Source organism: Pontibacter brevis, from assembly GCF_054779655.1.
In genome coordinates, this window is record NZ_BAAGXV010000081.1 from 1 (window position 1) to 57,301 (window position 57,301).

Consider the following 57,301-nt stretch of genomic DNA (forward strand, 5'->3'; position numbering starts at 1 on the left):
GCACAAGGTCTTTTACCCTTTCCCATTGCTCGTTTGTCAACTCCATGAGAAACCAACATATTAACTCAAGCTGGGATTCCCATTTTTGAGATAGCCTCTAGTGTTTAGCTACTTACCAGGACGAAAGTTGCAAAAGACAGGAAGTTATTAGACAGTCTGACGGCCGCGTGCTTAAGATGCCGAAGCGTCAGCGAGGTTTCTTAAGCATTGTGTTGAGCAATCGTTTTTCTATTTCTTTATCTTACGCATGAAGATTTTAGCGTGTGAGCTGACTTCAATTTCAGCCGATTCTATTTCATAGCCTTCTTTCTTTAATGCTACAGTCATTGGAGGACACCCAAAGAACCCACCACTAATACTTCCTACTTCAAAATGACCTTGCGGGTCAGTATAGCCGAAGTCATTCTCGTCATTTTGTTTGTACACATACACGCTATCGAGCGGTTCAAGCGTCTCTTCGTCAAGTACAGTTCCATAAACTTCTTGAACACAGTCACATGAGCTTAAAAGGAAGAGTAGACCAAGTATAAGTGCAGTTCTTTTCAAATTCTATAATTACAAATGATGCTCAACGGTTTGTACTGCCTGAGCTCGAAGCGCAGCGAGAGTTTGGGCAGTGCTGGGTTAGGGTTTGATTTTCTACTGTTCAGGCTACCACTTTTTCTTCCGTTGCACAAAGTTCCTGCTGCTGAAATTCCGACTGCCGTTCCCATTATCCTGTTACAGCTGGCACGAAAGCTGGAATTTTGAGCTAAGACTGTGGTGGGTGCTGCAAAGCAATTTTTCCACGCATTCTACGACTTTACTACTTCTGCACGGTCTGCGGAAAATTCTTTTTTATTCCTGCATGGTCTGTACGTCAATTCCTTTTGCACGTCCTGCGGCAATTTCCTTTTTAATTCTGTACTGACCGCACGTCAAATCTTAATTCTAAAAGTATTGTACGTTAATTCATTACTTCTGCAACTGCTGATTTTTTACCTGCTCATTTAAACAAGCCAATGAGGAAAGAAATCATAAAGCCAAAAAGCAAAAGTCCAAAGAGTACAGCAAAGAAATTTAATGATAATAGCTTTCCTGCGTTACTATAGCTTCCTTCATATTTTTCTTCCAGTACTTTAGAAATGAGTTCTTTTCTCCTGTATCTTAATAGCAGGTATAGCCTTCCAATTCCAGATTGTAAAATATCGAAAAGTAAAAACTCCATTTCTTCTTTAATTTAATTTTACCCTAACGGTTAGTACATGCTATGGAGAGGCGTAGCCGAAACTAAAGCATGTGCAGTGTTGGTGGAAGGTATTCTTTAATGGAGTTTAAACCGTACTGGCAGAACAACTACTGTCCTTACCGCATCACCATTCAGTCTCCCAGGTTTCCACTCGTTCATTAAATTTATTACTCTCATTGCTTCTTCATCGAACTTTGGGCAGAGAGTTTTCAGATATTTTCTGTTGCTTACTGTGCCGTCCTTTTCAACTATCAATGAAATCATCACGCTCCCATTACAGTCTAAGCTTGGGACTGGCCACTTTAAATGCTTACTGACAAATCTTTGTATTTCGCCAATTTTATACTCTTTTTCATTAGTGACAAAAATTGGGTAAGTATCTACAACGGAATACACAATAGTATCAGAAATGACTGAAGGTTGAGCAACAGTCACTTCTAAGCTCAACCTTACCAAGCATATAGTTGCTACTAAAAATTTATACATGCCATTCAGTCTCATTTCAGAATTAGTTAATTACACTTACCACCAACTATGGTATAAACGGAAGTCTATTCCGTTTATCTGCACTATGTGCGGAAGTACAATAGCCTGCTTTTTCATCAGTTTTGCAGATTCAGCGGCCGTTTTATGTGCTTCCGACATAATATCTTTCTTAATCAATATAGTAAATCTTCTGGAATACACCTCCTCTTTCGCTTTATTTTAGCCCTAATACACAAAATTCTTACTGTTGAATTGTCGCCTTTTCAGGAAAGCATCTCTTTTACCTCCTGCTCATACCCCATGCACCTCTGTTCCAGGAGCAAATCAACGACAAAAACCCACCAGTGACAGTAGATACAGAACAACTTCAGTCCAATTCTCCCAGTACAGGCTATCCGTAAGTATCCGAATATATCCGAATAACTACGGCTACAGACTATTCAGAGCAACATCTGTAGCACCTACATTGGGAATCAGTAATGTCATAAGACGTTGGTTTAAGTTTCTTACCTATATAATGAGTGCAAAAGAGCAGCAAAAAGCAAATGGAGTAGAATTATAACTCAGCACCCAAGACTTTTAAATATTAAAAATTATTAATATATTTATACAAGCATGTAGAACAAGGCTTCTCCAACTATTCTATCAACATCAACCCTTCAAACCTAAGAATGCAGCAATACCTCCACTTCATCTTCCTGTTGATACTTCCATACCTTCACCAACAATCCGAAACAGAAACCATGAAATGGTCAGCGGAAGAGTTAGCAGCCGCTAATACTGGTAGAGATGCAGACTATCTGAATGATGTGGAGAAAGAGACTCTCTTCTACCTGAACCTGGCTCGGCTCTACCCACAGAAGTTTGTTAAGCTGGAGGTAGTTGAATACATGGGTACCCATAAATACGGAGCCTACCTTAAACGCTCTCCTTATAAGCAGTCACTGATAAAAGAAATGAACTCCATGCAAGCGATGGAGGCACTTATGCCAGACAAAGTTTTGACAGAGGCTGCAAAGTGCTTTGCCAAAGAATCAGGTATGTTGGGTAAGACAGGACACCATCGGGATAGGTGTCAGAAGGTGAATTATGCAGAGTGCTGCTCTTACGGTATGGACAATGGGAAAGATGTGGTGCTACAGCTACTGATAGACCATGGAGTGCCATCATTAGGTCACAGAAGGATTTGCTTCAACCCAGGGTACTCAAAGGCTGGACTTGGGTTTTACTTGCATACTAAGTGGGATGAATGCTTAGTGCTGGATATGATATAGCTATGCAACAGCCTTTCCATTCAAACATCATTCCTTCTATTTACAAGAGTTTAGCACACAGATTAGATATACTCAACACTATCTGATGAAAAAAACGCTTTGACGATAATCGTCACACTTTTGATTAAAATTTGACTAAACCTAAAAGAAAAAGCCTCAAATTGCTGATTATTAGCTATTTGAGGCTTTTACTATGCAGAGAGAGCGGGATTCGAACCCGCGATACCCTTTTGAGGTATACACACTTTCCAGGCGTGCTCCTTCAACCACTCGGACACCTCTCTGTTTGTAATGCAAAGATACAGCATTTAAAAGCAACTTTGCAAATGGAATGTGCAGCCAATTTTTCAACTATAAAGTTATTTCTCCACGCAGGTCCTGCATCAGCAGGTCTATCGTTTTGGCGGGCGTCAGGTCCTGCCCCAGCACAAACATTAATTTCGTAATGGCGGCCTCTGTCGTAATATCGGCTCCCCCAACTACCCCCATCTCCAGCAGGTACCTGCTGGTTTCGTAATGCCCCTGGTCTACGCGCCCTTCATCACACTGCGAAACATTCATGATAAGAATGCCCCGGTCAATAGCTTTTTTCAATAAATCCAGCAGCCAGGCTGATGTTGGAGCATTGCCGGCACCAAAAGTCTCCAGCACCACACCACGTAGCTCAGGAGTAGTTAAAATGCTTTTAACCACCTGAGGTGTAATGCCGGGAAACAGCTTTAGTATCGCCACGCGGTAATCTAAGTTATAGTGGGCTTTAAATGGCTTGTTTGTCTGGGGGCGAATGGCTGTCCGGTAATAATCGATGTTCACACCGGCTTTGGCCAGGATAGGGTGGTTTTCGGATTTAAAGGCACTGAACTGGGTGCTTTCCACTTTCTTAGCCCGGTTGCCCCGCAACAGCAGGTTATGGAAGTAAATGCATACCTCCGGCACCGCTCCTCCCCCGTCATCCTTGGTGGCAGCAATCTGCAGGGCTGTTATCAGGTTCTCGCGGGCATCGGTGCGCACGCGGCCAATGGGCACCTGCGCACCGGTAAAAATGACAGGCTTCTGTAAGTTCTCCAGCATATAGCTCAGGGCAGAGGCACTGTAGGCCATGGTATCAGTGCCATGCAGAATCACAAAGCCGTCGTAATCGTTATAGTTCTCCTCTACCAGTCGGGCCATCATCATCCAGTCGCCCAGGTTCACGTTAGATGAATCGATGGCGGGCTCGATGCTCACCACAGACAGCAGGTAATTGAACTGCCTTAACTCCGGCACTTTCTGCAGAATCTGGCTGAAGTTAAAAGGCACCAGGTGCTTGTGCTCCTCGTCGAATACCATACCAATGGTTCCACCTGTATAGATGATCATGATGGAAGCTTCAGGGTCCTGGGGAGTGGAAGTGCCTATGTTAACTCTTACAATCTTCATGGCTACAACTTAAATAATTTCAGCGCATTGGAAGTCGTTTTCTCAACTACCTCCTCCACTGGCTTCTGCACCAGTTCGGCGACACGCCGGGCCACCAAAGGCAGGTAAACAGGCTCATTGCGCTTGCCCCGGTGCGGTGTGGGTGCCAGGTAAGGGCAGTCTGTTTCCAGCACCAAATCGTCTAGCGACACGTGCGGCAGTACTTTGTCCAGTCCACCATTTTTAAAAGTTGCCACTCCACCTATCCCCATCAGAAAGCCCAGCTCCTTTACCTTCTCTGCCTCCTCCAGGGTGCCTGTAAAGCAATGGAAAACACCGCGAAGGGTACCGTCCTGTGCTGCCGATATAATCTCGTATGTTTCGTTAAAAGAGTCGCGGGTATGCAACACAATGGGCAACTGGTGTTTTTTGGCCAGCGCCACCTGCACCTTCAGCGCCTCCTGTTGCTGGAGCAGAAAGGTTTTATCCCAGTACAGGTCTATACCACATTCGCCTACCGCTGCAAATTTCCGTTTCTCCAGCCAATCCTCCACCAGGTACAGTTCCCGCTCAAAGTCTTTGTTCACAGAAGTCGGGTGCAGCCCCATCATCGGAATGCAGTGCTGCGGATATTTCTCCTCTGCCTCCAGCATCGCATCAATAGAAGTATGGTCTATGTTGGGCATATAGATGCGGGTTACTCCCTCCTCCTGTGCCCTTTCCATTGCATCGGCTCTGTCTTCGTCGAACTTTTCTGAGTAGATGTGTGCGTGTGAGTCAATCAATTGCATGGGTACCTCGGTAATTTTAAGTGAATCTTCAAAAGCAAAGGTCACACCTACGGATGAGGCGTACATTTGGCTCCTTGAACAAAGCTTAAATTTAATGTACCAACCTGATAAATACTATCATTCCCCTCATTTCTACCTTAAGCCGCACCTATCCTACAGGTCACCCTATACAACAAAATGCTGCTTCTTCTGCCAAATTCCCATACGTACCACTACGTAGGTATTTAAAGCACAACATGCTCTAAACAAATTTCGAATTTGCCATTTTTCAAAAAACTAAAATTTTCTTCCTTTCCAGGAAATGCGCAGCGGCAGGAAGAAATAGATGATGAGAATGACGGACGTCACCACGAGGTAAAACTCAAAAGCAACATAAAACCACCAGGGCGCCGACTGCCCCACCCTACGCAGGCAGACATGCACGTAAAGGCTTTGCAGCAGCAGTTTAAAAACAAAGATGGCCAGCGCTACCCCCACTGAGGTGTGGGCGAAAAAAGGCAGCAGCACCGGATAGTAAGCAGAGTGCAGAATAAAAATAACTGCCATGTAAAGCGGCAGGTGCATAGAGCCCCGCATCCAGCGTTTGCGCTGATGCAGGTAATCGATAAAGCGGTTGGCGGGTGTGGAAAGCGCTAAAACCCTTTTATCATAAATGTTCCGGAAGCCCCAGCCTTTTTTTATGATGGCATTAAAAATGGCCACGTCCTCGGTAACAGAGAACTTAATTCCCTCAAAGCCCCCCACGCTCTCATAGGCCTGACGGCGCAGCAGCATGTTGTTTCCCATGGTAGACACCGGTAGCTTCAAATCAGAGACTACCTGCATCAGCCCCAGTGCGTACAACCAGTCCATGGCCTGTAAGCGGGCCCAGAAGCTCTCCCCTTCAACAGAGGTAATGCCTGTCACCACACCTGTGTCTTCCTTTACCTCCGAGAGCATAGCCCGCACCCATTGTGGTGGCACGGCTATGTCGGCATCAGTATAAAAGAAAAAGCCTGAAGTAGCATAGCGGGTCAGTTGCGCCAGCACATTTGCTTTGCCCTTTGTGCTTCCTGTGCTTTGTGTGATGGAAATGCAGCGATAGCCGGGCCTGTCTTTGATAAACTGCTCTACCACGGCCCGGGTGGCATCCGTGGAGGCATCGTCTCCGATGAGCACTTCTACCTTTTCGGCAGGATAATCGAGCGCGGCAATGGCATGCAGGCAGCGCAGGATAGTATGTTCTTCGTTTCGGGCAGCAATCAGGATGCTGACGTGTGGCTGGTGCGTGGCCTTTAGGATATAGTGCTTGCGGTTAAAAAGAAGGAGGCTCAGCAGCCCCAGGAAAAGCAGAAAGTAAAGTATAAAGTAGATTACAGATACAATCATAAAGTGTCGAAGGTATAACCCAACCGCGAGAAGTGCTCCAGGAAGCGCGGCAGGGCATACATCATGCTGCGTTGGGCTTTCAGGCTGTCGTGAAATACGATGATGCTGCCGCTTTGGGTATGCTTCATCGCCATCTTCAGGCATTTTTCCGGGGAAAGGGCAGCGTCATAATCATTTGTGAGCATATCCCACATAATCAACTCGTAGTCCTCCCGGAGAACTGCTGCCTGTGCACTGGTGATGCGGCCATAGGGTGGCCTGAAAAGCTTTACACGCTGCCCCGGCTGTAGCTGCTCCAGCACCTGCTGGCATTTCGCTGTGTCTTGCAGGTAGTCCTCGAAAGGTGTTTTCCAGCCCTTGAGGTGATGGTAGGTATGGTTGGCCAGGAGGTGCCCCTGTGCCAGCGCCTGCTTTGCCACCTCCGGGTACTTAACAAGGTTCTCGCCCACACAAAAGAACGTGGCTTTTGCCCCGTACTTTTCCAGTTGCTCCAACACCCAGGGTGTTACCTCCGGAATAGGACCATCATCAAAGGTAAGGTACAGCTTTTTATCCTGCCCCGCCCGGTGCCAGGTATAGCCGGGCATCAGCTTTTTAAGAAGTGCAGGCGTTTTATAAAGGCGGATCAATTTGACTGTTGGTTGTTAGTTGTTGATTGTTTGCTCTTTGTAAAACGGCAGTGGTTAACACTTTTGTCTTTTAACAATAAACAATCAGCAATGTACTTTACTTAAAACGGCACGAAAGCAGCGTGATATCGTCGTTGAAGCTGACTTCTTCGTTGTAGAGGTTTATCTCGCGGAGCAGTTGCAGGTGCAACATTTTGGAACTGAGGAAACGGTTGCGCTTCAGGAACTCAATGGTGCCCTCAATACCAAACTCGGCCTCGTCCTCGTCAAACACCTCTGTCAGGCCATCGGTGTAGCAGAGCAGAACTGCGTTTTTAGGTACTGTTACTTTGGCAACCGACATAAACGGCAGCACATCGAACACCCCCAGCATGGTACAGCCCTCGTTCAGGAGCAGGTGCGTGTTGTTCTCGTACAGCAGAATGGGTGAGTTATGGCCGGCATTCACATAGCTGAGTTCGCGTGTCTGACGGTTGTAAAGTGCCAGGAAACAGGTAATAAACTTCTCCGCAATCGCGTTGCGGTAAATCAGGTTATTCAGTTCTGCCACCACCGTGTTCAGGTCCGACGTCTGCCGCAGAATGGTGCGCAGGCCGGCCTGGAAATTTGACATCAGCAGGGAGGCAGGTACGCCTTTACCGGAAACATCGGCCACACAAAACAGGAACTGGTCCTGATCTATTTCAATGAAATCGTAGTAATCGCCCCCGATCGAAGAATGCGGGATATAACTGGCATGGATGGCTACATCCGCATCGTTTGGCAGCGACTTCGGAAACAGCATCGTCTGTACTTCACGGGCAATCTCTATCTCCCTTCTGATGGACTCCTGTGCCAGCCGCTGCCGTGCCATCTTATGGTTCTCGATGGCTACCAGCATGATGTTACTCACCGTCTGCACAAAGCCCAGGGCACCTAAGTTGTGGTAATAAGGCTGAATTTTGCCAATCATGACAAAGGCCAGCACTTTGCTGTTGTGAAGTATCGGAATCACGATATCGAAGGTGCGCCACTTCTTGTCCACCTGCAGCTTGGAGGTCTTTGAAATCTCCTTGATGTTCATGATGGCATCCGGCAGGGGCTGCTTTGTGAAATCCTGTTCTGTACCGAAACACACCTTGCACTCCCATTGTTCATCGTGCACAAAAAGCACCAGGCGGCTGATCTGCAACTGAGCCAGCAGCGTAAACCGGTAAATCTTATACAAAGCCGGCTCCGGCAGGTTATCGTTGATAGCTTGCGTGATTTCAAGAAGGGCCGAAAGCTCCAACTTCTTCAGATTCAGTTCCTGCTGTGTGTTCGGTGTAGTGATATCAGGCATTTGAACTCGTGATTATTGAATTGCACCTATCCCGAAAGCCCTGGCTGTAGAAATTGTAAGCTTTAGCCCCTTTGCAGATACATATACCCGGTAAAACTACTAAAAAAAGATTATCCCCGGCAGCAAACACCTAAAAACCTTCAGTCCTTCTTATGCCGGTTCCAAAAAGATAGTTTTTTCGCACGCATGACCCACTACATCACATTGCCCCTGACAAAACCTGTGCAAACCCCTCGCTAAAAACCTGCCAGGCGTAATGGCTCAGAGGGAATTATGCGCTACTAAACCGGCTTTGGTTGCCAGGTAGTAGTAGTCGTGGCAATGCTGCCCAAAAGTTGCCTCGTCATACTCATGCTCGGTGTCCTGGTCAGGATAAAGGATCTTGACATACCCCCGCCTTATCAGCGACTGCAGGGCAGCACAAAGCTCCTCATCTGTGAGGGAGAGGGTGCTTCTTAAATCAGGGAAAGAGACTACAAAGTACAGTTCGTCCAGTACGTCGAATTCGTTATCACTCATGAGTTTCGGATTATTCTTCCTTTCCAGCGGTAGCGGCCCAGCAAACCACAGGTACCGGTAAACACCACGTAGGGCACGTACACAAACTGCAGCGGCAGCATATACCACAGATACCTTTTTTTGCCAAAAAAACCGAGAACGCGTTTTAAAAATAAGAAATCAACAGCAAATTTGGCAACGTAAGCCCCTGCAAATACCCATACAGAGAGGCTGTCGGCTATCACGAGGGGTATCGCTAAGAACAGCAGGAAATTAACCAGGAAAACAACCACGGCAATCAGTTGCACCGGAAGGCTCTGGTACGACTTCCACTTGCTGGCCCACCGTACCCGCTGATACACAAAGGAAATCAGGGTTTTACAGGCTGTAGTATAGACTATCGCTTTAGGGTTTTTTAAAAAAGCTACCCTGCCCGGATACTGCTCATGCACCTTGTGCAGCAGGAACTCATCGTCGCCGCTGGCAATTCCTTCATTGCCGGCAAAGCCTGCCACGCTGTCGAATATATCTTTGCGATAAGCCAGGTTGGCTCCGTTGCACATGTTGGGCTCTCCTACTCCGATGGAGGCTCCGCCAATCCCAATCAGGCTGGAAAACTCTACCAGCTGCATCTTCTCAAAAACTGTGTCAGTCTGATGAAAGCTGACAGGGCCACTGATAAAGTACGGCTGCTGCATCCGGTATACGTATGCATACTGCCGCAACCACTCCGGCCCTACCCGGCAGTCGCCGTCGGTTAGCACCAGCAACTCTCCCTGTGCCAGTTCCACCCCTTTCTGCACCCCTGCTTTTTTCAGCTGCATGGCCGGGTAATCTTTCAGCTGCAGCAGCCTGATTCTCATTGTGGAACCCAGCTTGTATTCATCTACAAGTTCAACTGTATTATCATCAGAATGATCATCCACCACCAGCACTTCGAGTAGATCCCTGGGGTACTGCTGCGCCTCCAGGTCCTGCAGCAGTAAAAGAATATTCTTCGCCTCGTTCCGTACCGGAATAATGACGCTGAGCCTGACGTCCGGGATATACCGGGCAGGTGCGTCAGAGACAGGTAAGTCCTGCCAGGCATCCCAGCGGCGCAGGATAATCCAGGCATAGGCCAGCAAGGCAAAAGAAAGCCACCAGGTCATGCTGCCACTCCCTTCCTGGTTAACCGGAGGTGCAGCACAAACACCAGGCCCACCGCACTTGGCACCGCGATGTTCAACAGCCATAAGCTCAGGCTGGCACTCAACACCTGCAGGCGCACCTGCCCCAACAAACCAAACAGGTACATAGCCGACAGCTCCCGCACGCCCAGGTCTGAGAGTAGGGAGACAGATGGCACTATGGACTTCAGAAAGAAGGTGCCCGACACGCCACTGATGTACTCGATCGGGCGCAGCTGTACCCCAAACAGCAGCAGCAGCAGCACAAACTGGATAAGGAACACGAAGTAGCGCCCCAACGAGAGCAGCAGCACCCTCGTCATCTCCGGAGAGGTATAAGCCGACATAACGGAAAGATACGACACGAACTTCCGCAGTGGCCGGATGCCTCCTACCACTGCCACCATGGCGCCTGCGTTATACAGCAGGAGCAAACTGGCCACATTCAGCCCCAGCAGCAGGACCATAACGCTCATGGAAACAGCAGGATACTGCGCCAGGTAAAAGCGGAAAATGAAGTACACCAGGCCAAATGAACCGGCCAGAATGGTTGCCACCAACTGGCAGAAACGGCCAATAAAAATAGCCCCAACGGCTCTGAGACGCTCCTCGCTCTTGAGCGCCAGCACACGGCCTGCATAATCACCAAGGCGGTTCGGGGTTACAAAGCCCAGGGTAAGGCCCACCATCACCGCGCGGTAAGCCTGCCTGAAGGACAAGTGCTCTATCTTCTGCCCCAGCAGTTGCCACTTTTTTGCTTCAAACCCCCAGTTAACAGGAATGAGAACCGCTGCCAGCACGACCAGGAAACGGCGTGGGCTCTGCAGCGCGTGCTGCAGTATACTGCTCCAGGTGAGGAGCGTGTCCGGAGCTGTGAAGATGGTATAGTAAAGCAGGTAGAACGTGAGCAGCACGACCAACGCCTTACCGGTTAGCAAAAGGAATTTTTTATTGCGATTGATGTTCAAGATAATGTCTTAATTTTGCAGACCTATGGCTTACTCTTCTGCACTACCCCCTAATAAATTCATTCTTGGTATTGACCCCGGCACACAGGTAATGGGCTATGGCCTCATTGAGGTGACGGGCTCAAAGGTACAGGTAGTGCAGTACGGTGTTATCCATTTAAAGAGCTACAGTAACCACGCCATCAAGTTAAAGAAAATATTCGACCGCGTGATACAGCTCATCGACGAGTACCTCCCCGACGAGCTGGCCATCGAGTCGCCTTTCTATGGCACAAACGTACAGAGCATGCTGAAGTTGGGTCGTGCACAGGGAGTTGCCATTGCCGCTGCCCTCTCCCGCGACATCCCGTATGTGGAGTATGCCCCGAAAAAAATCAAGCAATCCATCACAGGAAATGGCAATGCCTCCAAAGAACAGGTGGCCAGCATGCTGATGCAAATCCTGAAGATCCAGGATGCCCCTAAGCTCCTAGATGCCACCGATGCCCTGGGGGTGGCCCTTTGCCACCATTACCAGAAAGGAAACAATGCCAAGCAGGGCGGCAAATCCTGGAAATCCTTCCTCCTGGACAACCCGGAACGCTTGGCCAGCAAATAACCTCCAGAGAATCAAAAGAAACCATTTTTGTTGTTACAGGAGCAATTGAAAGACAGACACTCTTCCGCTGTCCGCTTTATAGAGAAGCAGTAGCGAAACAGTTATTTCAGGCATACCTGAAACATGGCCTCTGCCCTGATCTGAGTAAAGTTTCTCACTCCTCCCCTCTCCTACCCCCTGCTTTCTACAGGCAACTTCATGCTTTGACTGATGGCCACAGCTCCTTCGGAAGCAGCCTGGGCCGCCCTTAACTCCGGCTACCTCCACCAAAAGAAGTTTTGACATTAAATGTCCCTTTACCGGCTGCGGAAGGTAACATCAAGGCAATGCATACGTTAGGTTTCATAGATGTAAAACCTTAGCCAATACCTTGCAGGCTTTTCTTTCTATCATTTCAGCCATATATAAATTTCTATTACTTTTACGCTATTTCTTAATCAGCTGGTATCTTTCAAACCCCGCACTTCGCTCACGCCGTATGTGGAGGTAGGTCTTTTGGAAGATTACCCCTTTTTAACGGTATCAGTAAAGAGCTGGTAAACCGGTTTTACCAAACAGCTAAATGGATCAAAGCAATAAGAATACAAACACCAGCACCCGAACGCGCCGCTACCTTATTTCCAGAAGAGTGGACCGTATATTCCTGGAACTGCACCGGGTTTTTGCATTCAATGTCCGGTTTTTCAGGGAGTTGTTTTTCCCGCCTTATGAGTTTAAAGAGATCATCAAGCAGTGTTATGAAGTAGGAGTACGTTCGCTGCCCCTTATCTCCATTACCGGCTTCATTATCGGTATTGTATTCACAAACCAGTCAAGGCCCTCTCTCCAGGACTTCGGTGCCACGTCCCTGCTGCCAGCCCTTATCTCAGTAGCCATCATCAGGGCCATTGGCCCTCTGGTAACGGCAATTATTGCAGCCGGAAGGGTTGGCTCCAGCATAGGGGCTGAACTGGGCTCAATGCGGGTAACCGAACAGATTGACGCCATGGAAGTGTCGGCTACCAACCCTTTCAAGTTCCTGGTAGTAAGCCGTGTGCTGGCCACCACTTTTATGATTCCGGCCCTTACCATGTATACCACGCTGGTCTCACTGCTGGGTGGTTACCTGAACGTGCACCAGAACGAGCAGACCACCATCATCACTTTCTTTAACCAGGTATTTGACGCCATCACTTTTCTAGACATCATTGCTTCGTCTGTGAAGTCGGTGCTGTTCGGCTATACCATCGGCATGGTGGGTTGCTACAAAGGGTTTTATTCTTCTAAGGGTACAGAAGGTGTAGGAAAGGCTGCGAACACATCTGTGGTAACAGCTATGTTCCTGCTCTTTATCGAAGAACTTTTAGTAATGCAGGTTATTAACACTATTCGGGGGATGTAGAACATGATAGAGAAGCAACTAAATCCGAATATCGACAGGAGTAAAAAAGTTATCTATATAAGAGGGCTTGAAAAAGCCTTTGATGATAATGTGATTCTTAGAGGAGTGGACATGGACCTGTACAAAGGTGAAAACCTCGTCGTGCTGGGACGCTCTGGAACAGGTAAGTCTGTCCTGATAAAGATCATCTCGGGCTTGCTGCGTGCGGATGCCGGGGAGGTAAATGTGCTGGGGCAGGACGTCTGCTGCATCACGCCCAAAGAAATGGACAAGCTGCGCCTGAAGATTGGCTTCTCTTTCCAGAACAGCGCCCTCTACGACAGTATGACCGTGAAAGAGAACCTGGAGTTCCCGCTGGTGCGGCATGCCAAAGACATGACTGCGGCTGAGCGTGACAAACTCATTGATGTGGTGCTGGATGCTGTGGGCTTAAGAAAGGCCATTAACCAGATGCCCTCAGAGCTTTCCGGTGGCCAGCGCAAGCGCATTGGCATTGCCCGCACCCTTATCCTGCGCCCTGATATCATGCTGTATGATGAGCCTACCGCCGGTCTCGACCCCATAACTTGTATAGAAATCAACAACCTTATAAATGAAGTGCAAAGGCGGTTTAATACCTCCTCCATCATCATAACGCACGACCTTACCTGTGCCCGGGCTGTCGGTGACCGCCTGGTGATGCTGCTGGATGGTGAGTTTAAACGGGAAGGTACCTTTGAAGAAGTTTTCGCTACGGATGATGAGCGAGTTCAAGCATTTTACAATTACAATTTTTCAGAATAAATGAGCACTGCAGACAATAAACGCGCCATAATAGTAGGCATTTTCGTGTTCCTGGGCATCGTGATACTGGTGACCGCGATTTTCACACTGGCTGGTCAACAAAAGCGCTTTATCAGCACGATATCCCTTAATGCTGTTTTCGATGACGTAGGCGGCCTGAAAACAGGTAACAACGTCTGGTTTTCAGGTGTGAAAATAGGCACGGTAAAAAGCATCAAATTATTTGGGGAGTCCCAGGTGCTGGTTACCTTAAACGTGGAAGAGGCCACCCAGCAGTATATCCGGAAAAACGCTGTTGCCAGGATCAGCTCTGAGAGTTTTATCGGGAACAAGAACATTGTAATAGAGGGCGGCACCCAGGAAGCCCCCCCGGTAGAGGATGGTGACCGCATTACGGCTGTAAACCCACTCAACACCGACGACCTCATGGAGACGCTACAGCAGAACAATGAGAACCTCGTGGCCATTACAGGTGACCTGAAGCTGCTTACCTCCAGAATAGTGCAGGGCCAGGGTACCATTGGGAAGCTTTTAACAGACTCTACCATGGCCAACGATTTCGAAGCCATGGTGAACAACCTGCAGCAGACTTCCCGTAACGCTGTAGGCGCATCCAGGGAACTGTCGCGGTTTACTTCGAAGCTGAACACTCCCGGTGGCCTGGCAGACGAAGTATTGACAGATACAGCTGTTTATGCCCAGATAAGAAGGTCGATGGCGCAACTGGAAGAAGCAACAACCTCAGCTGCAGCCTTAGCAGAGAACCTCCGCGAAACCAGCACCAGGCTGAACAATGAAAGCAATGCGGTGGGTGTACTACTGAGCGATGAGGAATTTGCCCGCAACCTGAAAAGCACCATGCAAAACCTGGAGACCAGCACAGAGAAGTTCGACGAGAACATGGAAGCGCTTCAAAGCAATATCCTGTTCAGGGGCTTCTTCAGGAGACGAGCTAAGGAAGAAGTCAGGCAACAGGAAGCACAACAGGAACAGCAGCAAATACAGCAGCCGCAGGAACAGTAAAAGATTAAAAAGTAAAAGAGAAAGGGTTAGCGTGTCATACGCTAACCCTTTCTCTTTATTATTACCTGTACTGACTAACCTTTCATACAGTTGGTGAAAACACAACAGCGGCGTTTATCCGGCTTACCCAGGGAATGTCTTTGCCAGTTAAAAGACACAGCAAGAGCGGGTGCTCCTCCTGTTATTCCTGAACCTACCCTTGGTAGGCAGCCTTGATCTTTTCTGCTGTTTCTTCAAACTCCTCTTTGCTGAACTTCTGCTTATTGGCAAAGTTCATGTCCTGCATGCTGTTAAGCGGGATAAGGTGCACATGGGCGTGCGGCACTTCCAGGCCAACCACGGCCACGCCTATCCGCTTACATGGAACTGCCTTTTCAACAGCCACGGCCACTTTTTTGGCAAAAGCCATCAGGCCCAGGTAGAGGTCATCCTCCAGGTCAAAGAGGTAGTCAATCTGTTGCTTCGGTATTACCAGCGTGTGGCCTTTTGTGGTCGGAAATACATCTAAAAAGGCAAGATAGCGGTCGTCCTCTGCTATTTTATAAGCAGGAATCTCGCCGTTCACAATCTTTGTAAATATCGAAGTCTCCATGGTTTATCGGCTTATTTCTAGGATCTCAAACTGAATTTTACCGGCAGGAACTGTTATTTCGGCCACATCCCCTACTGACTTGCCTAAAAGGCCCTTGCCAATCGGCGATTTAACAGAAATCTTGCCCGCCGCCAGGTTTGCCTCTTCTTCTGCCACCAAAGTATAGTCTACTACCATGTTGTTCTTCAGGTTTTTGAGCTTCACTTTCGACAGGATAAGGGCTTTGCTCGTATCCAGGTTCGACTCGTCAATCAGGCGGGCATTGCCTACAATCTCCTCCATCTTGGCAATCTTCAGTTCCAGGTGGCCCTGCGCATCCTTTGCTGCATCATACTCTGCATTCTCGCTCAAGTCACCTTTGTCGCGTGCTTCAGCTAATTGGCGTGCCACCTCGGCACGACCTTTTGTTTTGAGCTCAGCTAGTTCGTCTTTCAGTTTCTGCAAACCTTCTGCTGTGTAATAGGAAATCTTGCTCATATCAGTTCTTACGTTTAAAACACAAAAACAAAAAGAACGGTTATGGCCTGCATAACCGTTCTTTTTGCCAAATATATAATTTATTTTATCTATTCTGCGCGGCGGCTGGCATAGGCTCTATGCAGCCGACAACGTATGGCATACGTTTTATTTTAATCCGACAATAAAGCCATGGGCAACTCCCTGAGGCTTCCTGTTTAGCAAATATACAAAATTTGGAACACAAGTAGCAAGAGGGGGTGAAATGTTGGTTGCTCACCCCAAAGCCACAAATGAACTACCAATAGCCAGCAATCAAAGCACAAGCAATTAACTACCAACAAGGACTGCCTGGATCTTCTCTACCAGCACCTCGTTGATTTTAACATAGGATTCATGCGTCCAGCCAGCGATATGGGGCGTAAGGATAACGTTGTCGGCAGATGCCAGGTAACTGAAGTTCTCCTGCTGGGCTGCAGTAAGCGTCTTCAGCTTTTCGTTTTCCAGCACGTCGAGTGCTGCGCCTTTTACTTTCCCTGATTTAAGGTGCTGCACCAGCGATGCCTGATCCACCACATCACCGCGGGAGGTATTCAGAAACCAGATGGGTTTACGGAACCCAACAAAGAAGCCGTCGTTCGCTAACCCAAGGTTCTCTGGTATGTAAGGAATATGCATGCTCACAATATCTGCCTCGGCCTGTATCTCCTCCAGAGACGCACAGGCTACAGGCGCACCTACTTTTTCAGGAGAAAACCGGTCGTAAGCCAGTATGCGGCAGCCAAACCCACTCAGCACCCGGGCAAAGCTCTGCCCCATGTTGCCGTAGCCGATGATGCCTACTGTTTGACCGCTTATCTCCTCACCACGGTTCTCCTCCCGCAGCCACACCTTTTCCCGCACCTGTTTGTCGCTACGGGTTATGTTGCGCACCAGCGACAGGAGCACACCCAAGGTAAACTCCCCTACTGCCTGCCGGTTTCCTTCATTTGCGCCTATCAGTGCTATTCCCCGCTCCTGCAGTGCCTGCGCATCAATGTTGTCGACGCCCGCTCCTGCCCTTGCCACAAACTTCAACTGCTTAGCCAATTCTAATGTCCCGGCACTGATGCGCATTTTGCTCCGCACGATCAAGCCATTGGAGTCTGCCAGCGCTTCCCGCACTTCAGTTGGTTTAATATCCGGCCGGTAATCCGACTCAGCGCCAATACTTTCCAGCAGTTGAAAAATACTGGGGTGCATCTCATCAATGATTAGAATTCGTGTAGCGGGTGAAGCCATACAGTATAAGGATTTGTTTGCTAGTATCGTGCTATAGGTGCTTGCAGAGCACTGTCCTTTTGCCCGGATGGCTTCCTCCACCTCCCCGACTTGCTCCGTGTTATCTCTGCCTGCTATAATATTAAATATGCTCCTGTATTAATTGTGTGAGGGCCACAAAATCAGCTACCGACAGTTGCTCTGCCCGCTTGTCGAAAACAGGCTGCGCCGTTGCTTCAGGCGGCAGGTTAAAGCTCCGCAGGGAGTTACGCAGGGTTTTACGGCGCGTTCCGAAGCTCAATTTTACCACCTGCTTAAACAGGTCCTCATCACAGTCCAGCCTTTCCACCTTATTGCGTACCAGGCTTATGACGGCCGACTTCACTTTGGGCGGCGGGTGGAACACATGCTCGCTCACGGTAAACTTATAGTCGATGGTATAAAAGGCCTGCAGCAGCACACTCAGAATGCCGTAAGCCTTGGACCCCGGAGGCGAAGCCAGGCGCTCTGCCACCTCCTTCTGTATCATACACACCACCTCCGGCACCGCATCGCGGTGCTCCAGCACCTTAAAGAAAATCTGGCTGGAAATGTTGTAAGGGAAATTACCAATGATGGCAAACTTATCAGGAAACAGGCTGCTCAGGTCCGTCTTCAGAAAGTCGGCAGAAATAATACGGTCACCTAAAACAGGAAAATGCTCCTGCAGGTAGGCGATGGATTCGCGGTCGATGTCCAGCACGGTGGTGCGGTATTCCGGGTGCTGCAGAAGGTACTGCGTCAGCACGCCCATGCCCGGGCCAATCTCCAGCACATCTTTCACCCCCTGTGGCAGTGTCAGCTGCTCTACTATCTTTACCGCAATGTTCTGGTCTACCAGGAAATGCTGGCCCAGGTGCTTCTTTGGACTTACTTTGCTCACGTGCTATTTCTTTAAGGATTTGAGCCAAAGAGTATACTTTTCAGCTCAGATGCGTTATATTTTTTGTGCGACAGCTACATTTTGCTGCTGCGGCAGCAGGTTTTCGCATTACGTATTATACTTACTATATTGCGGTCCCAAAGATACAAACGACAGATGCCAACACAACTTAAATACGACACAAGCTTAAGCAAAAACACTGATCTGGCTATTATTGTAGCTGCAGACCAGGCTGCTCAGCTGCCCGAACTGCAGCCCGAAGAGCAGCAGTATGTGCAACAGCAGGTACAGCAGGAGGCTAAAGTGGTTTCCCTGAACCGTTACTCGCACCGCGTATACGTGGTGGTGGCGCCTGACGGCAAAACAGAAACTGCAAAAAAAGAGGCCCTGCGACAGGCAGGACACGCCCTGCTAAAGCAACTGAAAGCCGATAAAGCAGCGCAGATAACCGTGCTGGACAAAACGGCTTCGGAGGCAAGCCTGTACCTGGCGGAGGGCCTGTACCTGAGCAATTACCAGTTTCAGAAGCACAAAACAAAAGATGCCAAGCCCAGTACGCTGCAAACCATCACTGTCGCAGACGAAAATGTAAGCGGGCAGGCGGTACAGGAACTGGCAAACTTGCTGAAGGCCGTGTACAAGGTGCGCGACCTGGTAAATGAGCCACACAGCCACCAGTCGGCCACGCAGTTCAGCGAACAACTGGAGGCATTAGGCCAGGAAGCCGGCTTCACGACTCAGGTGCTGGACCTGATAAAGATACAGTCACTGAAGATGGGTGGCCTGATTGCTGTGAACCAGGGCAGCGAAGAGCCCGCTACATTCAACATACTGGAATGGAAGCCTGAGAACGCAAAGAACACAAAGCCATACGTGCTGGTGGGCAAAGGCGTGGTATACGACACAGGAGGCCTGAGCCTGAAGCCAACCCCCAACTCCATGGACTACATGAAGTCTGACATGGCAGGAGCCGCCGCAGTTACAGGCATTCTGTATGCAATCGCTAAAAACCAGCTTCCGCTTCATGTTATTTGCCTTATACCTGCAACGGACAACCGCCCTGGCGGCAACGCTGTAGCGCCGGGCGATGTGATAACGATGCACAACGGCATGACCGTGGAGGTGCTGAACACAGACGCAGAAGGCCGCCTGATACTGGCCGATGCCCTGAGCTTTGCCAAAAAGTACAACCCGGAGCTAGTGATAGACTTCGCTACCCTGACGGGTTCCGCCATGCGTGCTGTTGGCAAAGAAGGCTTAGTGGTGATGGGCACAGCCAGCGACGAAGTAATGGCAGGCCTGAAGAAAGCAGGAGACAACGTATACGAGCGCACAGTAGAATTCCCACTGTGGGACGAATATAAAAAGCAGCTGGACTCAGATATAGCCGACCTGAAAAACCTCGGTGGTGCGGATGCCGGCCATATCACAGCCGGTAAGTTCCTGGAGGCTTTCACAGAGTATTCCTGGGTTCATTTTGACATAGCAGGTACCGCTTATCTTCACAGCGAAGACTCCTACCGTGGCAAACTAGCCACCGGTTCAGGTGTCCGGCTTGTCTACAACTACCTAAGTGCATTTGCTCGATAAACAAACCATGGATAATAAATTCAAAGTAAAACTAGGTATCAGCATCGGCGACACCAACGGCATCGGCCCGGAGGTAGTGGTTAAAACCCTTGCTGACCAGCGCATCCTCAATTTCTGCACCCCGGTTATTTACGCCTCCGCAAACCTGCTGAAGCAGGTACGAAAAGCACTTCGGGAGGAACATTTCCAGTTTCAGGAAACGGAGTCAGCACAGGCACTGGTGCCAAGAAAGGTAAATGCCATTGCGTGCTGGGAGCATGAACCGGAGTTAACCCCGGGCAACCCAACACCCGCATCGGGCAAAGCTTCCCTGGACTCGCTGCAGGCAGCCTGCCGGGACCTGAAAGCCGGTTTACTGGACGGGCTTGTAACGGCTCCTATCAATAAAGACAATATCCAATCAGAAGACTTCCGCTTTCCGGGGCACACCGAGTTTCTGACCTCTTACTTTGATGCGCCTGAGAGCCTGATGCTGCTCGTAAGCGAAGGCCTGCGGGTAGCTACCGTGACGGGCCACATGCCTGTAAAAGAAGTGTCATCCAGGATAACGGAGGAACTGCTAATTCGGAAAATGACCATTCTCCTGGATTCACTTCAAAAAGACTTTGGAATTCAGAAACCACGGATAGCGGTGCTGGGCCTCAACCCCCATGCCGGGGAGCAGGGATTGCTGGGGCGCGAAGAAGTGGAAATCATCAGGCCGGCTGTAATGCACATGAAAGAGCGCGGGCACCTGGTGTTTGGCCCCTACCCTGCCGACGGCTTCTTCGGGATGCGCCAGTTCAACCAGGTAGATGCCGTGCTGGCCATGTACCACGACCAGGGACTGATTCCTTTCAAGACACTGGCTTTCGAGAACGGCGTGAATTATACGGCAGGATTACCTGTTGTGCGCACCTCTCCGGACCACGGCACAGCCTATGATATTGCCGCTAAGCACACTGCAAGTGAAACCTCTTTCCGGGAAGCGCTGTTTCTGGCCTACGACATTATCAGAAAGCGCCAGGCAGCGGCAATGCCTGCAGTATAATTGAGAGAGAATATTTTATTTCTCAGAAATATGTTCTAATTTTGCGTCTTGCAATAAAAAGTCGAGTGTGAAAAAGGAAAGAGATTATGAAATCGGCATCGCCAAACTTAGCAACAAGAAGCACTTGTATGAGTTTGAGCTGAATGACTCTTTCTTCGATCTTTTCGGGAAAGACATCATTCTTGGCGGCAACTTAATTGCACATGTTGAGCTGGACAAAACGGAGTCTATGCTGTCCTTCCTCATGGATATCAAAGGGCATGTTCGCCTTATCTGCGACAGAAGCTTGGACGAATTTGACTATCCGATTGATGAGCAGGGCACCTTTCGCATCAAGTACGGCGAGGAAAACGCTGAACTGGATGATGATCTGTGGCAGATAACACCGAACACGCAGTCCATCAACATAGCACAGCACCTGTACGATTACATCGGGCTGGCAGTGCCAATGAAGAAGCTGCACCCACGCTTTGAAGAGGAAACGGACGAGGACAACGATCAGGACATCCTGATTTACTCTTCCCGCAACACTTCAGGTGGCGAAGATGAGGACGACGATGACGACGAGGATGTTGATCCGCGTTGGGACGCCCTCCGGAACTTAAATTAATGAATTTCAGAAGTATAAAATAAACACAAGTTAATTATTTAAAAAATGGCACATCCTAAACGTAAGATTTCGAAGACCAGAAGAGATAAGAGAAGAACTCATTACAAACTCTCTGAGAAAGCCATTGCACTTTGCCCAACTACAGATACTCCTCACCTGTACCACCACGCGTATGTGGTAGAAGGCGACCTGTACCACAAAGGCAAACTGGCAATCAGGAATTATACAGCTAACGCGCAGTAAGTTTAGCTTGCTTTAGTTTTAGTTCTGTATAATCTCCAAAACACCCCCTGTAAATGAGAATCGCTTTAGACGCCATGGGCGGCGATTTTGCACCTGAAGCTATCGTGAAGGGTGCATTACTTGCTGCTCAGGAGCTTAAAAATGATGAGGTTATCCTACTCATTGGTAAGGAAGACGTTATCCATTCACTGCTCAAAGAAAACGGTTACACTGGCAGCAACATCTCCGTGATGCATGCCCCCCAGGTAATTGAGATGGGGGAACACCCCACCAAAGCACTAACACAGAAGCCTGACTCGAGCATAGCCCTTGGCTATGGCTTGTTAAAGGCGCAGAAGGCCGACGCCTTCTGCAGTGCCGGAAATACCGGTGCGATGCTGGTGGGTGCTATGTTCAGTGTTAAAGCGGTGGAAGGTGTGTTAAGGCCATCTATAGCGAGCTTTGTGCCTAAACTAAGTGGGGGCTTTGGTGTGATTCTGGATGTAGGAGCAAATGCTGACTGCAAGCCGGAAGTGCTGGAGCAGTTTGGAGAACTGGGTTCACTTTATGCCGAGCATGTGCTCGATATCAAGAACCCGAAAGTTGGCCTGATGAACCTGGGCGAAGAGGAAGGCAAAGGTACCGTGAACACACAGGCTGCTCACCAGCGCCTGAAAGTGAACAAAAGCATCAACTTTATCGGTAACATAGAAGGTCGTGACCTTTTCAATGATAAGGCTGATGTCATTGTGTGCGACGGCTATACAGGAAACATCATCCTGAAAATGGCAGAGTCACTTTACGACATCCTGAGCGAGAAAGGAATAAAAGACCCGTTCTTCGACAAGTTTAATTATGAAGCTGCCGGCGGCAGCCCGATTCTGGGCATCAACGGCAATGCCGTGATTGGCCATGGCGTGTCCAGCCCAAGGGCAGTATGCAACATGGTACTACAGGCCCAGAAAATGGCAGCATCAAATCTTTCAGAACGTTTCAAGAAAAACTATAGCGTTTAAAATCACACCTTAACATGTGATTTTCATGATAAAACTGGCATAATCTGCATCGGTAATCTTTTTAAGAAACTGACGGGTTATGCCACTTTTTTTTTACTTAAATTGCCTCCCTAAATCATCATTACCCAAATAAAAATCTGAAATGAGTAAAATTACTGCTGCCATAACAGGCGTGAGTGGCTATGTTCCTGAATATGTGCTCACAAACAAAGAGCTCGAGACAATGGTTGAGACGAATGATGAATGGATAACCTCCCGTACCGGCATCAGAGAAAGACGGATTCTGAAAGGTGAAAACATGGGAACGTCTCAAATCGCCATACCAGCAGTAAAAGAATTGCTCAGAAAAACGAATACCCGGCCTGAAGAAGTAGACCTGCTGATTTGTGCCACCACGACACCAGACATGGTGTTCCCGGCAACAGCCAACATCATAACAGCAGAAATAGGTGCCGTAAACGCATTTGGCTACGACCTGCAGGCTGCGTGCTCCGGTTTCCTTTTTGCCCTTGCCACAGGTTCTAAATTTGTGGAGTCCGGCCAGTACAAGAAGGTCGTGATTGTGGGAGCCGATAAAATGTCCTCCATCATTGACTACACCGACAGAACTACCTGTATCATCTTTGGCGACGGAGGTGGCGCTGTTATGCTGGAGCCGAATACAGAAGGCCTCGGTGTACAAGACCAGGTACTGAAGTCTGACGGTTCAGGAGCGCCTTTCCTGCACATGAAGGCCGGTGGAAGCCGCAGACCAGCCACGCACGAAACCGTAGATGCCCGTGAGCACTACGCCTTCCAGGAAGGACAGCAGGTGTTTAAATTCGCTGTGAAAGGTATGGCTGATGTATCTGCTGAAGTTATGGAGCGCAACAACCTGACCGGCGATGATGTGGCCTGGCTGGTGCCGCACCAGGCAAACAAGCGCATCATTGAGGCCACTGCCAACCGTATGGGGCTTAGCAACGACAAAGTGATGCTGAACATCCACAAATACGGAAACACCACCAGCGGCACCATTCCGCTCTGCCTGTGGGAGTATGAAAGCCAGATGAAAAAAGGCGACAACATTATCCTGGCTGCCTTTGGCGGAGGCTTTACTTGGGGTTCCATTTACCTGAAGTGGGCGTACGATACAGAACAGGCCTAAACAGCATCAAATAATCTAATCTGAAAAGGTGGCTTCCGGGGAGGCCGCCTTTTTTATTGTTCATCCCCCTGCTGTTACTTCTTTTACAGCGCGAGCGTGTCACCCCTGTTCGTGCTCAAACCCAACCGCCTCCAAGCTATTCAGCCCAACAGGTCAGAGGCCTGGGACAGTAGTAACATGAGAGAATTCTTGTATCCTGGACTTATACAAAAGCCAAAAGAGGAAGGGCCGCCACACAAATGTGCGCCGGCCCTTCCTCTTTATACTATGTCCTGCAGGTGCAGTTTACGGCATATAAGATACATCTACTCTGAACCTGGAGTCAATAGCGCCCAGCTTCTGGTAGGCCTTCTTTGATACGCGCACAATGACTTTATCATTTGCGCCTGTGTCAGGAAGTTTTCCGATAACACGCACGTAAACCACCTGTCCGTTCATGGCGTTCTTCACCTGCATGATCGTGCCAACAGGCGCTGTCTTGTGCAGTGCCAGGTACTTATTAGTATCGGCTTTCGGGTCTATCATTTCGGCCATACCACTTTCCATGACCTTTTTTACGCCAGAGGCACTTTCTTCAGCCTCTTCCGGTGCAGCAGGTGTTGTAGAAGCAACTGGTGTTGCAGCCGGAGCAGCCTCAGCAGCACTTGTGGAAGCAGCGGTAGTGACAGGTGTAGCGGTCGTTTCAGTTGATTTGGTCAGCACCATCTCGTCATCTGCTTCAGGCATGTAGACGGGTTGCTTTGTTGCCTGTGCAGCGCCTTTGCCCACGATAAGCTTGGAGCCAACACTAATGCTGTTATCGGCAAGGTTGTTCCAGCGCCTGATGTCTTCCACAGCCACACCGTGCATCTTTGAAATAGAGTAAAGCGTTTGGCGTGGCTCTACCGTATGGATTTTATTGCCGGCCTCACTTACTGTATAAGTACGGCTGCTTACCGCAGGGGCAGCAGGCGTAGCTTTTGCAGCCGAAGCTACCGCGTTGGCAGGAAATGACTTGCGGGGTATCAACACTACTTCGCCGATTTTAATAGTAGTTTCTACTGTTGGGTTTGCTTCCACTATCTGCGAAACCGGCACGTTGTATTTTCTTGAAAGGGCATAAAGAGTTTCTTTTGGATCTACTTTATGCTGCACAAAGAGCTTTCCGTTTTTGCGCTCCACTCCAATGGAGTCGCGAACAGCTGACACATCCAGGGCGTTGGCAGAAAAAGAAAGCAGGGGTGCTACTAAGAGTGTGGTGAAAAAAGATCGTACCATGGCTAAAGATTACTATGCTAAAAGTCGATATACCTCTAAAATGGCTTTATTCCGTATGAAGTATAAATCGTGCATAAAGATAAAAAAAGTATCTGAACCAATGCCACTTAATCCGCCCGCAAGTTGCTCTTTTAGCATTAAATTCCCTTCCAAATCAAACACAGCGACATAATTCTCCAGCGTATCGGCGACTGTCCGTTCATAGTAACTTAACACCAGCGCCGTATCCGTTTCAGCATATTCCAGGGCCTGAACAGCCGCTACATCAAGTTGAGCTGCCAGGAAATCTTTTAACTCGCTATAGTAAGGCTCTCCCTCCAGGTAAAGAGAAGGAAACACAGCCCGCCCGAAGCGGGTGTGGCTGAAGTTTGCCACCTCTCCTGCCGCCTGCTCCTGCGGAATGCCTGTTCTGAGTGACTTTCCTGAATGCCGCTGCAGCTCCTCAAACTGGGCCTCGGGTGCAGCGGCAGGATAAGCTATCACCCCCTCCACCGAAAAACCGTAGAAAGCCAGTTCCGGCATCTCCCATGCTACCTCACCCGATGCCGCGGCAACAGCTTTGATGCCTTTATGTTGGCCAACCCTGCGGTCGCCGTAGCCATGCAGGAACAGGAAGCCATCCTGCACGTCTTCCAGTCCCTGCCACCAGTTCTGGGCTTGTGGCAGGGGCAGCAGCTTTAAGGTGAACGTGGAGGTGCTTAAGGTATAAAAAGAGGCCAGCAACAGATCGGCATCGCGCACTTCCAGTGCCAGGAGGTTTGCAGCACTGTCGAGGCGGATGCGCCACACAGTGGCGCCAAAATCGTATTTAAACTGTAGTGGAAGAATATGCGGTAAAATTTTAGTATCTTATCTCCAGTATTGGACACAACAGCCCTAATTTATGAAAACCTATTTAAAGCAAGAGCATTTTTCGTGCATCTATCTGCTATGCTGCTTTTTGCTGCTCCCGCTGTTTACAGCTGCCCAATCCAGCAAGCCAAAGGTTTTTGTGATGGAAGTAAAGGCCGAGATAGACCCGCGCACCAACCGCCACACGCGCGTAGCTTTTGAAAAAGCCACTGAAGCAGGCGCAGACCATGTGTTGCTGGTGCTGGACACTTTTGGCGGAGCTTTAAATGATGCCGACGAAATCAGGGAGCGTATCCTGCATTACCCCAAGCCTGTTTATGTTTTCATAGATAATAATGCCGCCTCAGCAGGTGCGCTTATCTCTCTTGCCTGCGACAGTATATACATGTCTCCCGGGTCCAGCATTGGGGCTGCTACCGTGGTAGGTGCCGACGGACAGGCAGCGCCGGGCAAATACCAAAGCTACATGCGTTCTATTATGCGGGCCACAGCCGAGGCGAACGGGCGAAATCCGCGCCTGGCAGAGGCAATGGTGGAGCCCAGCGTAGACAGCACCCTCTCCGCCGGGCAGGTGCTGACGCTGAGCACAACGGAGGCGGTAAAGTATGGCTTTTGCGATGGGGTAGCCACTGATGTGGAAGGCGTGCTGGCGCTGCTTCACCTGCAGGATGCGGAGGTTACGTATTACGAGCCCAGTACGACAGATGCCATCATTTCCTTTTTCCTGAACCCGTTCATTAGTGGCATTTTGCTGCTGGTGATTGTGGGTGGACTGTATTTTGAACTGCAGACACCGGGCATCGGTTTCCCCCTGCTAGCCGCTATCGTTGCCGGCATGCTGTACCTTGTCCCCTACTACTTAACAGGCCTAGCTGAAAACTGGGAGATCCTGATGTTTATAGCAGGGCTTATTCTGATTATGCTGGAAGTCTTTGTTATCCCGGGTTTCGGCATTACGGGCATAAGTGGCATACTGCTGGTAATATGTTCGCTGGTGCTGATGATGTTGAACAATTATAATTTCGACTTCACCTTTGTGCCTTCCGAGAACCTGATGAAAAGCCTTATTTCTGTTGTGCTGGGCATGGTTGGTGCCGGTGTGCTCATCGCGCTCAGTTGGAACAGGCTTGTCAGCAGCACGGCCATGGACCGGGTTGTGCTCAAAAACAGCTTCCACAGCAAAGAGGGCTACCGTTCCGGCAATACGGCAGAGCACCTGGTAGGCAAAACCGGCTTCGCCCACACGCGCATGACTCCTACTGGCCGTGTCATGATAGACGATACCCTGTACGACGCGCAGGCCCGCGACGGCTTCATTGAGAAAGGGGAAGCGGTGCAGGTAATTGACAGTAGTACTTTCTCGCTGCGGGTGAAGAAAGTGAGCTAGTATCATCCCCGCATGAACAGATAAGACAGGCAAACCTGCCCCCTTCCATAGCTGAAAATATCCCTTATGTATTACATTGATTTTACCTCCCTTCTGGATCGGCAGGCACACCTACGGGAGGACTTTAACGCTAAAAAAGTCTTCCGATATGTGGTGATAGAGGATTTTTTTAAAGCTGAGCAGGCGGCGCACATTATGGAAGCTTACCCAGCTATCACGCAGGGCAACTGGGACGGTACCACTTACATAGACCAGAAAAACAAGTTTCAGCAGCGGGAATTTGAGGAAGGTTCTCTTTTCCGTGCTGTTTTTTCGGAACTGAACTCACCAGGTTTTATTCAACTCTTAGAATCCGTAACAGGTATTCAACAATTACATGGGGATGAAGCCCTGTTTGGAGGGGGACTGCATCAGTCTACAAAGGGAGCCTTTCTGAATGTGCACGTAGATTATAACATCCATCCGGAAACAAAATACCATCGCCGCCTGAACGTACTGGTATACATGAATCAGAATTGGGAGGAGGCCTATGAGGGGCACCTGGAGCTATGGGATATGCAGCGAAACCAGCTGCTGGATAAAATCGCTCCCACCTTTAACCGTTGCGTCATTTTCGAAACGAATGAAATGTCCTACCACGGCCACCCAAAGCCCCTGCGAACGCCCCAGGGCATTAGCCGCAAATCGATTGCTACCTATTATTACACCCCAACCCGGCCGCAGCACGAAACAGAGGCAGCACATAACACCAGGTTTGTGAATACAGAAGGATTAAACGGCCAGCTTAAAAGGCTTAAATCCGGATTGAAAGCCTTTGTGGAACGGAAGCTGTAAGCTTCGCTTTTTCATTCAACATAGGTTTGTGGAGCTGCCAGCGGTGTCCCGGCACAAAAAGCAGCTGTTCTTTTGCTTCTCCTCCACCTGAGCAGTTTCACTTTGCATGATTTCAACACCGGCCATCTATGGCTGCAGGTATATTTTTAGGGAAGAAAGCCGACGTTCCTCTCCCCACGAAATCCTGGTTCATAATTCGGGATAAAACAAAGTGTTTCCTTAACTTTGAAGAGCTGCAACGGCAGAAACAAAATTAAAAGGAGACAAAATGGACGTATTGGGCATCATTCCGGCACGCTATGCCAGCACCCGTTTCCCGGGCAAGCCACTGACCGACATCAAAGGAAAAAGTATGATTCAGCGGGTGTACGAGCAGGCGCAAAAATCAAGCCTGGCAGAGGTGCTTGTGGCAACAGATGACCAGCGCATACTGGACCATGTCACTGGATTTGGTGGAAAGGCCGTGATGACGGGCACCCACCACCAAAGTGGTACTGACCGCTGTTTTGAAGCCTTCAAGCTGCACGACATGCCTTACGAATACATCATTAACATACAGGGAGATGAGCCTTTCATCAAGCCGGAGCAGATAGATCTTGTCGCCTCCTGTTTTCAGAAGCCACAGACACAGCTGGCCACGCTTATCAAGAAAATAGATTCGGCAGAAGAGCTACACAATGTAAATGCGCCAAAGGTTGTCATCAACCAGAACAAAGAGGCTTTGTACTTCAGCCGACAGCCTATTCCCTACTGCCGCAACGTGCCCCACGATATCTGGCATATGCAGCATACGTATTTCAAACACATCGGCATTTACGGCTACCGGGCAGATATTCTGGAGCAGATTACGCAATTGCCTCCCTCCTCCTTAGAGCTTGCTGAATCGCTGGAGCAGCTGCGCTGGCTGGAGCATGGCTTCCGCATCACCACTGCCCTCACAGCTTTCGAAACCGTGGGTATTGATACTCCTGAAGACCTGCTGAAAGTGCAGAAGCACCTTCTTTAGATAAAAGTGAAGCATGATGTGTTAAATGCAGACATTGCAACCCTGCTTTAAGCGCATCATGCTTTGATTTAACTTACAACTCTCAGCCCCCCGCTTTTTTTGCTTTGTAACCAGAAGCCTGCAGCACCTGCACAATTTTGTCGCGGAAGTCACCCTGTATCAGAATCTCTCCGTCTTTGGCTGATCCGCCTACCCCGCATTTGCTTTTCAGCATTTTGCCCAACTCTTTCAGATCCTCGTCGGTGCCAACAAAACCGGCTACCAGGGTAACCTGTTTGCCACCCCTCGACTTCTTATCCAGCATGACTTTCAGGTTCTGCTGTTGCGGGGGAAGTGTTTCTGCTGTTTGCTCCTGCTCGTATTCGTAGTTAAAGTCAGAGTTGGTTGAGTAAACCACGCCCTGGCGGCCTTTCTTATTTTTATCTTTCATTTTTTGCTTATTTGTGGCGTCACAACTTTCAGCGACAGAGGCTCTATGTGCACATCGAAGGTTTCGGTTTTACCCATGTACTCTCCATCCGCATGATACATCATCGGCTCCTCTGTTTCTACCTTTACGTGTTTTGTCTTGAAGTACTCGGCACTGTCGGCGTGTGCCAGTTGGTTGGTGAGCATGCAATAACTCAGGTTCAGTGCTTTGATCAGGTCCAGCCTGCGTACCAGGCACACGTCCAGCATCCCATCCTGTATGTCTGCCTCCGGGGCAATGTACGCGTTGTTGCCATATTGTGCTGCATTGGCAAAAGCCATTACATAGCAGTCAGTGTCCAGCACGTTCCCGTTGATGCTTGCCTTTACGGGCAGGTGCTTGTAATTGAGCACCTCCTTCAGCACAAGTTCCACATAACTCTGCAGTCCCCGCTTTGTGTTTCCGGCAAAAACAGAACTGATGTAGGCGTCGAAGCCAATGCCCGCCGTGGTCACAAAAGGATGACTGTTGATACGCCCCGTGTCAATAGAAGCAACATGCCCTTCGTTCAGTACACGCAGCGCACCTTCCAGGTCCAGGGGAATCTCCAGGTGACGCGCCAAACCGTTCCCTGACCCTTTAGGCAGGATGGCCATGGCCGTGTCGGTATTCATCAGCCCCCGCGCTACTTCGTTTACAGTACCGTCTCCACCTACTGCAACCACAATCTTACAACCATTCGCTGCTGCTTCCCCGGCAAGTTCAGGAGCATGGCCTGCATAGGCGGTATAGACAATCTCGTGGCTGTACTTCTGGTGGTTGAGGTGCAGCTTGATTCGGGCTGCCACATCTATTTTACTTTTTGTACCAGATTTGGGATTAATGATAAAGCGTATATCCGGTTGTTTGCTCATGCTATCGGCTTATGGGGCTGCTACAAAATTACCTTTTCCGGGGAAGAATAAAAAAGCCACTGCATGTTGAAGTGCAGTGGCATGGCTCCGTCTTCCTCCCTGCCCAAAAAAAACCGGGCTATGTGTGCTTTGTCTTTGCCTACTTCAGATGAAAAGTAAGCACCGGAATAGAGGTATGGTTTACCAAATCCTCGGCAATGCTTCCGCTCAGCAGGTGCGAGAGCCCTGTTCTGCCGTGCGTGGCCATCATGATAAGGTCGGCGCGGATGTCACTGGCAAAATGCAGGATGCCGTCCTCCTCAACCGTATCGTTGTAAATGTTCACGCTATAGTTCTGAAGTCCGTAACGTTCGGCTGTGTCTTCTAGCTTTTTAAAGAGATTCCCACTCGACTCAAAGGCTCCGGGAGTGTTGATGTATACCAGGTGCACGCGTGCTCCAAACAGGGCCTGGAAAGACTTGAAGCGCTCCATGGCATGTTGTATCTCCCTTTTAAAATCAGAGGCCAGCACAATTTCACGTACGTCAAAATGCGGGTGGCGGTGCTTTACTGTTAACACGGGGCATTCTGCCGTACGCACCACTTTCTCCGTATTAGAGCCGATCAGGAATTCATCTAAACCACTGGAGCCTTTTGACCCCATTACCACCAAATCCACCTTGTCTTCCTGTATCGTCCTCTTTATCTTGCTGATGGGCCTGTCCACATCAATCTCCTGCACAACGCCCACCCCCTCATGATCGACTGATTTTATAAATTCCTTCATCTGCCGCTTCATCGCCTCCATCAGCTGCAGCACATACACATGCTGCATGTTATCCGGGGTAATCACATCACCTGTAGCACTAAAACTTGGCGAATAGTTGTTCACGGCCTCCACCACATGCAGCAGCTTGATGCCTGCCCCTGCTTTACGGGCTATCGAAACAGCCACTTCATAAGCATGGTGTGCCTCTTCCGAAAAATCTGTGGGTACTAAAATTCTTTTCATGATACAGGTTGGGTTTAGTGGTTGACTATCTGGTATAAAAGTATGGCTCTATTTCAACATTACAGATGACATTTATCACTTTATACTCCTGTGCCTCTAAGTAGTTTGGCGGCGATGCAAAACAAAAGCCCACCTCTTGCGGGGTGGGCTTTGCTTATATGACTAAGAATTAGTTAATCCTTATCCAATACGTGTAATCAGGTCAGCAGCACGGTTAGAGTACCCGGCTTCGTTATCGTACCAGCCTACCACTTTTACAAGTGTTTCGTTGGCAGAAGTCATTTCTGCATCAAAAATACAAGAGTGCGTGTTACCTACGATGTCTACAGAAACGATTGGGTCTTCGGTATACTCCAGGATACCTTTCATATCACCTTCCGCAGCTTTTTTCATCGCAGCGTTTATTTCTTCTTTTGTAGCCGCTCTTTTCAGAATGCAGGTCAGGTCAGTAAGGGAACCATCCGGAATTGGAACGCGCATCGCCACGCCATCCAGTTTACCTTGCAGGTGAGGCAATACAAGACCAACGGCCTTGGCAGCACCTGTAGAAGTAGGAACGATAGACAGGGCAGCAGCACGTGCTCTGCGCAGGTCTTTGTGCGGTGCATCCTGCAGGTTCTGGTCTGCAGTGTAAGCGTGTACGGTGGTGATATAGCCTTTCTCGATTCCGAAGGTATCATCCAGCACTTTCGCCATTGGCGCAAGGCAGTTTGTAGTACAAGAAGCGTTAGAGATGATTTTGTCATCATCTGTCAGCACATCCTGGTTTACGCCAAGCACAACTGTTTTAACATTACCGGTAGCAGGGGCAGAGATAACTACTTTACGTGCACCAGCCTCCAGGTGAGCACCGGCACTTTTATCGTCCGTGAAACGGCCGGTAGACTCCAGCACTACGTCAACACCTAACTTGCCCCAAGGCAGGTTCTTTGGCTCACGCTCGGCTGTAATCTGGATTTCTGTGCCATTTACAACAATACCGGTTTCAGTGGCCTCTACTGTGCCATTGAATCTACCGTGTACAGAATCATATTTCAGCAGGTGCGCCAGTGTCTTCGTGTTTGTAAGGTCGTTTATAGCAACAACCTCTACATTGTCTTTCTCGAGCAGCGCTCTAAATGTAAGTCTGCCGATACGGCCAAAGCCGTTAATTGCAACTTTAATTTTAGACATGATATCTAGTTTTTTTAGTTTTATTTATTGCTGCGAAGTTACATTATACCATATTGTAAAACCAACATTTTTTTTATACTGATTTAGAGGGCCTTACGTTTAAATTAAAAAAATAAAAAACAGTTGCTTGCCAAAAAGGGAATTATCCGTATCTTTGCACCGCAATACAGCAACAAGGCCCGTTCGTCTAGGGGTTAGGACGCCAGATTTTCATTCTGGTAACAGGGGTTCGATTCCCCTACGGGCTACACGAAAGGCCCTCAGCAGCATCTGAGGGCCTTTTTTTATTTGCTTCGGACATTATTCTGACACCGCGACAGCAACTTGATATCAACCGGGGCTTTCTTTTACACTTCCTGCTTCACTAACTTCTTTGCTAAGTCAGGTCTAAGTGTACTTCAGGTGGAGGGGATAGATCCTGCTTCTCCCTTTAGCCTTGGCCGGGCGGCAGTGCCCTCCGCGGCTAGCCACACACTTCCCCTTACAATGGCTGCATGCCTCCGCTATGCTTAGCAACAAGTGCAGCACACGCTTCAGACCCCTGTTCCTTCACGGCCTGCCTCAGCAGAAAGGTGCGACCGGGCGCAAAGCGCATTTTCGGACAGGGATGTTGTGTACTCGCAGTCCACCCACACGCTCCTGCTCTTTGACCGTTGGGCCTGGTCCAGCACCTGACCGACAGCTCTATAGTCGGCCTTTGCAGTCACAAAAAGGAAATCCTTTGGTTATTCTCTAAAGTCATATCAAAGGGGTGGATGGCGACTTCATAGCCATCATTGTTACCAGACGGAACGGTGTTATTGCCAATGGAGACATTACCGATAACCTTGACAGGCACCTGCCCCCATGAAGGCCATCTTCTCAAAGGCGTCCTCTTCTCCCTTGGCCTGAGTGCTGCCTTACACTATCGGGCTCATGGAAACAACCAGGAAGTGATCTGCATTGGAAGAGGCCGAAGTGGCCTTACTCATTTTCCCTTCTTCAACGCCTACTACATTGCCAAAGATGAGTTTCTCGTTGATGGTTAATCTCTTCAGCCACTTGGCATAGTCCCCACTACCAGACACATTGGTTGTCCCTCTCTGTGAATGCCTCACACTTGCTGCACTTTATATGGTACAGGCATTCTGCTTAGTAATAGTTTTATCAGCAATAATTTCAGCTGATCATTACAACGTCCTTACTGCAAACCTGCAGCTATAGACTTTCTCTGTTGTTTCTGAATACGCCGAATATCTGCTTTCAATAGCACAGCGATGACTAAAGCTAATACGATCAAAAAGGAGAATACATAGAATACAGGAATATAGCTTCCAGTTGCTGCGTAAATTTGAGATACTAAAGTTGGGCCTAATAACCCACCTAAAGACCAAGTTGTTAAAAGATAACCATGAATGGCACCTAGCTCCTTTGTTCCGAAGAGATCGGCTATAAACGCGGGAAGGTTTGAGAATCCACCACCATAACAGCTGACTACCAGGAAAATCAGTGCCTGAAAAACTAAAGCACTTGAAATATTGGGAAGTGTAAGGAACGCGACGAATTGTATAACAAAAAAGATGATGAACACCACGGGCCGGGAAAAATAATCGGAGGCTGCTGCCCACCCTATTCGACCAGCACCATTAAAGATACCCATGAGTCCTACCATTACAGCTGCACTTGCGATTGAAAGCCCTCCTATCTTTTGAGCCATTGGAGAGGCGACTGATATCATCATAATTCCCGCACTTGTATTAATCAGCATGATCGTCCACAACATCCAAAAATGCTTTGTTTTTACTGCTTTCTTTGCAGTGAGAGAGGACAGGTCGTTTACCCTCTTTTCCGTAGGCGAAGAGTCGCTTTGTGTCATACCGCGGGGCAACCACCCTTTTGGAGGTGGTGCAATATATAAAGCGCCAAGGATCATTAGGACAAAGTAACTTGTTCCTAAAATGTAGAAAGTTGTGGAGATACCCAGAGCTTCCATAAAGGTAGCCGCAAGCGGAGCTGTAATGAGTGCTCCGGTACCAAAACCCAAAACCGCCATACCTGTAGCTAGTCCACGTCGATCTGGAAACCATTTTACCAGTGTAGACACTGGCGCAATATAACCAATACCCAGTCCTATACCACTTAAAAGTCCATAGGTAAGTATGAATAAAACAAGTGAATCGATGGAAACTGCAAAGCCAGACCCTGCTTGTCCCAGACCAAATAAAAGCGCAGCAATCATGGCCGATTTTCTAGGCCCGCTTCTTTCAACAAATCTTCCGAATATGGCAGCTGATGCTCCTCCGAGAGTCATCATTACTGTAAAAGCTATGGTTACAGATGAAACCGACCAACCGAGTGAATTGACTAATGGGTTCGTGTAAACACTGTAGGCATAAGCGGCACCAATGGAAAGGTGGATACAAATTGCAGATAAAGCTATTAACCATCTGTTTTTACCAGTACTCATAGGATTTCCTTCTTACTTTTTACTATTGATTTTATACTGCACTGTTCGGATTTCATCAGAAGTGGATATCAACTAAAGGATGAATCATAGTCACAAAAGAACCCGTCTTCTGCTTTTGTTTCTTTTAATTTGATTGACATTACTATAGAACATAAAAATCTCAAATAATACCAGTATTCTTTTGTTCGATAACTATTTTTTAATCCCTATATTAATTGGCAGCTTTCCTGCAGGATAGCCGTGCATCAGGAAAGGTAACAAAAAGTAAACAATATTTTCCCATACTTGGGAGCGAACTAATTTTGAGACGAGATATGTATGTCTGTCGGTTTCCCTGTTTTACAACTTCCCCAGTGTAGCAGATTTCAAATAATGACTTCCTCCCAAAAAATTGGAAAGCTGTAAAATATAAAACTGTTATATGCAGGGAAAAAGTTTACTGCACTTCCCTTGCCCTTAAATATTCACCTATAGCAGCTAATTCTATGTGGATAAAGTTCGATATTTCACTCCTTCGGTCTACAAAAGCCGCTTCAGGTAAATCTGAAGCGGCTTTTTTCATTTGCTTCGGAAACTATTCGGACGCTAAAGCCGCGCATCTTTGTCGTACAATCCCTAAAAGTAGTTTGATTTGACCCTTAACGGGAGCTAATGCATCTTTACTTTACCTTTCATCTTCTAGCACTACCTGCTCCTACTCTCTTGGCCTCATCCCTCCTTCGAATGTCTGGAGATACGCATTAGAAGTAAAGTTTCTCTACTGTATCACCAACTCGTCTCATTAATCTAAATACTGGTTTGATTAATGAGACGGCAATTCGGGACGAATCGGGGTAAGCTAAAGCTCCAGCCGCAGGTGATGTAGTGTTTCTCAAATAACGGCCGTGGCTGTTGCACAACCGGCTGAAGATAGGCGTTAAAGGATAATGACCTATTGCTTGTAGTTATGCAGGGCAAGAAAACTTTCAAAGATGAGAAGGAGCTGCTCTTCTCGCTCTCGGCGCACGTGCCGGAGCACAACTTTTACCGCCGGCTCAAGCAGCAGTTGGACGTGAGCTTCCTTACCGAGCTGACGCGGGGTTACTACGGTAAGTGTGGTCAGCAGAGCATTGACCCAGTGGTGTTCTTCAAGCTCTGCCTGGTGGGCTACCTGGAGAACATCTCCTCGGACAGGAAGCTCATCGAGCACTGCAGCCTCCGCCTGGACCTTTTGTACTTTCTGGATTATCAGCTTGACGAACCTCTTCCCTGGCACTCCACCGTATCCCGCACCCGCCAGCTTTACCCTGCGGCTGTGTTCGAATCGCTCTTTGACAGGGTCTTCAGCCTGTGTGTGGAAACGGGCATGGTGTCGGGCAGTACACAGGCCGTAGACTCAGCGCCCGTGAAGGCCAATGCCTCCATGGACAGCCTGCTGCTAAAGCAGCCACTGGAGTCAGTACAACAGCAGAAGGCAGACAAACAACGGATGCTTCAGAAAAACAGCAAACCAGCACAGCCTATCACAGCTCCCGCCCATCAGCTCAGGAAGCTGGAGAAGCACCACGAGAATCTCAGGGGCACATTCACCTCATTGGGGTCAACTCAAGAGAAGGCACAGCTGGTCAGCAACAAAACGCACTACGCCCCGCATGACCCCGATGCCCGCATATCAGTAAAACCGGGAAAGGCCAGAAAGCTCAATTACCACTGCAGCATGGTGGTCGATACGGCCAAAGGTGTTATCTCCCATGTCCGGGCAGACTTTGCCGACGGCAGGGACAGCCAATACCTGCCTTCCCTTGTGATGCAGGTACAAAAAAGGCTGAGGGAGAATGGGCTGCTCATGCAGGAATTGCTGGCAGATACCGGCTACTCCAACGGCTCCAACTATTTCATGCTCGAGCAGCAGGGCATCACAGGCTGGATCCCCGTTTTCGGGATGTACAAGCCCGAGATAGAGGGCTTTCCCTATGACAAGGAGAAAGACCGCTACATGTGCCCCATGGGAAAGCCACTCCCGTTCAAGGGCTTTGACCGCACCGCGGACGGCAGGCTGCAGAGAAACTACTGGGCAGCGCCCGGTGACTGCAGGCAGTGCTCCTCCAAACCCACGTGTGCACCAAAGGCTCGGTGCAGGAAAAATACCCGCACAGCTTACGACGAGCAGTACCTGAGGGCATATGCCCGACAGCAAAGCAGGCGGGGTAAACGCATGAAAAAGCTTCGCCAGAGCACGGTGGAGCCGGTCTTCGGGAGCCTGGTACACCACTATGGCCTGCGCAACATCAATGTGCTGGGAAAATCGGGTGCCCATAAAGTCATGCTCATGGCTGCCGTTGCCTTCAACATAAGAAAGTACATGAGGAATAAGCCGAAGAAGTCTGTGAGCATGGCAACAGCAATGGAAAGGGAGCAGCGACATGCTCATATATTCAGCTATTGGCACGCCCACAATCAAAGAGAGGAGCATTGTATGCTTATTCCGAATAAAGGCTGCAAGGAAGACATGCTAAAAGCTGAGTTGTGCAACAGCCACGGCCGTATTCTGATACATCACCTGGCAGAAATTAACCGTTTTCAACCAGGTGTAAACGGTCTGCAACTATGGTAAATCAATGCCCTGAAGATGCCTATTTTACCTGTAAAAAGGCTTTAGAAGCACACTGTTCTCCGCCTTTGAGCCATATCCGCACCTTCTCTGGAGGCATATTTAAGCCAGAGCAAACATTCAATCAAGCGCTATCTGCACAGATTTCAACGCAAATCAACTGTTTTCAACGAATCGTTTTCACTCCTACGACTTTGGTTAACTGCACCTGTGCAGTTAACCAACCGGCAACCAACGGTAGGAAAATGGTGAGGTTAGCATTAACAGCGTGCCTGTTGCCTTGGTACAAGGTACACCATACGAGGCTCTAGCGATACATTATTCTAAAAGCGTTACGGGTAGGGGTGATGTGCCTTGCCGGTAAGCTTGTAGGTTTTGGACGGGTGATGGTTGTAACTTTAATAATTATAAGATTTATCTTGATTAAAGCTTTTCCACACTTTGCCTCGTAAAGCCTTTTTATGAAATCAGAGGAAGCAGCTGCTGTTCAATAACAAGAGAGTTAACCCTGTACATTTCACATTATTCAGCACCCCAAATTTAATATAGTTAATACGGTATTTTAGGATTTTAGTTGGAATGATTTGCAATAACAAATTGGAGGGAGAAGTATGAGTTGGTATCTAGGATATGTGGTGGCATATTTCATATTTATGTTCAGCCTGGGGTTCTACTATTTCACAAAAGTAAAAACCTCTGACGATTACCTGATCGGGGGCTGGAACAGTGGGTTCTGGTCTATTGCCGGAACACTGGTAAGTACATTTTGCGGTGCGGCCATATTTATCGGCTGGATGGGCATGGGCTACGAAATCGGTATTTCCGGCTACTTTCAGTTTGCACTGCCCATCGTTATTTGCACGCTTATCCTAGTTGTTTTCTTTGCGAAGTCCCTACGAAGGCAAAAGCTTTATACTTTAGCTGATTTGTTTAGTGAGCGGTTTGGAGGGGCAACGGGTGTTATTCCGGCTTTGCTGTCGGCCATTGTGTATGCTGTTCCAACGCTGGCGCTGCAAATGGTTGGAATGACTACGATCTGGCACACCGTTTTCGGGCTCGAAATAACCACAGGATTATATTTATCGGCCGTATTGATTGCCAGCTTTACCATACTTGGGGGTTTGCCTGCTACCATCATGACGGATGCCTTGCAGAGCGTTGTGCTGGTGCTAGGCATTGTGGTAATGTTTGTTTTCGTTGTGAACTATGCCGGCGGCGCGGAAACAATTATAGCTAACACGCCTAAAGAATACCTAACCCCGACAGGCAAGCAGGGGCTACAGCACGTGCTGCTTTTTGCGCTTGCCGCAGGGCCTTTCTACTTTGTTTTTCAATCTACCTGGCAACGCATATTTGCCTCAAAAGACGAGAAAACAGCACGTAACGCAGGCATCACAGCGACGTTTGCGGTAGCTATAATCACCATGTTCCCATTCATGATTGGCACCATTTCGCAATCGCGTGATATTGTTCCGGAAGCCATAAATCCTGACATGATCTTCTCGCACTTAATGGTTAATCTGTTGCCGCCCTTTCTCGGAGGCATCGTAATGGTTGGTATCATGGCTGCTTTGATGACGGGGGCTACTTCTTACGTGTTGCAGGGCAGTTCAAACTTTACCGTCGATTTGTACATCCGCCTTTATAACCCTGACGCCAACGACAAAAAAAGAATGGTTGCCTCCAGGTTAACGGTTATCATTATGGTAATATTGGGGCTGATCGTAGCTTTTAAAATCACAAACATTGCCATGATGTACCAGTGGTCGCTGCGGCTCTCAGCCATCGTTTTGATTTTCCCGTTCTTCGCAGTTATGTTCTGGAAAAGAGTTACCAAAGTTGGTGTGCAGACAAGTATGGTTCTTTCGTGTATAGCAGGCCTGGCATACCCTTACCTAAATATCCCGGTTGATCATACTGTATTCGGGTTGATGGTGTCTGTGATAAGTTTAGTGGGAGTGAGCTTGGCTACCAAACACGCTGCCTCCGAACAAGTGCGGGCTGTTTACTGGGAGGATTTAGACTCCGCAACCAGGTTGTCTGCAGCGCAAGTGCAGGAAGCGGAACAAGAAATGGTGATGATTGAGGAGCAGAGGAGGAGAGCCTAGCCAAATAATCGGATGAGGTAACGTAAAAAAATATTTAAAGAACAGAGAAGATTAGACAAGCATGGATTACTTTACCTTGTATGTGTTATTTGTTATTTTCCTTGCTACTCTAATTCGCTCCATATTTGGTTTTGGGGAGTCACTTGTTGCTGTTCCCTTGCTCGCCTTTCGTATTCCGCTTGAGATAGCCGTTCCGCTTTCTGTGCTGGTATCGATTACGGTTGCAAGCGTAGTGGTAGTGCAGGACAGGCAGCAGATACACTTCCGTAGTGCTGGCTGGCTGGTTCTTTTTACCCTTTTCGGCATCCCTCTTGGGCTTATGCTGTTAACTTCCGGCGATGAGTTGATTGTAAAGGCTGTTCTGGGTATTATCATCATTCTTTTCTCCCTCTATTCCTTGTATGGCAAAAATCCCATCGAGCTAAAGACAGATAGCAAAGGCTGGCTGTTTGGTTGTGGTTTTATTGCCGGTATTCTGGGAGGTGCCTATGGGCTGAACGGGCCACCGCTTGTTGTGTATGGCGCTATGCGTCGTTGGTCAGCACAACACTTCCGGGCCACCTTGCAAGGATACTACCTGCCAGCCAGTATTCTTGGTATGGTAGGGTATTGGCTCAAAGATTTGTGGGGTTCTACGCTCACTTATTATTTTCTGTGGAGCCTGCCCGTCATGATTCCAGCCATATTTATAGGCAGAGCCATCAACCGCCGCATGCACGGGGATACATTTTTTAAGTATGTATACTTTGGCTTGATAGCCATCGGTGCTTTACTGCTGTTTCAGTCTATGTTTTAAGTTAAGAGCATGTTTAAATTTAACTGGATAGTGCAGGAGCAAAAATAGTAAACACTTTAATATTAAAATCGCTTCTATAGGAGTTTGTGGAGCAATTATTGATTTTATCGAACCAAAAAGCTGCTTCATTTTACGTGAAGCGGCTTTTTTGCTGTAGTAGCCCGTAGGAGCGAAATATCGAACTTTATACACAGAGATTTGGTGGACGGGAGTAAATATTAGGAGGTGGGACAGGATTGGTAAACATCTGTTCATAAGTGGTATTGGGTGCTTGTTCATCATAACAGGTGCTGTCGATATAGACAAAGAAGGCTTCTCATCAATAGGAGTCTTTCTTATTCTATATGGGTCGTGCGTATAGCGAACTTGCACCTTACGTTCTGGAAACGGCTATGCCCTGCACAATTTGGCTTCGTTGCCCCTTATTTCAGCAGTAGGCGCCTGCGCTACGGCTACACATGGTTCGGGTGTAAGCAGCAGTAGCCTGGCCAGTGCAGTTTCTGCTGTGAAATTTGTGAATGCAGCATGCGACATTGTTTCCCTGTCCAAAGAATAAGATGGGTAGCGTTAAAAGATGCCTTTGTAAATCTTAGCGCACCGGGCGTAGTAACCAAGCTGCTGAAAGCTCCTTTACTGAAACCACTTTACCTGCTATCAGTAACAAGAAGCAAGGTTTAGCCGAAGGAGGGGCTATGGTGGGAGCAGCAGAACCAATTTCAGGACTATAAACTAAAAACAAACAGCCCTATGAGCAGCAAAAGAACAGCTTTAGTTACCGGAGGCAACGGCATTATTGGCAGTAAAACCAGATATTGTGCGAACCAATGAATGGTTTGGAAGTGGTGGTAGCGCAAATAGACCAGTTCTTATTTCAGAAAGAGTTAAATATATAGTGGAGCAAAACAAGTGGCGTGGCGCATTTATGGAGCCAATAGAGTTGGTAGACTAAAAAGCTCTGATCGTCACGAAGTCAATATGGATTAGACATACTGTCGCCACGTCATTGGTCAGGTGCACATAACACTTCTTATGTAAAACAAATGGTCTTAATTGAATCTGAAAACTACTAAGTTTATTGCCCCTCTCCCACCTGCAGATACTTATCCACAGCCGCAAAATCTTTGTGGAAAAGGTTCGATAATTCAATACTAAGGTCTACACGAAAGGCCCTCAGCTGCTGCTGAGGGCCTTTTTTCATTTGCTTCGGACACTAAAACCGCCACCTGTCCATTTAACACCTCTCGATTCGGCTAATAATTGTTTTTTGAGGAGGTAAAGCTTCTGTTGTTTGACTTATTCCTTTTGGTGCCCTCCCCTACTATGTACCTTTAGGTGAATCTATCAATTAGCCTATGAACACACTGTTCATGATATCATGAACGGTCTCACCTACTCATCTCTTAAAATAAATTTTAAGTTTGATTTGTGAGACGGCAAAATGAGACGTAATACAAGCTGCAGGGGCAGGTGCCGCTAGAAGTTCCACAATCTTTCTATTCTCACGTTTTCTGATAACATGGTTAGGCGCTCTTTAACGAATATTAAAAAATAAATTAGACAATTTATTCAGTTTTTATTACGAACATTTCGTAAATATACGATAATATCGTAGCACATGGAAAAGCTAACACAACAAGAGGAGGAGGCCATGCAGGTAATATGGGCATTGGATGGCGGTTTTATTAAAGAATTTCTGGAGAAGCTTCCTGATCCGAAGCCACCTTACACAACGCTCGCCTCCACAGTAAAGAACCTAGAGAAAAAAGGCTACCTCTCCAGTGAAAAGCTGGGAAACACCTATCGCTATTCGCCTTTGATACAGGAAGAAGGTTATAAGAAGAAATTCATGAGAGGCTTTGTTGGAGACTATTTCAAGAACTCTTACAAAGAACTGGTAGCCTTTTTTGCGAAGGAAAAGCAGATAAGTACCGAAGAACTGAAGGAGATTATAGCCATGATCGAAAACAAAAAATCAGAATGATATGCCAGAACTACTTTTTTACCTGCTCAAAGTTAATGTGGTACTGCTGCTCTTTTACCTGGCTTACCATGTCGTGTTGCGGCGGCTGACCTTCTACCATCTAAACCGCCTGTTCCTGGTGTTCGCCATTTTATTCTCAACACTCTATCCCTTTATAGATGTATCAGAGTTGTTTAGCCAGCAGGTGGAATTGGCTGCCGCCAATATCTATGTGGCCGCTATACCCACCTGGACTGTCGCAAGCGGCTTACCTGAGCAAACGGCGACATTCGACTATTGGCTAATACCCCTAATCCTGTTCTGGCTTAGTACCGCTTTGATGGCTGCACGGCTATTGCTGCAGTTCGTGTCGCTTCATAAAATACATCATGCTTCAGAGCCTGCTGCACACAGTGGCATCGGCTTCAGAAAGGTGAGCGGTATAAGCGAGCCTTTCTCCTTATGGCAGACCATTTACCTGAACCCATCGCGACACAAAACGCCCGAGCTCGAATCGATACTCCGACATGAGCAAATCCATGTGAAAGGCTGGCATACGCTGGACGTACTACTGGCTGAGCTCAGCACTGTGTTCTACTGGTTCAACCCGGGTGTGTGGCTGATGAAAAAAGCAATCAAGGAGAACCTGGAATTTATAGCCGACCAGCATGTCATGAGCGCAGGTGTAGACAGAAAGGAGTACCAGTACCTTCTACTAAATGCTACAAGCTTATCGGCACCACAGCTTGCCAATCAATTTAACTTTCCATCACTTAAACGACGCATAGCCATGATGAACAAAAAACAGACTTCCCTCATGTATGTCGCCCGATATGCCGTACTTGTACCGCTTATAGTCGCGCCGTTATTGCTAATTGCCTGTAGTGAAGAAGATGCAGGCATGATGCCAACTGGCGTTACTGCTGGCTCTACAAAGGAACAGCACGATATGAGCGTTGAAGGAGATATAATTCCTCATGTACATGTATATTTACCTGAGGCATCCTCTGCCCCTGAAGATTACAAAGCCTTTCTAAAACGGAACCCAGAGATAAAACAAGTGGGATGGGAGATAAGAGTAACAGATGGCTCTCCAGAAATTAACATTTTTATGTATTCCGAATCCCTAACTGGGGACATGTATGATATAAATGATGAAAAAAGCGTCTCCGCTGCTGAAGCCAAATATGGAGAACTTCCAGCTCTGCCGGCGGCGGCGGCAAAGCTGACAAAAGAAAGTAGCTTTGAAGTAATTCCTGATGTTGAAATATAAATACCTGATGCATCCACTGCCCCTGAAGATTACTAAGCCTTTCTAAAACGGAACCTTAAGGTGAAACATGTGGGCAGGATATTTAGGGTTACAAACGGCACTGCAAAAAGCTCAATTGTGATAGAATTAAATTCCGAAGGCTCGGAGTTATATGCTTTAAATGACGAAAAGAGTATTTCCCCTGTCGAAAACAAGTACGGCAAACCGCCCGCGCTGCCGTCTTCGCCAGTTAGAAACGATGATAACTTCTATATAACTTCTCTTAAGCTTGCTTTTACTATCATACAATCGACTGTACGTATGAAGCCAAATAACTAAAGAGTTCATTTTTATTCAATGAACTTAGACAGCGTAAATCGTGAAGATGAAGGTAATGATTTTTACAGGATGGAGGTTTGAGAGGGTATGCCTGAGGGAGTAAAGCTGTACAAAGAGTATAAAAATCAATTTATCATAACCCAGTGCAACCTTAGTTCCTGCTATGGGGTTTTGCTGCACCACCACTGTTAGCTTGCTCTACAGCCAGTCCTGCTAAACATAAAAGTCGCTATCAAAAAACCGCACCCGCTGATTTCGCAGCATTTCTTCACCTGTTTGTGTGGATAGTTGCATAAAGGCAAAGTTAAAACATGGAAAGTTTGCTGTGCACTTTTCAGACATGAATCATCCCGAACTTTTGATAAAGGGCTAAAAAGGCAAAAAGGCATCTCAGGAATATACCAGGACGCCTTTTCATGTTATCATCCGTTCTTGTGCAGTGGCCCAGAAGAGCAAACCATCTCCTCATCCTAAGAAAAGTGACGCTTCTGAGTTATTTAAAATTTACCGCAGGCTATAAAGGGCAGTTGGGACCACTCTCAGCATAACTGTTTTACCAGCATCAGTCCCAATTTTTTGTCCAAAATAAGATTTTGAAAATTCGGTAATATTTATGTTTAGCTTATGAGGTTTGTTTCGATTCTGATTTGATTACTCTCGTCTTTTTCTAAACTATTCCCTGAGCCAGCATAGCCTCAGCTACTTTAACAAAGCCTCCAATATTAGCTCCTTTTTCATAGTTGATATAGCCGTCTTCTTCTGTCCCATACTTTACACAAACCCCATGAATATCTTTCATGATTTGCCAGAGTTTGCTGTTCACTTCTTCCCGGCTCCAGGAAATGCGCAGTGAATTCTGTGACATTTCAAGTCCGGACACGGCCACCCCACCGGCGTTAGAGGCTTTACCTGGCGCATATAAAACTTTTGCTTCTGTAAAGACATGAATTGACTCTGGTGTACTCGGCATATTGGCGCCTTCCGCTACACAGATACAGCCATTCTGAACAAGCGTTCGGGCATCTTCTTCATTCAACTCATTCTGCGTTGCACATGGAAAGGCAACATCGCATGCTATTTTCCAGGGCCGCTCCCCCTCAAAAAACTCACATCCAAACATTTCAGCATATGCTCTTATCCGCCCCCGTTTTTCATTCTTCAGTTCCATCACATAGGCCAGCTTTTCAGCATCAATACCTTCCGGATCATAGATAAACCCGCTGGAATCGGACATCGTTACGACTTTAGCGCCTGCCTGTATGCATCTTTCTACCGTATACTGCGCTACGTTTCCTGAGCCGGAAACAAGCACTGTTTTTCCTTTCAGAGATTCCCCACGTGTTTCTAACATACTCTCCGCAAAGTAGACAACCCCATACCCTGTGGCCTCCGGACGTATGACACTGCCGCCCCAACTGGTTCCTTTGCCGGTAAGTACCCCGGTGAACTCCCCCTTTATGCGCTTGTACTGGCCAAACAAATAACCTACCTCTCTTCCGCCAACTCCAATGTCACCCGCCGGAACATCTATGTCAGCTCCTACATGGCGGTAAAGTTCTGTCATAAAGCTCTGACAAAACTTCATGACTTCACTGTCTGATTTTCCTTTTGGGTCGAAGTCTGATCCTCCTTTGCCGCCGCCCATAGGCAGACCAGTAAGGCTGTTTTTAAATACCTGCTCAAAGGCCAGGAATTTAAGGATGCTCAGGTTCACAGAAGGGTGAAAGCGAAGCCCTCCCTTGTAGGGTCCAATGGCGCTGTTCATCTGGACCCGGTACCCACGATTTACCTCCACTTCGTTCTGATCGTTCAGCCAGGGTACCCTGAACATGAGGACACGCTCTGGCTCTACCATGCGTTCCAGAATTCTGGCCTTCTTAAACGTTGGATTCTCTTCTATAAATGGGATAATTGTCTCCGCTACTTCCTGTACAGATTGCAGAAACTCTGGTTGATGCGGGTCTCTTGACTCAACTTTTTCCAGGAACTCTTTTACCAGTGCATCCATGCCTTTACTTGAAAAATGAATATGAGGAGTAGTATTCGCTACTGCTATGCTTTTTACCTACGGAAGACCTCTAAAGTTGTAGCCCTGGTATTAAAGCCCTTCCAGACAGGCTGCTTTATGTTAACAAGGTTGTTGATTTCCCCTTCGGCTTCACTTTTTACAGGTGTGCTGTCGTTAAGCATACCTGCATTAGAACCGAGTAGGTGTGGGATTTTACACTTTATCTTCAAGCCGTTTAACAGCTCCCTGGCTTTAGCTGCGGCATTTTCTGCCTAGGTTGTCAATTTATAACGCCTTGAACAAATACTGATTTTTTAGTATCCGTATTTTAATCAGGCCTGTGGCGGTAATTTGCATAAAAACACTAAAATATTGGTTTATGACGCTGTAAAGCGCATCAAATGAGGCTGATGTGTTTGAGTAGCAAACAGAGATTTTACCTTTTTATGTACAGCAACCTGCACATTCTTCCAGCATCAAAACCACTCCATTCGTTCATGCGTTAAGCAGCATGCACCCCCTTCATAGAATTCCAACTACCGGCATACATGGAGTTGGCAACCAACTTGTACACCTAAAGGCGCGAATTATTTATTTCTAAATCCAAGGGTTCCCTTCATCCAGGGAACCGGGGGCCGATAAATGCGACAGGAAATGCAAACTATAACTAAAAACCAGGTTCAGGGGGTGTTTGAATCATATAAGACGAACCCTCATTTTCTCGATGAGATTTTTACCGAAGGCGGTGCGGTTAAGCCGGAATATGAAGCGATAATCGATTACTTCGGGCAATTATCTGCAGCTGAGGTAAACAAAAAATACAAGCTTGCCCGCACTTCCTTTTTTAACCAGGGCATCACCTTTAGCCTGCCTTCTGACCATTCCAAAAAAACACGCGAACGGATATTCCCCTTCGATCTGCTTCCCAGGATTATTACCGGGAAAGAGTGGGCAAACCTGGAGCAGGGGGTTATTCAACGAAACATGGCCATTAACTGCTTTATTCAGGATGTCTATAACAAGAGGCACATATTCAGAGACAAACTGGTGCCCCTGGAGCTCGTCACCAGTTCGGTACACTATACCCCGGCCATGGAAGGCCTGAACCCGGCAGGTGGTATTTACAACCACATCTCCGGCACCGACCTTATCAAGCACAGCGACGGGGAATACTATATTCTGGAAGACAATGTCCGCTGTCCCTCCGGTATCAGTTATGTGCTTTCTAACCGCGATGCCATGAAGCAGACACTTTTTCCATTGTTCGATGCCTACCACATACAGCCAGTGCAGGAGTACACCGAACACATGCTGGCCATGATGCAGTCTGTGGCCCCGGAAGGGAAAACGGAGCCCTGTTGTGCGGTGCTAACTGATGGTATGCAGGCCTCGGCTTATTTTGAACATGCCTTTCTGGCCCGCAGCATGGGCGTACCACTTGTAGAGGGGAAAGACCTGTATGTGGACCAGGATAAAGTATACATGAAAACCGTTTCCGGCCCAAGGCAGGTAGATGTGCTGTATAAGCGGGTGGATGATGAGTACTTTGACCCGCTTGTGTTCAAACCTGACTCCGTCATTGGGGTACCCGGCATCATGCGTGCTTACCGGAAGGGCACCATCAATCTTGTGAATGCGCCGGGTTGCGGGGCCGCTGACGACAAAGCAGTCTACAGCTATGTGCCCGCCATGATCCGGTACTACTTAGGGGAAGAACCTATCCTTAACAATGTACCTACCTATCTGTGTTCGGAGGAAAGCGACTATAAATACGTCATCGACAACATGGAGAAGCTGGTGATTAAACCAGTGGACGAATACGGCGGCCGGGGGATCCTAATCGGCAACACTGCCACAAAAGAGCAATTACAGGAATATAAGCAGCGGATCGCGCAAAACAGGCGGAAGTATATTGCCCAACCGATCATGTCGCTGTCGTTGCACGCCACATACATAGAAGGCAACAAGCAGTTTGAGCCCCGCCACGTGGATTTACGCACCTATACACAGTTGGGCAAGGACACGCAGTATGTGCTGCCGGGCGGACTGACCAGAGTAGCGCTTACGGAGGGCAACCTGATCGTCAATTCTTCGCTTGGTGGCGGCTCAAAAGATACCTGGGTGCTGGAAGAGGAGTTAAAGCACCTGCTACTTTAAAAGAAATCAAAGATGCTGAAAAGATGTGGAAATAAGCTGTTCTGGATGGGGCGGCTCCTGGAGCGGTCGGAGTATGTAACTCAGTACCTGAAGGTGTGCTACGTGTCGCTGATGGATTTACCGCGAACGCAACAAAAAGAGGAAGTACTGGAACTGGCACTGCATGTGGCAAACGCACATGCGGGCTACTTTTCTGAACACGCTCAACTCAAAGCTTCTGATGTGCTTTCTTATGTGAGCCTTGCAGAAGCGAATCCCGATTCAGTTGTGGCCGGTGTCACCAGGATGCGCGAGCTCGCAAGCGGGGTGCGTGAAAGTCTTTCACCAGAGCTTTGGGAATACACCAACTGTTTTTATCATGCCCTGAACGGCTATACCCCTGCCAGGTTAAACAAGGAAGGTTTCCAGAGCTTTGCCCGGAAAGTTGAGGCAAACAGCTGCCAGATAAAAGGCCACCTGCAGGACAACATGGTGCGAAATGAAACCTGGATGCTGCTCTCGCTGGGCAGGTGCATGGAAAGGGCGCTGCTGCTAAACCAGACACTTCTGCATCAGCTGCAGGCCATTGCCGGGCAGGAAAACCCAGACCAGGCCGGTCTTCCCGCAAGCCGGCACCTGGTGCTTCTGCTCGAAAGTATTGGAGCATACGGCACGTACAAACAGGTGTACCATCAAAATGCCAACCTGGCTGATGCACTACATTTCCTCTTAATAAACAGGGAATTCCCAAAGTCACTGCTCCACAACCTTACCTGTATCCATACCATGCTGAAAGAAACCACTTGTTTTCTGCCGGAGGAGAAGCACGCATTAGCGTCAGGCTCTCAGGAACTTCTTGCCCTCTGCCAGGCCTTTACACCCGGAAAACCGGCTGCATCAACTATAAATTTTCTGGAAAAGACAGAAAGTTACCTTCAGGAACTGGCAGGGCAGTTGGACCAAACCTATCTGGCGGTTTAACCTCCGGTTCAGGAAAAAGCTGTACCTCTGCGTAAAAGATGAAAGACACTCTAAAACATTTCTTATGATACCACCTAAGTTGAAAGCTGGCGACCATGTACGTGTTATTGCACCGGCACACGGCCTGCCGCCGAAATTAACAGACGAAATGAAAGCACAAGCCATGAAGGGCTTTGGCGATCTCGGGCTTACTGTCAGCTTTGGAAAGTATGTGAACGAGCACGATGAGTTTGACACAAGCCCCGTTGAGAAAAGACTTGAGGACCTGCACGATGCCTTCTCGGACCCCAACGTGCAGGCCATTGTTCCAGCCATGGGCGGCTCCAGTGTGAATCAACTCTTAAAGTATATAGACTACGATTTAATTAAAAAGAACCCCAAGATCCTCTGTGGCCTGTCCGACATTACGGCACTGGCCAATGCCATTCACGCGAAAACGGGGTTGGTCACCTACTACGGTCCCCATTTTACGATGCTGGCGGCCAGTAAAATCGTCGACTATTCTTTTGAATACATGAAGAAGGCATTCTTTTCAGAAGACACGTTCCCCATTCTACCTTCTGAATATTATATTGATTCGGAATGGGACAGCCAGGTAATCGTCAATGAAAAATTCTGGACAATCAATGAAGGCGAGGCAAGAGGAAAAAGCTTTGGCGGGAATTTCATTACGTTCAATTTAACAATGGGAAGCGAGTATATGCCCGACCTGACGGATTCCATTATTTTCCTGGAAGCAAACAAGGTAATTGATTACAAGGATGTACAAAACCAGCTGCAGGCCATCCTCAACCAACCCGACATCCACAAAATAAAGGGCATGATCATTGGCCGCTTTCAGAAAGACACCGGCGTAACCCGTGAGTTGCTCACTAAAATGGTGCACAGCAAAAAAGAGCTAAAGAATTTACCGGTTGCTGGCAACATCGACTTCGGCCACACCGCTCCCATGATCACCCTGCCCATTGGCGGCAGCATCAGCCTTCGGGTTAAGAAAGAGGATGCGGTGCAAATCATTGTGGAGGAACATTGAGTTGATGAAGTATAACACCTTAAGCGCTGCTTTCAGAAGACCTTGGTGTAGTTTCTTACAAACTATCAAAAGCCTTACTGATGTAGTAAAACTTCAGCAGGAAAACGAGGAGAATATCGTTCTGGTTAATATATCGGCTATGATACAGGAGGTGAGCCTGGAGTGAAGCCGGTCATTGAAGTATCCGGTGCTCAACTAGAGATAAACGTGGAGGACTGTTCCGCTATTCGTTTTTCTGAAAAGAACCTGAGAAGCGTGCTCTACAACCTGATCTGCAATGCAGTCAAGTATCGCTCCCCTGATCGGGAACCGCGCATACAGATACATTGCAGGAGCACACCTTCCCACCATGTGCTTACTGTCACCGATAACGGGCTGGGCCATGAGGCTGGGCACACGGATGAGCTGTTTACCATGTTCAAGCACTTCCACGACCACGTGGACGGGACCGGCATCGGGCTTTACATGGTGAAAAAGATGGTAGAGAATGCCGGGGGACATGTTGAGGTGGAGAGCCGTTTAGATGAAGGTACCACCTTCCGTATCTTTTTCAAGAAGTAAGGGCACAGCTGCAAGTCTATTGTTCCCACTAACACGGCACAGCCATCAAACTTGGCTGAAGCCTCGTTCATAACCTGTACAGGCAGCTAGCTTCCTCTACGGCCAATCCTGATGGACATAGGAGCCATTATAAAACAATGAAGGCTTGTCGTGAAAGTAGAGTTGGCAGCCGTGCTAGCAGCGCGACACAAGGTGCAACTGCTTTTCATAATTTAGGGAGCCCAATGAAGAAGGTGGTTCCTTTGTTTTGCCTGCCCTCAAACTATATCCTGCCCTGGTGTCACTCCACCATGTTTTTATGATGGGAGGAGCTCAGTAACTTGAAAAACCAACTTTACGACGGCCAAAAACGTGGTAGCTTACGAAGTGATGGTATAATATCCTTTTGATCCGTCGATAACATTTTATTTTTAAAATATTGAGACGCCAAATTCCTTTGACAGCAGACTATCGAGTTGCCTGAGGTCCGACATTAAATCCAGATGGTTTTGTGTTAAGGATGATTCAGATTCGTTTTTCTGTAGCAAATTTTTCAATTCGACCATCTTAAAGTAAAATGATTGGGATTGTAGTTCAAACTGTAGTAGTGCTAACTTTTTTTCTATGGCGCACTTTTTTTGTTTAACCACATTAATTGTTTCAACAGCCGCATCAAAACTCAATTTCTTTTGTTCGAAAGACTTCAAAAGCCCGCACTCAAAACTGGCACATTGTTTCGGCCTTTTCGAATAAATACTGCACCCATCACAGTAATTTTTGCAGGGTTGAAGAAAAAAACCTTCACCATTTGCATTCTCAATCTCCATTAATTCTCTCAGCACAGGCAGCTCTTCACGACCGAGCTGTACAAAACCAATCACGGTACCGTCACAACAGTATCCACAGGACAAACAGATATTTATCGAATCATTCATGTTTTGTGAATTTAAACACTTCTGTAATGTACCATTCTTTTGAAGGATATCTTCCATCGGTGCTAACCTAAGTCCTTGATGCGTGGAACTGCCTTGCGTTAGCAAATGGGCAATCATGAAGTAAGGGTGGTATTGCTTGGGTTGTTTATCCTTTTTCACCCGGATTGATGCATAATTTTTTAACAAGGAATAACCACTTACCGCAGCAAAATGTGTGCAGATAATGTTCAATAATTCAATCCTTCGGTCTACAGAACCTAAAAGCCGCTCCAAATTAGATGTAGTGGCTTCTTAGGTTTGGTAAGTAGCACTTTGGGTTCCCTTCTAATCGTTTTATAGGCTCCCAATGCTCAGGGCATTCCCCATCAAAGCAGAAGAAAACATAGTTCCTGCCTATTTTTAGAATGGTGGATATGAAGCTATAACACCAATCTTGTTTATTTTTGGATATTCTGCATCAAAGTATGGAACCGCATCATGTTCTGAGAAAGAAGGAAACAAGTTCAGTCTTCGGTCCTGGACATCCTATCGGTTTCATCATCTTTTCCAGATGAATCGCGCTTCGCTTTTTTTGCCGCAACTTTAAGAGACTCCTGATGCTCTTTCCTTTCCTTGAATTCTTTTTGGCGCTGCTTCTTTTGTTGGTCTCTTGATCTGGTGCTCATTATCTCAATCAATTTACTTGTTACTAATCTTTGGACCTTATAAAGCCCTAACGACCATATTAAACTTATTTATACGCTTAAACGAAATAAGTCATTTTCCGCATGGGGAATATCAGGATGAATGAAATTTTCTGAATCAGGGTTTGATAAGCAGTGGTTTTGTATGATGTGAAGCACCTGACAAATAAAATGCTCAGTTAATGCAGAGTTGGTCAAAGAACCCCCTTTTCCCTATGAGGGTTTTCATTTCACTCCTTTTCAACTGCCCTGATGAACGGCGGAAAAGGTGCCGTCGCATTGTTACCGTTTCTTTCAGGCAATAAATGGGTTAACCCCAACACCCACCTGCTGATGGTCAGGACGGGCGGCTTCTTAATGCTGGCAACAGGCTTTCTTCTGCCGCCCGCCATTCTGCATGCTTTGTACACATAAAGCAGCAACATACAAATACCCAAAATCAACATAAAAACAACTTAAACCTGCCGTCTGAACAACATTTCTATTTTAAAACCGTCCAATTGATGAAGGATTTTTAATGAGTATGGCTATATCCTTCAAATATGAGAAGAATACTTTTACTTTTGATTACCTGCTTCACCAGCACCTTATGCTATGCCCAGTACCCGGAAGAAGACCCTGCTGAGCCATTTCTAAAGATAGGAGGCGCTGTGCGTTTTAACTACAACCTTTCTACCTGGAAAGACGACCAGCTGGAGCGGGGCGGTGACTTTGGCTATGATGTGTTCCGGCTTAATGTGGAATCTGAGTACAAGGGCATTAAACTGAACGCAGAATTCAGGCATTATTCTCAGGCCTTTGGCGGTGCTTTCCTGAAACAGGGATGGTTTCAGTACGACTTTTCTGAAAGGTCGCAGATACAGGTTGGCCTTAACCAGGTGCCTTTCGGTATTCAGCAGTACAACTCCAACAACTGGTTTTTCAACATCACCTATTATGTAGGTTTCGAGGATGACCATGACATGGGGGTGAAATACATACACGACAACGGCCGGTGGCAATGGCAGGCAGCCTATTATAAAAGCGCCGAGGAGTTTGTTTTTGGCCTGGCGGAACCCAGCCCCAACCGCTACTCCTACGACATTACCGGGCGCAACAAAGAGAACAACCAGCTCGACTTCAAGGTGGTACGGCGCCTCGGCGACAGCCTTGCCCATGAACTGGGCGCCTCCCTTCAGGGAGGGCTCCTTTATAACCTGGATACAGAGCGAAACGGCACCAGGTACGCTGCCGCCGTACACTATGAGTACAAACCTACCTACAGCCCCTGGAATGTAAAGCTGCAGGCGATGCTTTACGGCATTAACCCACAATATGCAGCCGGGGCTGACCTGAACTTTGTGGAGATGGGGGCCTATGGTGCGAACTACAATGTGGCCACCAGAGGCGAAATGTATACCGCCAGCTTAGCCTATCACCTGCCCATCGAAACGCGCCTGCTGCAGGGCATCACCTTCTACAACAACTACGGCTACTATAACAAGCGTGTCAGTGGCTTCGAGAACACCCACATGAACGTGCTGGGTGCCTTGTTCACCGCCGGCCCGATGTACATTTATACCGATGCAGCATTGGGGTATAATCAACCTTGGCTCGGCCCGGAGTGGACAAACGCCCTTGCCTTCGGCACACCCGGAGACACAGACTGGCACATGCGCTTTAACATAAACATGGGGTATTATTTCTGATTCTAAATTTCTGATTGATGAGTAAAGTAGCAAGAAGCGATACAAAGAAGTCACTGGGTCTGGAAGTAAACGGTCCCGTTTTCTGGTCTTCTATTGTTATCCTAATCATAAGCATAGCGCTGGTCCTTCTTTTCAGGGAGGGTGCCGAAGCGTTCTTCAGCGAAGTACAGGCGGCCGTTACCTCCACCATGGGTTGGCTGTTTATCCTGAGCGTGAATGTATTCGTAGCCTTCTGCCTGTATATGGCCTTCGGAAAGTTCGGCGACATCAGGCTGGGCGGTAAGGAGGCGAAGCCGGAGTTCAGTACCTCCTCCTGGTTTGCCATGCTGTTCAGCGCCGGTATGGGCATCGGCCTTCTGTTCTGGAGCATTGCGGAGCCTATCAACCACTTTCAAACGCCCCCGCTCGGGGAGCCGGGCACTCCCGCTGCGGCGAGGCAGGCCATGAACTTCACGTTCCTGCACTGGGGTTTCCATGCCTGGGCCATTTACGCCCTGGTGGGGCTGGCACTGGCGTACTTCACCTATAGCCGCAAGCTGCCCCTCACCATCCGCTCCGTATTTTACCCTTTCCTGGGAGAGCGCATCCATGGGCTTATAGGGGATGTTATCGATATCCTGGCTGTGCTGGCCACCGTTTTCGGCCTGGCCACTTCGCTGGGGCTGGGTGTGAAGCAGGTGGCAGCAGGGCTGAACCACGTGTTCCCGGCCATTTCCAGTGACGTGACGACGCAGGTAATGCTGATTGCCGGTATCACCGGCGTGGCTACCATCTCTGTGGTAACAGGCGTGGACAAGGGAGTCCGTATCCTGAGCGAGTGGAACATCCGCATCGCTATGGTGGTGCTGGTGGCAGTGCTGTTGTTAGGGCCAACCGTTTTTATTTTAGGCTCCTATGTGCAAAACACCGGCTCCTACATCAGCAATTTCCTGCAGCTGTCTTTCTGGAACGAAGCCTACTCCACCCGAAACTGGCAGGGGGGCTGGACGGTTTTCTACTGGGCCTGGTGGATTTCCTGGGCGCCTTTTGTGGGCATCTTTATTGCGCGCGTTTCCAAAGGGCGCACCATCCGGGAGTTTGTGCTGGGTGTGCTGATTGTGCCTTCCCTGCTCTCCTTTCTGTGGATGACCGTGTTCGGAAGCACAGCCCTGCGGGAGGCACTGGCAGGCGGCACCGCTATATCGGAGGCAGTGGCAGCAGATATGTCTACGGCCCTGTTCGTTTTCTTTGAGCAGCTGCCTTTCTCCACGGTGCTCTCCATCATCGGCATCATACTGGTTACTGGCTTCTTTGTGACCTCCTCCGATTCCGGCTCCCTGGTAGTCGACAGCCTGACATCGGGCGGAAGGGCGGACTCCCCTGTGGGCGTGCGTATCTTCTGGGCCCTGGCAGAGGGAGCTGTGGCGGCGGTGCTGCTGATAGGAGGCGGCTTGCAGGCCCTGCAAACGGCCGTTATCATCACGGGTTTGCCCTTCGCGTTCATTCTGCTCTCGATGTGTTATAGCCTGTACAAGGGGCTTAACGAAGAGCTGGAAGAAGAAAACAAGTTGAAAACAGCACAGCAACGGAAAGATTACCAGCAGTTAATGGCTGAGATGCTGGCGAAGCGGGCGACAAAGCAGGAGCACAGCGTGTCTGACGGGAAAAGAAATTTACCACCATCTTCAAAAACTCAACAAAACCTATGATTGCAATAGATGCCATGATGGTCTGCCTTGACCTAAGTGATATAGATGAAAAGCTGGTGGCCTTCACCCGCTCTGTATGCGAGCGCCTGCCGGTAAAACAGGTGTATTTTGTTCATAATATTAAGACATATGAACTGAGCGAGGACTTCCGGGAGGCCTTCGGTGATGTTGACCTGAGTAAAGAAGTGGAGGCAAACATCGCCGACATTGTGGCGGAGCATTTTGCCGGAGGCTGCGACCATGAGATACTGGTCAGTGAAGAGCCGAATACCGAGGTAATGATGGCGGACCTGGTGAAGCGGTATAACGTAAAACTGACACTGCTGGGTAAACGGATGAGCAATAAAAGTACAGGGTCTCTGGGCACCAAGCTGCTGCGCATCCTGCCCTGCAGCATTCTTGTTTTCCCGGAAGCAGCCAGCTTTAACATCAAAAGGGTGCTGACACCGATAGACTTCTCCGATGCTTCGGTGCACGCGCTGCGACTTAGCAAGAGCCTCTCAGACCAGCTCGGGCTAAGCCTGGAGATTATGCACGTCTATAAACTACCCACACAGTACTTCCCGCTGATATCAGAAGAGAAAGCCATCAAGAAAGCGGAAGAGGTGGTAAACGGGAAGTTCAGGGAGCTTCAGAAACGTCACAAGGAAGTAGCCGGTGTTCCTTATACCCTGGTGCGTGCCGCCGGGAAAAGCACAGCCGAGCGGATTTCCCTGCAACTGCGCAAAGGAAAATACGATCTGCTGGTGCTTGGCCTGAAGGGAAGCAACCCAATACCGTCACTCAGCCTGGGCAGCGTGCCAACAAAGATATACAACATGGACATCGACACTCCGCTTTGGCTGGTGTATTCAGAGGAAGTTATCAAGTAAGCGGGCGGCACAGCAGCTATCCCTGCGCCGCTGCCGCCATCAGCTTGCTGATGCCTGTCACCACCATGTCGACACCGATAGCGCCCAGAAAAAAGCCGTTGATGCGCAGAAGCAGCTCCATGTTCTTATCGAAGGCTGTCTGCACGCTTTTGGAACGCATCCCGCGGCGAATCTGCTTGAGGCCCATGATAATGATAAAGTTAGCGAGCATGATAAGCGCCAGCGACACTACCCCCTGCCACAGCTCCAGCTGCTCCGACATGAGGATAGTAAGGGAGATGGTGCCTGCCCCCACCATAAAAGGCAGGGCAATTTCAGAGGCCAGATCATGCAGGTCGCCTTTGATCTGAATAAAGGCTTTTTTCCCCTGCACAATAAAAACATAGGCAAAGGAGAAGAGCACAATGCCACCAAAGATCCGGAAGGATTCAAAGTTGATGCGAAAGACTTTCTGAAACACTACGTCGCCGAAAAGCAAAAAAACCAGAAAGATGGAAAAAGAAATCATCGTGGCTTTTAAAAACACCGATCGGAAATCTGCGTCCGACAAGTCGTTCATGACAGGCTTCAGGTACAGGAAAAGCGCAAATGGGTTCAGCATGACCAGGAAACTGAAAATGGCTGCAATCATAAATCAGGTATAAGTTAATTATCTAATCTTTT

The 57,301-nt window shown here is 48.1% G+C and carries 54 protein-coding genes and 2 tRNA genes; 28 read left to right on the top strand and 28 right to left on the bottom strand.

Features of this window, described 5'->3' with window-relative positions:
- Positions 1-228 precede the first annotated feature (228 nt).
- The 3 genes from ACYVB1_RS16770 to ACYVB1_RS16780 form a co-directional block, all read right to left on the bottom strand.
- Positions 229-546, bottom strand: coding sequence for a peptidase associated/transthyretin-like domain-containing protein (locus tag ACYVB1_RS16770; protein WP_460924948.1), 318 nt, complete (start codon positions 544-546; stop codon positions 229-231).
- Positions 547-985: 439 nt separating this feature from the next.
- Complete coding sequence (locus ACYVB1_RS16775; protein ID WP_460924949.1) at positions 986-1,207, bottom strand: hypothetical protein; 222 nt, start codon at positions 1,205-1,207, stop codon at positions 986-988.
- Positions 1,208-1,303: 96 nt separating this feature from the next.
- A complete protein-coding gene (locus tag ACYVB1_RS16780; RefSeq protein ID WP_460924950.1) occupies positions 1,304-1,729 on the bottom strand; it encodes an energy transducer TonB in 426 nt (141 codons plus the stop codon).
- A 728-nt stretch (positions 1,730-2,457) separates the two neighbouring features.
- On the opposite strand from ACYVB1_RS16780, the gene ACYVB1_RS16785 reads away from it, so the two are divergent.
- On the top strand, positions 2,458-2,988 hold the full coding sequence (locus ACYVB1_RS16785) for a CAP domain-containing protein (RefSeq protein ID WP_460924951.1): 531 nt from the start codon (positions 2,458-2,460) through the stop codon (positions 2,986-2,988).
- A gap of 196 nt (positions 2,989-3,184) precedes the next feature.
- Here ACYVB1_RS16785 and ACYVB1_RS16790 read toward each other — a convergent pair.
- The 9 genes from ACYVB1_RS16790 to ACYVB1_RS16830 form a co-directional block, all read right to left on the bottom strand.
- Positions 3,185-3,272, bottom strand: a tRNA-Ser gene (locus ACYVB1_RS16790).
- A gap of 67 nt (positions 3,273-3,339) precedes the next feature.
- Complete coding sequence (locus ACYVB1_RS16795; RefSeq protein ID WP_460924952.1) at positions 3,340-4,407, bottom strand: asparaginase; 1,068 nt, start codon at positions 4,405-4,407, stop codon at positions 3,340-3,342.
- A 2-nt stretch (positions 4,408-4,409) separates the two neighbouring features.
- Positions 4,410-5,177, bottom strand: coding sequence for a TatD family hydrolase (locus ACYVB1_RS16800; protein ID WP_460925004.1), 768 nt, complete (start codon positions 5,175-5,177; stop codon positions 4,410-4,412).
- A gap of 276 nt (positions 5,178-5,453) precedes the next feature.
- Positions 5,454-6,545: a glycosyltransferase gene (locus tag ACYVB1_RS16805; RefSeq protein ID WP_460924953.1), complete on the bottom strand. Its 1,092-nt coding sequence runs from the start codon at positions 6,543-6,545 to the stop codon at positions 5,454-5,456.
- Complete coding sequence (locus tag ACYVB1_RS16810) at positions 6,542-7,132, bottom strand: polysaccharide deacetylase family protein (RefSeq protein ID WP_460924954.1); 591 nt, start codon at positions 7,130-7,132, stop codon at positions 6,542-6,544. The genes ACYVB1_RS16805 and ACYVB1_RS16810 overlap by 4 nt, the downstream gene beginning before the upstream one ends.
- Before the next feature lie 139 nt (positions 7,133-7,271).
- On the bottom strand, positions 7,272-8,495 hold the full coding sequence (locus tag ACYVB1_RS16815) for a PP2C family protein-serine/threonine phosphatase (protein ID WP_460924955.1): 1,224 nt from the start codon (positions 8,493-8,495) through the stop codon (positions 7,272-7,274).
- Between the two features lie 261 nt (positions 8,496-8,756).
- Positions 8,757-9,014 carry a hypothetical protein gene (locus ACYVB1_RS16820; RefSeq protein WP_460924956.1) on the bottom strand — a complete coding sequence of 86 codons (258 nt, stop codon included), beginning with the start codon at positions 9,012-9,014 and terminating at the stop codon, positions 8,757-8,759.
- On the bottom strand, positions 9,011-10,228 hold the full coding sequence (locus ACYVB1_RS16825) for a glycosyltransferase (RefSeq protein WP_460924957.1): 1,218 nt from the start codon (positions 10,226-10,228) through the stop codon (positions 9,011-9,013). Before ACYVB1_RS16825 ends, ACYVB1_RS16820 begins: the two co-directional genes overlap by 4 nt.
- Complete coding sequence (locus tag ACYVB1_RS16830) at positions 10,141-11,130, bottom strand: lysylphosphatidylglycerol synthase domain-containing protein (protein ID WP_460924958.1); 990 nt, start codon at positions 11,128-11,130, stop codon at positions 10,141-10,143. Before ACYVB1_RS16830 ends, ACYVB1_RS16825 begins: the two co-directional genes overlap by 88 nt.
- Positions 11,131-11,155: 25 nt before the next feature.
- Between ACYVB1_RS16830 and ruvC the strand changes: the two genes are divergently transcribed.
- From ruvC to ACYVB1_RS16850, 4 genes are all read left to right on the top strand, one after another.
- On the top strand, positions 11,156-11,728 hold the full coding sequence (ruvC, locus tag ACYVB1_RS16835) for a crossover junction endodeoxyribonuclease RuvC (RefSeq protein ID WP_460924959.1): 573 nt from the start codon (positions 11,156-11,158) through the stop codon (positions 11,726-11,728).
- A gap of 562 nt (positions 11,729-12,290) precedes the next feature.
- Entirely contained in the window at positions 12,291-13,109 is an 819-nt protein-coding gene (locus ACYVB1_RS16840) for an MlaE family ABC transporter permease (protein ID WP_460924960.1), read from the top strand.
- A 3-nt stretch (positions 13,110-13,112) separates the two neighbouring features.
- Positions 13,113-13,892 (top strand): ABC transporter ATP-binding protein, encoded by a 780-nt coding sequence (locus ACYVB1_RS16845; protein WP_460924961.1) that lies wholly within the window; start codon positions 13,113-13,115, stop codon positions 13,890-13,892.
- Positions 13,893-14,915 (top strand): MlaD family protein, encoded by a 1,023-nt coding sequence (locus ACYVB1_RS16850; protein ID WP_460924962.1) that lies wholly within the window; start codon positions 13,893-13,895, stop codon positions 14,913-14,915.
- 193 nt (positions 14,916-15,108) lie between these two features.
- On the opposite strand, the gene ACYVB1_RS16855 is transcribed toward ACYVB1_RS16850, so the two are convergent.
- The 4 genes from ACYVB1_RS16855 to rsmA all read right to left on the bottom strand — a co-directional run bounded on the left by ACYVB1_RS16855 (position 15,109) and on the right by rsmA (position 18,145).
- Positions 15,109-15,507 carry an HIT family protein gene (locus ACYVB1_RS16855; protein ID WP_460924963.1) on the bottom strand — a complete coding sequence of 133 codons (399 nt, stop codon included), beginning with the start codon at positions 15,505-15,507 and terminating at the stop codon, positions 15,109-15,111.
- A 3-nt stretch (positions 15,508-15,510) separates the two neighbouring features.
- The gene (gene greA, locus ACYVB1_RS16860; protein ID WP_460924964.1) at positions 15,511-15,984 is read right to left on the bottom strand and encodes a transcription elongation factor GreA; all 474 of its coding nucleotides are present in this window, start codon (positions 15,982-15,984) and stop codon (positions 15,511-15,513) included.
- 309 nt (positions 15,985-16,293) lie between these two features.
- Positions 16,294-17,244: an NAD(P)-dependent oxidoreductase gene (locus tag ACYVB1_RS16865; RefSeq protein WP_460924965.1), complete on the bottom strand. Its 951-nt coding sequence runs from the start codon at positions 17,242-17,244 to the stop codon at positions 16,294-16,296.
- A 121-nt stretch (positions 17,245-17,365) separates the two neighbouring features.
- Positions 17,366-18,145 carry a 16S rRNA (adenine(1518)-N(6)/adenine(1519)-N(6))-dimethyltransferase RsmA gene (gene rsmA, locus ACYVB1_RS16870; RefSeq protein ID WP_460924966.1) on the bottom strand — a complete coding sequence of 260 codons (780 nt, stop codon included), beginning with the start codon at positions 18,143-18,145 and terminating at the stop codon, positions 17,366-17,368.
- A gap of 156 nt (positions 18,146-18,301) precedes the next feature.
- Here rsmA and ACYVB1_RS16875 point away from each other — a divergent pair, with 156 nt between their 5' ends.
- The 6 genes from ACYVB1_RS16875 (at position 18,302) to ACYVB1_RS16900 (ending at position 23,760) form a co-directional block, all read left to right on the top strand.
- Positions 18,302-19,735 carry a leucyl aminopeptidase family protein gene (locus ACYVB1_RS16875; protein WP_460924967.1) on the top strand — a complete coding sequence of 478 codons (1,434 nt, stop codon included), beginning with the start codon at positions 18,302-18,304 and terminating at the stop codon, positions 19,733-19,735.
- 7 nt (positions 19,736-19,742) lie between these two features.
- Complete coding sequence (gene pdxA / locus ACYVB1_RS16880; protein WP_460924968.1) at positions 19,743-20,765, top strand: 4-hydroxythreonine-4-phosphate dehydrogenase PdxA; 1,023 nt, start codon at positions 19,743-19,745, stop codon at positions 20,763-20,765.
- A 67-nt stretch (positions 20,766-20,832) separates the two neighbouring features.
- Positions 20,833-21,375, top strand: a complete 543-nt coding sequence (locus ACYVB1_RS16885) for a YceD family protein (protein WP_460924969.1) — start codon at positions 20,833-20,835, stop codon at positions 21,373-21,375.
- Between the two features lie 45 nt (positions 21,376-21,420).
- Positions 21,421-21,618: a 50S ribosomal protein L32 gene (gene rpmF, locus ACYVB1_RS16890; RefSeq protein WP_460924970.1), complete on the top strand. Its 198-nt coding sequence runs from the start codon at positions 21,421-21,423 to the stop codon at positions 21,616-21,618.
- 53 nt (positions 21,619-21,671) lie between these two features.
- A complete protein-coding gene (plsX, locus tag ACYVB1_RS16895) occupies positions 21,672-22,613 on the top strand; it encodes a phosphate acyltransferase PlsX (RefSeq protein WP_460924971.1) in 942 nt (313 codons plus the stop codon).
- Between the two features lie 142 nt (positions 22,614-22,755).
- Complete coding sequence (locus ACYVB1_RS16900; protein ID WP_460924972.1) at positions 22,756-23,760, top strand: beta-ketoacyl-ACP synthase III; 1,005 nt, start codon at positions 22,756-22,758, stop codon at positions 23,758-23,760.
- A 285-nt stretch (positions 23,761-24,045) separates the two neighbouring features.
- Here ACYVB1_RS16900 and ACYVB1_RS16905 read toward each other — a convergent pair whose 3' ends face one another.
- Both ACYVB1_RS16905 and ACYVB1_RS16910 read right to left on the bottom strand, forming a co-directional pair.
- Positions 24,046-25,017: a DPBB and LysM peptidoglycan-binding domain-containing protein gene (locus ACYVB1_RS16905; RefSeq protein ID WP_460924973.1), complete on the bottom strand. Its 972-nt coding sequence runs from the start codon at positions 25,015-25,017 to the stop codon at positions 24,046-24,048.
- Positions 25,018-25,029: 12 nt separating this feature from the next.
- A complete protein-coding gene (locus ACYVB1_RS16910; RefSeq protein WP_460924974.1) occupies positions 25,030-25,806 on the bottom strand; it encodes a DUF4905 domain-containing protein in 777 nt (258 codons plus the stop codon).
- A gap of 94 nt (positions 25,807-25,900) precedes the next feature.
- Here ACYVB1_RS16910 and ACYVB1_RS16915 point away from each other — a divergent pair, with 94 nt between their 5' ends.
- The 3 genes from ACYVB1_RS16915 to kdsB all read left to right on the top strand — a co-directional run bounded on the left by ACYVB1_RS16915 (position 25,901) and on the right by kdsB (position 29,096).
- Positions 25,901-27,256: an NfeD family protein gene (locus ACYVB1_RS16915; protein WP_460924975.1), complete on the top strand. Its 1,356-nt coding sequence runs from the start codon at positions 25,901-25,903 to the stop codon at positions 27,254-27,256.
- A gap of 66 nt (positions 27,257-27,322) precedes the next feature.
- Entirely contained in the window at positions 27,323-28,090 is a 768-nt protein-coding gene (locus ACYVB1_RS16920) for a 2OG-Fe(II) oxygenase (protein WP_460924976.1), read from the top strand.
- Between the two features lie 268 nt (positions 28,091-28,358).
- Positions 28,359-29,096: a 3-deoxy-manno-octulosonate cytidylyltransferase gene (gene kdsB, locus ACYVB1_RS16925; RefSeq protein ID WP_460924977.1), complete on the top strand. Its 738-nt coding sequence runs from the start codon at positions 28,359-28,361 to the stop codon at positions 29,094-29,096.
- 82 nt (positions 29,097-29,178) lie between these two features.
- On the opposite strand, the gene ACYVB1_RS16930 is transcribed toward kdsB, so the two are convergent.
- The 4 genes from ACYVB1_RS16930 to gap form a co-directional block, all read right to left on the bottom strand.
- On the bottom strand, positions 29,179-29,526 hold the full coding sequence (locus ACYVB1_RS16930) for a translation initiation factor (protein WP_460924978.1): 348 nt from the start codon (positions 29,524-29,526) through the stop codon (positions 29,179-29,181).
- Positions 29,523-30,419, bottom strand: a complete 897-nt coding sequence (locus ACYVB1_RS16935) for a diacylglycerol/lipid kinase family protein (protein ID WP_460924979.1) — start codon at positions 30,417-30,419, stop codon at positions 29,523-29,525. Before ACYVB1_RS16935 ends, ACYVB1_RS16930 begins: the two co-directional genes overlap by 4 nt.
- A 139-nt stretch (positions 30,420-30,558) precedes the next feature.
- The gene (locus ACYVB1_RS16940; RefSeq protein ID WP_460924980.1) at positions 30,559-31,410 is read right to left on the bottom strand and encodes a universal stress protein; all 852 of its coding nucleotides are present in this window, start codon (positions 31,408-31,410) and stop codon (positions 30,559-30,561) included.
- A gap of 180 nt (positions 31,411-31,590) precedes the next feature.
- Complete coding sequence (gene gap, locus ACYVB1_RS16945; protein WP_460924981.1) at positions 31,591-32,583, bottom strand: type I glyceraldehyde-3-phosphate dehydrogenase; 993 nt, start codon at positions 32,581-32,583, stop codon at positions 31,591-31,593.
- A 176-nt stretch (positions 32,584-32,759) separates the two neighbouring features.
- Between gap and ACYVB1_RS16950 the strand changes: the two genes are divergently transcribed.
- Positions 32,760-32,831, top strand: a tRNA-Glu gene (locus tag ACYVB1_RS16950).
- 455 nt (positions 32,832-33,286) lie between these two features.
- Here ACYVB1_RS16950 and ACYVB1_RS16955 read toward each other — a convergent pair.
- From ACYVB1_RS16955 to ACYVB1_RS16965, 3 genes are all read right to left on the bottom strand, one after another.
- On the bottom strand, positions 33,287-33,448 hold the full coding sequence (locus tag ACYVB1_RS16955; RefSeq protein WP_460924982.1) for a hypothetical protein: 162 nt from the start codon (positions 33,446-33,448) through the stop codon (positions 33,287-33,289).
- 34 nt (positions 33,449-33,482) lie between these two features.
- A complete protein-coding gene (locus ACYVB1_RS16960) occupies positions 33,483-33,680 on the bottom strand; it encodes a hypothetical protein (RefSeq protein WP_460924983.1) in 198 nt (65 codons plus the stop codon).
- Positions 33,681-33,763: 83 nt separating this feature from the next.
- Positions 33,764-35,029, bottom strand: a complete 1,266-nt coding sequence (locus tag ACYVB1_RS16965; protein WP_460924984.1) for an L-lactate MFS transporter — start codon at positions 35,027-35,029, stop codon at positions 33,764-33,766.
- Positions 35,030-35,975: 946 nt separating this feature from the next.
- Here ACYVB1_RS16965 and ACYVB1_RS16970 point away from each other — a divergent pair.
- The 5 genes from ACYVB1_RS16970 (at position 35,976) to ACYVB1_RS16990 (ending at position 43,756) form a co-directional block, all read left to right on the top strand.
- A complete protein-coding gene (locus tag ACYVB1_RS16970; protein ID WP_460924985.1) occupies positions 35,976-37,622 on the top strand; it encodes an IS1182 family transposase in 1,647 nt (548 codons plus the stop codon).
- Between the two features lie 608 nt (positions 37,623-38,230).
- Positions 38,231-39,727 carry a sodium:solute symporter family protein gene (locus ACYVB1_RS16975; protein WP_460924986.1) on the top strand — a complete coding sequence of 499 codons (1,497 nt, stop codon included), beginning with the start codon at positions 38,231-38,233 and terminating at the stop codon, positions 39,725-39,727.
- A gap of 61 nt (positions 39,728-39,788) precedes the next feature.
- A complete protein-coding gene (locus tag ACYVB1_RS16980) occupies positions 39,789-40,523 on the top strand; it encodes a sulfite exporter TauE/SafE family protein (RefSeq protein ID WP_460924987.1) in 735 nt (244 codons plus the stop codon).
- 1,615 nt (positions 40,524-42,138) lie between these two features.
- Positions 42,139-42,504 (top strand): BlaI/MecI/CopY family transcriptional regulator, encoded by a 366-nt coding sequence (locus tag ACYVB1_RS16985; RefSeq protein WP_460924988.1) that lies wholly within the window; start codon positions 42,139-42,141, stop codon positions 42,502-42,504.
- A gap of 1 nt (position 42,505) precedes the next feature.
- A complete protein-coding gene (locus tag ACYVB1_RS16990) occupies positions 42,506-43,756 on the top strand; it encodes a M56 family metallopeptidase (RefSeq protein ID WP_460924989.1) in 1,251 nt (416 codons plus the stop codon).
- 985 nt (positions 43,757-44,741) lie between these two features.
- On the opposite strand, the gene gdhA is transcribed toward ACYVB1_RS16990, so the two are convergent.
- Entirely contained in the window at positions 44,742-46,082 is a 1,341-nt protein-coding gene (gene gdhA / locus ACYVB1_RS16995) for an NADP-specific glutamate dehydrogenase (protein WP_460924990.1), read from the bottom strand.
- A gap of 654 nt (positions 46,083-46,736) precedes the next feature.
- Here gdhA and ACYVB1_RS17000 point away from each other — a divergent pair.
- The 4 genes from ACYVB1_RS17000 to ACYVB1_RS17015 all read left to right on the top strand — a co-directional run bounded on the left by ACYVB1_RS17000 (position 46,737) and on the right by ACYVB1_RS17015 (position 50,793).
- A complete protein-coding gene (locus ACYVB1_RS17000; RefSeq protein ID WP_460924991.1) occupies positions 46,737-48,239 on the top strand; it encodes a circularly permuted type 2 ATP-grasp protein in 1,503 nt (500 codons plus the stop codon).
- A 12-nt stretch (positions 48,240-48,251) separates the two neighbouring features.
- Positions 48,252-49,199, top strand: a complete 948-nt coding sequence (locus ACYVB1_RS17005) for an alpha-E domain-containing protein (RefSeq protein ID WP_460924992.1) — start codon at positions 48,252-48,254, stop codon at positions 49,197-49,199.
- Between the two features lie 64 nt (positions 49,200-49,263).
- Positions 49,264-50,232, top strand: coding sequence for a S66 family peptidase (locus ACYVB1_RS17010; RefSeq protein ID WP_460924993.1), 969 nt, complete (start codon positions 49,264-49,266; stop codon positions 50,230-50,232).
- 162 nt (positions 50,233-50,394) lie between these two features.
- Positions 50,395-50,793 (top strand): sensor histidine kinase, encoded by a 399-nt coding sequence (locus ACYVB1_RS17015; RefSeq protein WP_460924994.1) that lies wholly within the window; start codon positions 50,395-50,397, stop codon positions 50,791-50,793.
- 410 nt (positions 50,794-51,203) lie between these two features.
- Here the strand turns inward: ACYVB1_RS17015 and ACYVB1_RS17020 are convergent, their stop codons facing one another.
- Complete coding sequence (locus tag ACYVB1_RS17020) at positions 51,204-51,980, bottom strand: YkgJ family cysteine cluster protein (RefSeq protein WP_460924995.1); 777 nt, start codon at positions 51,978-51,980, stop codon at positions 51,204-51,206.
- 662 nt (positions 51,981-52,642) lie between these two features.
- Between ACYVB1_RS17020 and ACYVB1_RS17025 the strand changes: the two genes are divergently transcribed.
- The 4 genes from ACYVB1_RS17025 to ACYVB1_RS17040 all read left to right on the top strand — a co-directional run bounded on the left by ACYVB1_RS17025 (position 52,643) and on the right by ACYVB1_RS17040 (position 56,638).
- Positions 52,643-52,804, top strand: a complete 162-nt coding sequence (locus tag ACYVB1_RS17025) for a hypothetical protein (protein WP_460924996.1) — start codon at positions 52,643-52,645, stop codon at positions 52,802-52,804.
- Positions 52,805-52,932: 128 nt separating this feature from the next.
- Positions 52,933-54,078: a hypothetical protein gene (locus ACYVB1_RS17030; protein WP_460924997.1), complete on the top strand. Its 1,146-nt coding sequence runs from the start codon at positions 52,933-52,935 to the stop codon at positions 54,076-54,078.
- Positions 54,079-54,095: 17 nt separating this feature from the next.
- Positions 54,096-55,766 carry a BCCT family transporter gene (locus ACYVB1_RS17035; protein ID WP_460924998.1) on the top strand — a complete coding sequence of 557 codons (1,671 nt, stop codon included), beginning with the start codon at positions 54,096-54,098 and terminating at the stop codon, positions 55,764-55,766.
- Positions 55,763-56,638 (top strand): universal stress protein, encoded by an 876-nt coding sequence (locus ACYVB1_RS17040; protein WP_460924999.1) that lies wholly within the window; start codon positions 55,763-55,765, stop codon positions 56,636-56,638. Before ACYVB1_RS17035 ends, ACYVB1_RS17040 begins: the two co-directional genes overlap by 4 nt.
- A 16-nt stretch (positions 56,639-56,654) precedes the next feature.
- Here the strand turns inward: ACYVB1_RS17040 and ACYVB1_RS17045 are convergent, their stop codons facing one another.
- The gene (locus ACYVB1_RS17045; RefSeq protein WP_460925000.1) at positions 56,655-57,269 is read right to left on the bottom strand and encodes a MarC family protein; all 615 of its coding nucleotides are present in this window, start codon (positions 57,267-57,269) and stop codon (positions 56,655-56,657) included.
- Between the last annotated feature and the right edge of the window lie 32 nt (positions 57,270-57,301).

What these genes read in the sequence shown, in the direction of transcription:
- ACYVB1_RS16775 (WP_460924949.1), bottom strand. Translation starts at nt 1,207, where the DNA reads ATGGAGTTTTTACTTTTCGATATTTTACAATCTGGAATTGGAAGGCTA.
- ACYVB1_RS16780 (WP_460924950.1), bottom strand. Translation starts at nt 1,729, where the DNA reads ATGAGACTGAATGGCATGTATAAATTTTTAGTAGCAACTATATGCTTG.
- ACYVB1_RS16785 (WP_460924951.1), top strand. Translation starts at nt 2,458, where the DNA reads ATGAAATGGTCAGCGGAAGAGTTAGCAGCCGCTAATACTGGTAGAGAT.
- ACYVB1_RS16795 (WP_460924952.1), bottom strand. Translation starts at nt 4,407, where the DNA reads ATGAAGATTGTAAGAGTTAACATAGGCACTTCCACTCCCCAGGACCCT.
- ACYVB1_RS16800 (WP_460925004.1), bottom strand. Translation starts at nt 5,177, where the DNA reads ATGCAATTGATTGACTCACACGCACACATCTACTCAGAAAAGTTCGAC.
- ACYVB1_RS16805 (WP_460924953.1), bottom strand. Translation starts at nt 6,545, where the DNA reads ATGATTGTATCTGTAATCTACTTTATACTTTACTTTCTGCTTTTCCTG.
- ACYVB1_RS16810 (WP_460924954.1), bottom strand. Translation starts at nt 7,132, where the DNA reads ATGCCCGGCTATACCTGGCACCGGGCGGGGCAGGATAAAAAGCTGTAC.
- ACYVB1_RS16815 (WP_460924955.1), bottom strand. Translation starts at nt 8,495, where the DNA reads ATGCCTGATATCACTACACCGAACACACAGCAGGAACTGAATCTGAAG.
- ACYVB1_RS16820 (WP_460924956.1), bottom strand. Translation starts at nt 9,014, where the DNA reads ATGAGTGATAACGAATTCGACGTACTGGACGAACTGTACTTTGTAGTC.
- ACYVB1_RS16825 (WP_460924957.1), bottom strand. Translation starts at nt 10,228, where the DNA reads ATGGCTGTTGAACATCGCGGTGCCAAGTGCGGTGGGCCTGGTGTTTGT.
- ruvC (WP_460924959.1), top strand. Translation starts at nt 11,156, where the DNA reads ATGGCTTACTCTTCTGCACTACCCCCTAATAAATTCATTCTTGGTATT.
- ACYVB1_RS16840 (WP_460924960.1), top strand. Translation starts at nt 12,291, where the DNA reads ATGGATCAAAGCAATAAGAATACAAACACCAGCACCCGAACGCGCCGC.
- ACYVB1_RS16845 (WP_460924961.1), top strand. Translation starts at nt 13,113, where the DNA reads ATGATAGAGAAGCAACTAAATCCGAATATCGACAGGAGTAAAAAAGTT.
- ACYVB1_RS16850 (WP_460924962.1), top strand. Translation starts at nt 13,893, where the DNA reads ATGAGCACTGCAGACAATAAACGCGCCATAATAGTAGGCATTTTCGTG.
- ACYVB1_RS16855 (WP_460924963.1), bottom strand. Translation starts at nt 15,507, where the DNA reads ATGGAGACTTCGATATTTACAAAGATTGTGAACGGCGAGATTCCTGCT.
- greA (WP_460924964.1), bottom strand. Translation starts at nt 15,984, where the DNA reads ATGAGCAAGATTTCCTATTACACAGCAGAAGGTTTGCAGAAACTGAAA.
- ACYVB1_RS16865 (WP_460924965.1), bottom strand. Translation starts at nt 17,244, where the DNA reads ATGGCTTCACCCGCTACACGAATTCTAATCATTGATGAGATGCACCCC.
- ACYVB1_RS16875 (WP_460924967.1), top strand. Translation starts at nt 18,302, where the DNA reads ATGCCAACACAACTTAAATACGACACAAGCTTAAGCAAAAACACTGAT.
- pdxA (WP_460924968.1), top strand. Translation starts at nt 19,743, where the DNA reads ATGGATAATAAATTCAAAGTAAAACTAGGTATCAGCATCGGCGACACC.
- rpmF (WP_460924970.1), top strand. Translation starts at nt 21,421, where the DNA reads ATGGCACATCCTAAACGTAAGATTTCGAAGACCAGAAGAGATAAGAGA.
- plsX (WP_460924971.1), top strand. Translation starts at nt 21,672, where the DNA reads ATGAGAATCGCTTTAGACGCCATGGGCGGCGATTTTGCACCTGAAGCT.
- ACYVB1_RS16900 (WP_460924972.1), top strand. Translation starts at nt 22,756, where the DNA reads ATGAGTAAAATTACTGCTGCCATAACAGGCGTGAGTGGCTATGTTCCT.
- ACYVB1_RS16905 (WP_460924973.1), bottom strand. Translation starts at nt 25,017, where the DNA reads ATGGTACGATCTTTTTTCACCACACTCTTAGTAGCACCCCTGCTTTCT.
- ACYVB1_RS16915 (WP_460924975.1), top strand. Translation starts at nt 25,901, where the DNA reads ATGAAAACCTATTTAAAGCAAGAGCATTTTTCGTGCATCTATCTGCTA.
- ACYVB1_RS16920 (WP_460924976.1), top strand. Translation starts at nt 27,323, where the DNA reads ATGTATTACATTGATTTTACCTCCCTTCTGGATCGGCAGGCACACCTA.
- kdsB (WP_460924977.1), top strand. Translation starts at nt 28,359, where the DNA reads ATGGACGTATTGGGCATCATTCCGGCACGCTATGCCAGCACCCGTTTC.
- ACYVB1_RS16930 (WP_460924978.1), bottom strand. Translation starts at nt 29,526, where the DNA reads ATGAAAGATAAAAATAAGAAAGGCCGCCAGGGCGTGGTTTACTCAACC.
- ACYVB1_RS16935 (WP_460924979.1), bottom strand. Translation starts at nt 30,419, where the DNA reads ATGAGCAAACAACCGGATATACGCTTTATCATTAATCCCAAATCTGGT.
- ACYVB1_RS16940 (WP_460924980.1), bottom strand. Translation starts at nt 31,410, where the DNA reads ATGAAAAGAATTTTAGTACCCACAGATTTTTCGGAAGAGGCACACCAT.
- gap (WP_460924981.1), bottom strand. Translation starts at nt 32,583, where the DNA reads ATGTCTAAAATTAAAGTTGCAATTAACGGCTTTGGCCGTATCGGCAGA.
- ACYVB1_RS16965 (WP_460924984.1), bottom strand. Translation starts at nt 35,029, where the DNA reads ATGAGTACTGGTAAAAACAGATGGTTAATAGCTTTATCTGCAATTTGT.
- ACYVB1_RS16970 (WP_460924985.1), top strand. Translation starts at nt 35,976, where the DNA reads ATGCAGGGCAAGAAAACTTTCAAAGATGAGAAGGAGCTGCTCTTCTCG.
- ACYVB1_RS16975 (WP_460924986.1), top strand. Translation starts at nt 38,231, where the DNA reads ATGAGTTGGTATCTAGGATATGTGGTGGCATATTTCATATTTATGTTC.
- ACYVB1_RS16980 (WP_460924987.1), top strand. Translation starts at nt 39,789, where the DNA reads ATGGATTACTTTACCTTGTATGTGTTATTTGTTATTTTCCTTGCTACT.
- ACYVB1_RS16985 (WP_460924988.1), top strand. Translation starts at nt 42,139, where the DNA reads ATGGAAAAGCTAACACAACAAGAGGAGGAGGCCATGCAGGTAATATGG.
- ACYVB1_RS16990 (WP_460924989.1), top strand. Translation starts at nt 42,506, where the DNA reads ATGCCAGAACTACTTTTTTACCTGCTCAAAGTTAATGTGGTACTGCTG.
- gdhA (WP_460924990.1), bottom strand. Translation starts at nt 46,082, where the DNA reads ATGGATGCACTGGTAAAAGAGTTCCTGGAAAAAGTTGAGTCAAGAGAC.
- ACYVB1_RS17000 (WP_460924991.1), top strand. Translation starts at nt 46,737, where the DNA reads ATGCAAACTATAACTAAAAACCAGGTTCAGGGGGTGTTTGAATCATAT.
- ACYVB1_RS17005 (WP_460924992.1), top strand. Translation starts at nt 48,252, where the DNA reads ATGCTGAAAAGATGTGGAAATAAGCTGTTCTGGATGGGGCGGCTCCTG.
- ACYVB1_RS17010 (WP_460924993.1), top strand. Translation starts at nt 49,264, where the DNA reads ATGATACCACCTAAGTTGAAAGCTGGCGACCATGTACGTGTTATTGCA.
- ACYVB1_RS17025 (WP_460924996.1), top strand. Translation starts at nt 52,643, where the DNA reads ATGAACGGCGGAAAAGGTGCCGTCGCATTGTTACCGTTTCTTTCAGGC.
- ACYVB1_RS17030 (WP_460924997.1), top strand. Translation starts at nt 52,933, where the DNA reads ATGAGAAGAATACTTTTACTTTTGATTACCTGCTTCACCAGCACCTTA.
- ACYVB1_RS17035 (WP_460924998.1), top strand. Translation starts at nt 54,096, where the DNA reads ATGAGTAAAGTAGCAAGAAGCGATACAAAGAAGTCACTGGGTCTGGAA.
- ACYVB1_RS17040 (WP_460924999.1), top strand. Translation starts at nt 55,763, where the DNA reads ATGATTGCAATAGATGCCATGATGGTCTGCCTTGACCTAAGTGATATA.
- ACYVB1_RS17045 (WP_460925000.1), bottom strand. Translation starts at nt 57,269, where the DNA reads ATGATTGCAGCCATTTTCAGTTTCCTGGTCATGCTGAACCCATTTGCG.